Below are 40,523 nucleotides of genomic sequence, written 5' to 3'. Positions count from 1 at the left end.
CGCCGGTTTCGCGCCGAGCCAGCAATGCCTCAAAGGCGGTCTGCTGGCTCGCTTCCAGCTCCCGGTCAGACCAGGTGAACAGCCAGGTACGCGTCTGGCCGAGGACATGGCACAGCAGCAGCTCTGTATCCAGGGCGGCAGAAGGCGACGATGCCAGACGGCCACGAGCCTGACGCAGGGCCTCATCGATGCGCATGTTACTGCTCGCTCAGGGCAGCCAGCTGATCGGCCTGATGCTCGGCCAACAATGCCCCCAACACTTCGTCCAGATCGCCTTCCATCACTTCATTGAGGCGATACAACGTCAGGTTGATGCGGTGATCCGTGATGCGACCCTGGGGGTAATTGTAGGTACGAATGCGCTCGGAACGGTCCCCGGATCCCACCAGGGATTTGCGCTCCGCCGCCTGCTCGGCGTGGGCGGCATTCTGCTGGGCATCATAGAGTCTGGCGCTGAGCAGGCTCATGGCCCGGGCCTTGTTCTTGTGCTGGCTACGCTCGTCCTGGCACTCCACCACAACACCGGTGGGCAAGTGGGTAATCCGTACCGCGGAGTCGGTGGTGTTAACGTGCTGACCGCCCGCCCCGGAAGAACGGTAGGTATCAATACGCAGGTCTTCGTTGCGGATTTCGATATCGCCCAGGTCTTCGGCTTCAGCCATGATGGCCACGGTGCAGGCAGAGGTATGAATGCGCCCCTGGGATTCGGTGGCAGGCACGCGCTGCACCCGGTGAGCGCCAGACTCGAACTTCATCCGCGAATACACACCATCGCCAATGACTCGGGCAATCACTTCCTTGTAGCCACCATGCTCGCCTTCGCTGGCACTGACCAGCTCCACTTTCCAGCCCATCTGGTCGGCGTACTTCGAATACATGCGAAACAGGTCGCCGGCAAAAATCGCCGCCTCGTCACCGCCGGTACCCGCACGCACTTCCAGAAAGACATTGGCGCTATCGCGTGGGTCTTTCGGCAGCATCAGTTTCTGTAGCTCATCGGCCAGCGTCTCGATCTGCGACTGGGCTTCGCGGGCTTCTTCTGCCCCCATTTCACGCATTTCGGCATCGCTGTCATCCTGCATGGCCCGGGCAGCCTCCAGGTTTTCCTGCGCCTGCAGATATTCACGGTAGCATTTGATCACCGGATCGATTTCAGCGTACTCGCGGGACAGGTCCCGGAAACGGTTCTGGTTCGATATCACCTCTGGATCCGACAACAGGCCCGACAATTCCTCGAATCGGTCTGCCAGTTTATCCAGCTTGGCTTGTAACGACGCTTTCATAAAATCGATTCCACGCTTCACGCAACCACGCCGCCCGATGGGCGCACGCAACATTCAGGATATTTCGAAGACCAGGGTACCGCTGAAGAACGCCCCGGCTACGACGACGAGTCATCGTCGCCAAGCAACAATTCACGGGCGACCAGCAATGCCTCTGCCCGACCTTCTGCGGCCATCTTGCGCAGGGCCACACTGGGCGAGTGAAGCCACTTGTTGACCAGAGAATGCTGAAAACGGCGCAACACCTCTTCCGCGTCACCGCCATTGTTCAACTGTTGAAGGGCTTTATCCAACTCATCCGCTGCCATGCGAGTGCGATTTTCACGGTAATCACGCAACACCCCCACCGCATCCTGTTCACGGCGCTGGCGACGGTGGCGCACAATGGCATCACGGATCAGCTCAGAGGCTTCACGGGCTGCATCCTGTCGGGCCCGGACATTCTCCTGGATCGCCTCCTGAAGATGGTCCACCGTGTACAGGTACACATCATCCAGATTGCCGACCTCCGGCTCGATATCTCTTGGCACGGCAATATCCACCATGAACATGGGCCGGTGGCGGCGCTGCTTGAGTGCTCGCTCTACCATCCCCTTGCCGAGAATCGGCAACGGCGCGGCGGTACAGGAAATCAGAATGTCGGCATTCTCCAGCGCCACGGGCAGCTCTTCCAGACTGATACCCCGCCCTCCCACGCTGGCCGCCAGCTCACTGGCCCGCGCCTGAGTCCGGTTGGCAATGGTAATCTCACGGACCTGTTGTTCACTGAGATGCCGGGCCACCAGCTCAATCATCTCGCCAGCACCGATCAACAAGGCCCGGCTTTTTTTCAGATCGGCAAAGATGTGACGGGCAAAGGAGACCGCAGCATAAGCCACCGACACCGGATTGGCGCCAATGCCGGTTTCGGTGCGGATACGCTTGGCCACAGAGAACACTTCCTGGAACAGGCGCGACAATTCGCCATTGAGCAAACCCGCCTCATGGGCGCGGGCATAGGCCTCACGCATCTGCCCGAGAATCTGCGGCTCACCCAATACCAGGGAATCCAGGCCGCCAGCGACCCGCATCATGTGCTCCAGAGCCTCTTCGCCTTGATGCTGGTACAGAACCGGTTCGATCTTGTCGCGGGAAAGATGACGACGCTCGGCCATCCAGGCCACCAGGTCAGGGGCGCTGTCGTCGGTCAGACAGTAGAGTTCGGTGCGATTGCAGGTCGACAGCAACGCGGCCTCACAAACCCCGGGCACATCGCGAAGACTGGCCAGCGCTGCCTGCGCCTGCTGCGTGGAAAACGCCAGACGTTCGCGTAACTCCACATCTGCGGTGGTGTGATTAACGCCAACAGCAACCAGATTCATAGTGTCCCGTGCCCGTCCGTCGTGACAGGCAATATCCTGCCCTTGCCCGTCCGTACCCGTCAGCCCGCGTTACCCCGAAAAGCGGGGCTGCAAGGGAGAGGCATTTTGCGTGAAAGCGCCCCCCAAAACAATGACGCAGGCCATGGCTACCTTCTATGGCTGCAATAAGGTTTTCGGCTTGCAGAGGCCTGTGCCATCATAACGGAAACACATTGCAGGTCCTTTTGATGTCGCCTTGGTCACTATTGCCGCTCTGCGGCGCATTGCTCTTCACCGGTTGTGCCCATCAACCCGCCGAACCTTCTCCTGAACCCGCGGCCGGGAGCGAGCAGACTGACAGCACGCCGCTGCCACCCGGATATGACAGCGAGACCCTGTCTGACCTGCTGGTAGCCGAAGTGGCCGCCCAGCGGCAGGCGCTAGGTGTCACCCTTGGCTATTACGGCCAGGCCGCCAACACCACCGGCGACCCCACCGTCATCCGCCAGGCCGCCCAGCTGGCCAGCTATCTCGAAGACCACCAACAAGCCCTGGCCCTCAGCGAGCAGTGGCTGGAACAGGATCCCGGCAACGAGGAGGCTCTGCAACTGGCGATCCTGTCGGAAATTCGCCTCGGCAATACCGATGCCGCCACCCGATACCTGGATACCCTGATTGGCAGCCATGGACAGGAATCCCTTGGCCGCATGGTCAGCCAGGCCCGCGGCCTGGACGCCCAGGGCAACCTGCAGCTGGTCAAGGCCCTCGCCCAATTGACAGAGCAATACCCGGATCAGGCACCGCTGTGGTATGCCCGGGCCGTCTGGAAGGAACACGAAGGAGAGCTGCAAGCCGCCCTGGACGCCGATGAGCGCGCCATCAAACTGATGCCTCGGCACGAAGATGCCCTGCTACTCAAGGCTCAGTTACTGTTCGAAATGGGGGAGAGTCGCGACGCCCTTCGCCACATGAAAAAGGTGGTCAAGAAGTACCCCAAAGCACGCCGACCGCGCATCACCTATGTCCGCTTGCTGCTGGCCACTGGCAGTATCGCCGAGGCCGAAAAGCAGCTTGCCATTTTGTCTGAACAGAACCCGGGGGATCTGGATCTCAAGTTTTCACTGGCCTTGCTGGCACTGGAGGCAGGTGCCACCGACACCGCCACTGACCAGCTCGACGCCTTGCTCGCCGAGAACTACCGTCCAAACGAGATCCATCTGTATCTGGGCCAGGCCGCCGAACAGCAAGCAGATCTGGAACTTGCCATCGACCACTACCTGAAAGTGGATGGCCCACAAGGGATGCGCTCACGGGTACAGGCTGCTCGACTGATGGTCCGCCAGGGCAACCCCGCCCAGGCCCATGCCCTGATCAGCTCACTGCGACGCAGCCATCCGGAACTGTCTACCAGTCTCGCCATTACCGAAGCGGAAATCATCAGCAGCCATGGCAACCAGCAAGGCGCCCTTGCGCTTCTGGACAATGCACTGCAAGACGACCCAGACAATACCGAACTGCTTTATAGCCGCGCCACTCAAGCGGAAAAAGCCGGCGATCTGGAGAAAATGGAAAGCGACCTGCGGCGCATTCTGACACTGGAACCGGATGATGCCAGCGCCCTGAATGCACTCGGCTACACCCTGGCCAACCACAATCTGCGGCTGGACGAAGCCCTGGAATATGTCTCCCGTGCGCTGGCCCTGCGGCCCGAAGATCCGGCCATTCTCGACTCAATGGGGTGGGTTCTGTACCGACGCGGCGACCTGAAAGGGGCTCGCGACTATCTGCGTCGGGCCTATGAAAAATTCCCGGACCCCGAAGTGGCCGCCCATTACGGCGAAGTGTTGTGGGTGCTGGGCGCTCAGGGGCAGGCCCGGGAAGTCTGGCGCGACGCCCTGGACAGCAACCCCGATGCCCCGCATATCCGTGAAACCATGGACCGGCTGGGAGCCAAACTGTGAAACACCGCCTTAGCCGTGTGCTTATCGCGCTCTGCATCCCGCTGATCCTGAGCGCCTGTCAGACGCCCACCACGGAACTCACCACCTTCACCCACCCCAGCCAGATTCAGGGCTGGGAGATGGAAGGCAAACTCGGCTACCGCACCCCCAATGATGGCGGGAGCGCCACCTTTGAATGGCGCCAGCAACCCGCCCGAGGCGAAATCCGTTTTTCCGGCCCGCTGGGCTTCGGCAGCGCCGACCTTCGCTGGGACACCGGCCGTGCCGAGCTGATTACCGCCAAAGAGCAATATCAGGCCCGCAGCCCAGGCGAACTGGCCTGGCACCTGACCGGCTTCTGGTTACCGGTATCCGCCCTGCAATACTGGGCACGGGGCCTACCCTGGCCTGGCGCGCCGGGCGAAGCCAGCTATGATGACCTTGAACGCCTGCAGAGCCTGGAGCAATTGGGCTGGACCCTCACCTTTGACCGCTATGAAACGGTGGCCGGCGTTGAACTGCCATTCCGTATCAAGGCCACCCAGAACGGCAACCGCTTCACCCTGCTGATCAAGGACTGGCAACCCGGCCTCGGACAATGATGGCTGCCATTCTGACCCTGCCCGCCCCGGCCAAGCTCAACCTGTTCCTGCACATCACCGGGCAGCGGACAGACGGCTACCACTGCCTGCAGACCGTCTTCGCCCTGCTGGATCACGGAGACACGCTGCACTTCGAACCTGCTGAGAGCCTGAGTCTGGAATGCGATGACCCGGAAGTCCCCTGCGACAGCAGTAACCTGATCCTGCGCGCCGCCCAGGTCTTGCAGCACCACACCCAAACGCGCAACGGCGCGCGCATCCGTCTGCAAAAACGCCTCCCCATGGGGGGCGGCGTAGGCGGAGGCTCCTCCGATGCTGCCACCGCCCTGCTGGGCCTTAACCAGCTGTGGAACCTGGGGCTGTCGCTGGACACCCTCGCCGAACTTGGCCTCCATCTGGGCGCCGATGTGCCCGTCTTCGTCCGCGGCCGCAGCGCCTGGGCCGAGGGGGTGGGAGAGAAAATTACACCGGTTTCCCTGCCGGATGCCCATTTTTTAGTCATTCACCCCGGAATTCATGTATCAACTGCTCGAATTTTCGGCGACCGGGAATTGACAAGGGATACCCCCATCAGTAAATTACCGGCCTCGCTTGAGGCGGTGCTGACCCGCGACTTTCACAACGACTGTGAAGCGGTGGCACAGCGGCACTTTCCGGAGATCGGCAAGGCCCTCGACTGGCTCAGGCAACATACGGGTAATGCCCGTATGACCGGTACCGGCGCTTGCTGCTTTGCACGCCTCACCGGATCGCAACAGGGGCAGCAATTGCTGCAACAGTTGCCACAACACTGGACAGGTTTCGTCGCTCGAAGCGGTAATACTTCTCCTCTCCATCAAACGCTTGGAGAGACACTGGCGAAGTTTCGAGAGACAAAGAATTCAGGCGAATCTGCACAAACGCATAAGTAGTGCAGACCTGTAAAAGCGTGTTGGGGTATCGCCAAGTTGGTAAGGCAACGGGTTTTGATCCCGTCATTCGTAGGTTCGAGTCCTGCTACCCCAGCCATTTTCTTTCCCGGCCCTCCCTTCCCGGGGCCAGAAATTCACGATACGAAGCACGAAGAGAAGAGAGGCGCCAGTGTCCAAGCTCGTCGTTTTCACCGGTAACGCAAATCCCGAACTGGCCCGCGCCATGGTCAACCACCTGAATCTGCCCATCGGCAATGCCGACGTTGGCACGTTCAGCGATGGTGAAGTCGCCGTGGAAATTCAGGAAAACGTGCGCGGCAAGGACGTCTTCATCGTCCAGTCCACCTGCAACCCCACCAACAACAACATCATGGAACTGCTGGTCATGGCCGACGCACTGCGTCGCTCCTCCGCCGGCCGTATTACCGCTGTGATGCCGTACTTTGGTTACGCCCGTCAGGATCGCCGCGTGCGCTCCGCACGAGTGCCGATTACCGCCAAAGTGGTGGCCGACATGATCACCACCGTGGGCATCGACCGCGTGGTAACCGTCGACCTGCATGCAGATCAGATCCAGGGCTTCTTCGACATTCCGGTAGACAACGTCTACGCCACCCCGCTGATCGTGGCAGACATCGAGCGCCAGAAACACGACGACCTGATGGTCGTGTCCCCGGACGTGGGTGGCGTAGTCCGTGCCCGCGCTTTGGCCAAGCAACTCAACGATGCTGACCTGGCCATCATCGACAAACGCCGCCCCAAGGCCAATGTCTCTCAGGTCATGCATATCATCGGTGAAGTGGAAGGCCGCACCTGCATCCTGGTAGACGACATGGTCGATACCGCCGGCACCCTGTGCAAAGCCGCCCAGGCACTGAAGGATCATGGCGCATCCAAGGTCTACGCCTACATTACCCACCCGGTACTGTCTGGCCCGGCCATCGATAACATCGCCAGCAGCTCTCTGGACCAACTGGTGGTGACCGACACCATCCCGCTGTCAGAAGCTGGCCGCGCCTGTGACAAGATTCGCGTGCTCAGCCTGGCGCCGATGCTGGCAGAGACCGTTCGCCGGGTGAACAACGAAGAGTCGCTCAGCGCCATGTTCGACCGATTGGAGCTGGTGTAACCCCGGTTTCGAGATGAACGTTAAAAGTTGAAACGCGGGCAAGACCATCTTGTACCGCCGCCGCGGAGGCCGCGCACCAGTTTTGGGCGCGGCCTCCTGCTTTTTGGGGTCGCCCCCACGCCATAACCACGTTTTGACTTTAAACTTTGGACTTTCAACTCTTGCCCTGCTGGCCTCCCGGCCAGATTTCATGCATAATCGCGCCCCCGCGGAATCCTCCGTGGTTTTATCAACCTCTCTGGCCGACCTGGTCGCGGGAAGCCCGAGAGCAGACTGGAGACATAACATGTCCAATGAATTCCTGCTGAATGCAGAAATCCGCAGCGACGCGGGGAAAGGTGCGAGCCGCCGCCTGCGTCGTCTGCAAGATCGCGTACCTGGCATCCTCTATGGTGGCGAAGCCGAACCGCAGATGATCAGCGTTGAGCTGCGCGAGCTGAAAAAAGCCCTGGAAAACGAAGCGTTCTACAGCCACATCCTGACCCTGAAAGTCGACGGCAAGGATGTACAGGCGGTACTGCGTGACCTGCAGCGTCACCCGGCCAAAGGTGTTCCGACCCACGCGGATTTCCTGCGTGTGGACAAGACCCACAAGATCACCATGAACGTACCGCTGCACTTCATCAACGAAGCCGGCTCCATTGGCGTGAAGAAGCAGGGTGGCGAAATCCAGCACAACATTTCCGAAGTGGAAGTGAGCTGTCTGCCGCAGGATCTGCCTGAGTTCATCGAAGTGGATATGGCTGAAGTCGAAATGAACGCCATCGTTCACCTGTCCGACCTGAAACTGCCGAAAGGCGTGGAACTGACTCAGCTGGCGCTGGGCGACGACCACGACCAGCCGGTTGCTGCTATCCACGCGCCGAAAGTACGTGCTTCCGAGTCTGACGACGAAGAAGGCGGCGAAGAAGCAGCCAGCGAAGAATAAGACGCACCGTGGCGGAACCTGTTCGACTGATCGTAGGCCTGGGTAACCCGGGCCGCGAATACGAAGACACCCGCCACAATGCCGGCGTCTGGTACATTGACGCCCTGGCTCGCCGCCAGGGCGTTTTCCTTTCCGAAGACAAGAAGTACTTCGGCCTGACCGGCACCTTCACCTTTGAAGGCGAAACCATTCGCCTGCTGGTCCCGACCACTTTCATGAATCGCAGTGGTCAAGCCACGGCCGCACTGGCCAATTTCTTCAAGATCCCTGTCACGCAGATACTGGTCGCCCACGACGAACTCGACCTGCCTCCAGGCACTGCCCGCTTCAAGTTGGGCGGAGGCCACGGTGGGCATAATGGTCTGCGCGACATCATCAGCAAGCATGGCAACAGCCGCGACTTCTACCGCTTGCGGCTTGGTATTGGCCATCCCGGCTCTGCTGCCCAGGTCACGCCTCATGTGCTCAACAAGCCGTCGAAAGCCGACCGTGATCTGATTGACCGCGCCATCGACGAAGCGGTGTATCACACCCCGGATATGCTTCGCGGGGAACTGAACAGCGCGATGAATCAACTGAATGGGTTCAAGGCGTAGAGGACAGGTTCAGCCTTCCCTGACCCGTTCGCGTGTTGCCCGCATTATCGATCCTGCCCGTAACGCGCCAGCACCCATTGTCCAGCCGGCCGGGTATTGAGCTTATGCAGCTGTGCCTGCAGAGCCGGGGAAAGGGTGCTCTCGTCGAAAATATCCCAAGGGGTACCGACTGGGCTCAGCAGCGGCGCCAACAGGCTGGCTGCGGCAATGTCCGCCAACGTAAAGGTGTCCCCTACCAGATAGTGCCCATTGCCCTTTTGAAGGCAGGACTCCACCAGGGCAAGCCCTTCCTCCACACGCTGCTCGGAACGCATCACCGCCTTGGGTTGGATCCGGTACAGGCGACGCACCGCCTCACGGGTCACGGGTGTCATGACTTTCTGCACCATCGCCGGCAGCCCGTAGGGCGTGAGCATGGCATCCATCACTTCCGGCCGGTCAATGATCTGCCCATAGAGCCAACGGCGGACATGAACACCAATGCGGTCAAACTGCTGCTCCAGCTCAATCACCCGGGCTCGCAGCTCCCGGTCTTCCGGTAACAGGGGGCGTTCCGGGTATGTCTTTTCCAGGTAATAGGCAATCCGGGTGGAATCGCCCACCGTCCGCTTGCCGTCACGAAGAATTGGCAAGGTATCGATCCGGGCCATCAAGCGGGTGCGGATACGGTGCGGCCCGGGCAGCAGGTTATGGATACGGAAACCCAGCCCCTTGTGGTCAAGCTGCCAGCGGGTTTTCTCGCAATAATGCGAAATCGGAAACTGGTAAAGAATGCGGTCAGTCATGATGGTGCGCCAGTCAGGATCATGGCCGCAGTCTAGCCCCTCCCCAAAATGGCACATCGGCATCAGCGCCCTGCCATGCCGTCCCCCCAGCAACCCCGCTTTCCGCCTGCCGGTGGTCGCTTTTCCGGCCCGCTTTCAGTAGCATTGCGGCCTCGAAAACTGGAGGTCTGTCATGGGTTTCAAATGCGGTATCGTCGGTCTGCCCAACGTGGGCAAATCCACCCTGTTCAACGCGCTCACCAAGGCGGGGATTGATGCCGAGAACTTCCCGTTCTGCACCATTGAGCCCAACACTGGCGTGGTCCCGGTACCCGACCCGCGTCTGGACAAACTGTCCGCCATCGTGGATCCGGAGCGCGTAATGCCCGCCACCATGGAATTCGTGGACATTGCCGGCCTGGTTGCCGGCGCCTCCAAAGGCGAAGGCCTGGGCAACAAGTTCCTTGCCAACATCCGTGAAACCGACGCTATCGCCCATGTGGTACGTTGCTTCGACGACGAAAATGTTATCCACGTGGCCGGCAAGGTCTCACCGCTGGACGATATCGCCGTGATCAATACCGAGCTGGCACTGGCGGATCTGGATACCGTGGAAAAGGCCCACCTGCGTGCCACCAAAGCCGCCAAGGGCCAGGACAAGGATGCCAAAGGCCTCCTTCCTGTTCTCGACAAGGTATTACCCGCATTGAACGAGGGCGAGCCTGCCCGCTCCGTGGAGCTCAATGACGACGAGCGCAAGGTGCTCAAGAGCCTCAACCTGCTGACGCTCAAGCCGACCATGTACATTGCCAACGTGGACGAAGGCGGCTTCGAAGACAACGCCCTGCTGGATGCCGTACGCGAGCTGGCCGAGAAAGAGAACTCTTCCGTGGTGCCGATCTGCGCCAAGATTGAATCCGAAATCGCCGAGCTGGACGACGAAGAGAAGGCGGATTTCCTGTCTGATCTCGGCATGGACGAACCGGGTCTGAACCGGGTAATCCGTGCGGGTTTCAGCCTGCTCGGCCTGCAGACCTACTTCACCGCCGGCAAGAAGGAAGTCCGCGCCTGGACCGTCAAAGTGGGCGCCACCGCGCCACAAGCCGCCGGGGTCATCCACACCGATTTCGAGAAAGGCTTCATCCGTGCCGAAGTCACTGCCTACGATGACTACATCGAGCACAACGGTGAGTCCGGCGCCAAGGATGCCGGCAAATGGCGCCTGGAAGGCAAGGAATACATCGTCAAGGACGGCGATGTAGTGCACTTCCGCTTCAACGTGTAAACGCCACAGGCACGCAACACGCTAAAACGAAAAGGCCGCCCGAGGGGCGGCCTTTTCGTTTTTCGCTGTTAACTGATTTAATCAGTGCCACCCGCATTCACCGGCTCAAAGTCTTCATCCTTCAACTCCGGCAGCTTCTCATCACAGCCCTGAATGCCCTGCTTTTTCAGGTTGGTGCACACCCGATCCAGCTTGTTGTCCACCGCATGCATGTGATCCAGCAGCAAGTGAATGGCTTCGGCCACCGGGTCGGGCATGTCGTTGCTGACCCCATAGGCCTGAAATCCGATTTTCTCGGCCATTTCCTGACGGGTCTTTTCTTTCTCGGTGAGCGGCTTGTTGATCACACGACCCGGGATCCCCACCACCGTTGCCCCTTCCGGTACCTCTTTGGTCACTACCGAGTTGGAACCGATCTTGGCGCCCTTGCGCACGGTAAACGGGCCCAGCACCTTGGCGCCGGCCCCCACCACCACCCCATCTTCCAGGGTCGGGTGGCGCTTGCCTTTGTTCCAGCTGGTGCCGCCCAGGGTCACCCCGTGATACAAGGTGACGTCATCGCCGATCTCTGCGGTTTCACCGATCACCACCCCCATGCCGTGGTCGATAAAGAACCGACGACCAATCTTGGCACCCGGGTGGATTTCAATACCGGTCAGCCAGCGGGAAAACGTGGAAATAATGCGCGCCAACTGCTTGAAGTTGCGCCGCCACAGGCCATGGGCCAGACGGTGAAACAGCACCGCATGCAGGCCGGGATAGTTGAGCAACACTTCCAGCGTGTTGCGGGCCGCCGGGTCCCGATGAAATACCGACGCAATGTCCTCGCGTACTCGATCAAACATAGCTACCTCGTCCAGGACCTGAGTCCTTATGGATGCGCCAACCCGGTCTGCGTTACGGGTTGCCGCCCTCCTTCATTTTTTTCTCCAGCGCCACCAGCACACCCCGCAAAATGCTCATTTCCATTTTGTCGGGTCGGGCGCGCATAAACAAACGGCGCATGCGCGTCATGACCTGCCCCGGCTGCTCCGGATTCAGGAACCCACTCTGCTCCATGACCGTTTCCAGGTGATCCAGAAAACCGGCCACCGCCTCGTTGGTAGCAAGCGGCTCATCCCAGAACATCTCGGGCAAGGGCATCGCTTCGCGGCGCGAGCGGGCTTCCTTGAGATCGAAATCCTCTCCCAGCAACGCCAGGCGCAACTCGTAACAGATCAGCTGCACCGCCGAGGCTACATTCAACACCCCGTAATCCGGGTTGGCCGGGACGCTCACGTGCAGGTTGCAACGACGCAGCTCGTCGTTGGTCAGCCCGCGGTCTTCACGGCCGAACAGCACCGCAATGCGTGTTTCTTCCGGCTCGTGGGACAACTGCGCCGCCAGCTGACGGGGGGTCAGACAGGGCCAGGGAATCCGTCGCTGGCGAGCACTGGTACCAATCACCAGCGTGGCGCCTTCCAGGGCCTCATCCAGGCTGTCACATACCTGCGCGGCTTCCAGCACATCGCCGGCACCTGACGCCCGGGCAGTGGCTTCCACATTGGGGTAGCCCTGCGGTTTTACAAGGCGAAGATCCGACAACCCCATGGTTTTCATGGCTCGGGCAGCAGCCCCCACATTACCGGGATGGGTGGTTTCCACCATCACGATACGCACATTTTCCAGCATCAGCGTTCCTGTAACAGGTCTGGTCGTAAAAGACGGCAATGTTATCATGAGAGTGTATTAATGACTGCTTAGGCTCTGCTACAATCCGCGCCCCGGTCAGGCCTGCCCTGCTGCCGGAGCTCTTTTACAGTCAATTTTTGAGGACAGATGCATGCATGCGCCGCAAGTGAATATCGCCCTGCGAGCCGCCCGCTCCGCGGGTAACCTGATTAGACGCGCTGCCGAAAGCAGTGACCCGGTGTCTGTCACCAAGAAGGGCATGAACGACTTCGTTACCGAAGTGGATCGTGCGGCTGAAAAGCGCATTATCGAAACCCTCCTGAAAGCCTATCCGGACCACGGCATTCTCGCCGAGGAATCCGGCATCATCGAAGGCAAGGGCGAAGGGGCCGATTATCAGTGGATAATCGACCCGCTGGATGGCACCACCAACTTTATCCATGGCTTCCCCCAGTACTGCGTTTCCATTGCCCTCAAGCACAAAGGCAAAGTGGAACATGCGGTGATTTACGATCCCAACCGCGATGAGGAATTCACCGCCAGCCGTGGTCGGGGCGCGGCCCTCAATGGCCGCCGCATTCGCTGCACCAACCGTCCCGGCCTGGACGGCTGCCTGATCGGCACCGGTTTCCCGTTCCGCAAGGATCAAGCCCCCTTCATGGACGCTTACCTGGGCATGTTTGCCGACATCGCCGCCAGCACCGCAGGCTTGCGCCGCCCGGGCTCTGCCGCCCAGGACCTGGCCTGGCTGGCCGCAGGCCGCCTGGATGGTTTCTTTGAATTCGGTCTGGCCGAGTGGGACATGGCTGCTGGCGCCTTGCTGATCACCGAAGCCGGCGGGCTGGTTGGCGACCTGAGCGGTGGTCACAAGTACCTGGAAAGCGGCGGCGTGGTCGCTGGCAGCCCCAAGGTGTTCAAAGGCCTGCTGCAAAAAATCAAACCCCATCTTACCGACGGTCTGCGAAGATAAAGACAGCTTCGAGCTATCCGCTTCCAGCCATGACGCGGCCCAAGCCAGGTGCCAACCAGCACCTCTTGAGCCGCACCCCATTGCCTTCCATGTCAGCTTCCTTCCTGTTAAGCGCTTCGATTTCTGCTTTTCCGCTTTTTCTCGCAGCTCACCGCTAATCGCTCGCCGCTGATTTCCTTAGACCCCAAACCGATTTTTGCAATTCGGCATGGACATCTGTGTGTGCTTTGCTAGCGTGAAAGACAGACACGTTGGCAAGGAGACATGGAATGGGCTCAGTAACGCTATCGGATCCGTCACTTTTCCGTGAGCAGTGCTACATCGACGGTCAATGGTGTGATGCGGACGACGGTGGCACTTTCACGGTGGACAACCCGGCCACTGAAGAGACGCTGGGTACTGCGCCACGCATGGGCGAGGCCGAAACCCGCCGCGCCATTGATGCCGCCCATGCCGCCTTCCCTGCGTGGCGAGACAAAACTGCCGCAGAACGGGCCGGCCTGCTGGAAACCTGGCATGACCTGATGATGGAACATCAGGACGACCTCGGTCTGCTGATGACACTGGAGCAAGGCAAACCCCTGGCCGAAGCCAAAGGCGAAATTGCCTACGCCGCCTCGTTTCTGAAATGGTTTGCTGAAGAAGCCCGTCGCGCCTACGGCGACACCATCCCGGCACCAAAACCCGGCCAGCGTATCGTGGTCATCAAACAACCCATCGGTGTCACCGCCGCGATCACCCCCTGGAATTTCCCCTCCTCCATGATTACCCGCAAGGCGGGTGCGGCTCTGGCAGCCGGCTGTACCATGGTCGTCAAACCGGCCAGCGCCACCCCCTATTCGGCATTGGCACTGGCAGAGCTGGCCCAGCGGGCCGGCATTCCGGCCGGCGTTTTCAGCGTCATTACCGGTAGTGCAGGGGCAATTTCCACCGCCCTGACCGACTCCCCCATTGTTCGCAAGCTGAGTTTTACCGGTTCCACCGAAGTGGGCAGCAAACTGATGGCCCAATGCGCCAAACATATCCAGAAGGTCTCACTGGAACTCGGCGGCAATGCGCCCTTCATCGTGTTTGATGATGCCGATCTGGACAAGGCGGTGGAGGGCGCCATGGCCAGCAAATTCCGCAACACCGGCCAGACCTGCGTGTGTGTTAACCGCTTCCTGGTACAGGACAGCGTGCATGATGCCTTCGTGGACAAGCTCAAGGTCGCCATCGAAGCCATGAACGTAGGCAATGGCATGGACGATGGCGTGACCCAGGCCGCCCTGATCAATCGCGGTGCCGCCGACAAGGTCATGGAGCATATCGAGGATGCCCTGGGCAAGGGCGCCACTGTTATCACCGGCGGGCAGCGACATGAACGCGGCGGCAGTTTTGTACAGCCTACCCTGATCACCGGTGTCAGCCAGGACGCCCAGCTCTGCCAGGAAGAAACCTTCGGCCCACTGGCCGCCGTCATCCCGTTCAAGAGCGAAGAAGACGCCATCCGGATTGCCAACGACACCCCGTACGGCCTGGCGGCCTATTTCTACAGCAATAACATCCACCGCTGCTGGCGTGTGGCTGAAGCACTGGAAAGCGGCATGGTCGGCGTCAACGAAGGCCTGATTTCCAATGCTGCGGCCCCCTTCGGCGGCGTCAAGGAATCCGGCCTGGGCCGGGAAGGCTCCCATCAGGGAATGGATGAGTACCTGGAAGAAAAATATCTCTGCATGGGTAGCTGATACCCCTGAACGGTCGCCTGGCGCGGCCCACCCCTGAGTGAGGCCTGAAGACAGAACCGCGCCGGCCAGAAAGGAGACGGAATGGGACAAACGCTGAACATTGCCCTGTTGCCCGGTGACGGCATTGGCCCGGAAGTCATGGATGTGGCGGACGCGCTCCTGGAACAGTTGATTCAACGCTATCAGCTCCCCCTCGCTGCGACCCTGTTTCCCTGGCCATCCCATGCCTGGTACCAGCAGCACGGGCAGATGATGCCTGAGGATGGCGTGGCGCAATTGCGCCGCTTCGACGGCATCCTTCTCGGGGCACTGGGTGATCCCGGCCCACTGGATGATCCTGAGCGGTTTGTCCTCTCTGACAGTATTTCACTGGGGCCTTTGCTGGCCCTGCGCAAACAGCTGGATTTATGGGCCTGCGAGCGCCCTGCCCGCTGGCTGGCTGGTGCTTCCCAATACCTCGCGGACCCACGCGCCAAAGACGTCGACATGCTGGTGATTCGGGAAAACAGTGAAGGCGAATACAGCAATCAGGGCGGCCGCCTGCGGGCCGGCACGGCAGACGAAATCGCCACCCAGGTCGAAGTCTTCACCGCCACGGCCACAGAACGGCTGATTCGCCATGCCTTCGAACGTGCCGAAGAACGTGCCCGACTGCGCGACACCCCACGCCAGTTCAAGGACGGCAAAGCCGCCCAGGTGTGCCTGATCACCAAACGCAATGCGCAACCCTTCTGGGGAGATCTGTACACCGAAACCTTCGCCCGCATCGCGGCTCTCTATCCCGAGGTGGACACCCATCACGAGCTGGTGGACGCCGCCTGCATGAAGTTCGTGCAAAGTCCCTGGCAGTTCGATGTGATCGTGGCCAGCAACCTGCACGGCGACATTCTCACCGACCTGGCTGCAGTGCTGTGTGGCGGGCCGGGCCTGGCACCGTCTGCCAACCTGAATCCGGCTGACGCCGACACGCCAGCCCTGTTTGAGCCGGTACACGGCAGTGCCCCGGATATCGCCGGAAAGAATCTGGCGGACCCCCGTGCCACCCTGTTAAGCCTGGCCATGCTGCTGGACACCCTGGCGCCGAACCATCCGGCCATCGGCAATGCGGCACAACATCTGCATGACCTGATAGCAGAGGATTTACGACAGCCCTTTACAGGCACCCGGGAAACCGGCCAACGATTGAGTCAACGTATGGCCGCTGCCGTCTGAGGGCAGCGCCATTGATGAGGAAAACCGCGACAGCAAAGCAAACACATCGCAAGCATTGGTAAACGGAGGCGCCATGAGTCATTTGTCCCCCCTGCTGGTCCAGTCCAGCGGCATTTGTGCGGAGCGCGGCGAAGGAAGCTGGCTCTATGACAAGGACGGCAACCGCTGGCTGGATTTCACGTCCGGGATTGGCGTCACCGCCACAGGCCATTGCCACCCAAGGGTCGTTGCGGCTGCCCAGGAACAAGTGGCCAAGCTGGTGCATGCTCAATACGCCACGGTCACCCACCCCAACATGCTGGCACTGACGGACAGGCTCTATGAGCACTTGCCCAAAGGACTCGATGCGGTGGCCTTTTCCAATTCCGGCAGCGAATCCGTCGAAGCCGCCGTGCGGCTGGCCCGTCAGGCCACCGGACGCACCAATCTGATTGCCTTTCGCGGTGGCTTCCATGGCCGCACTTTGGCGGCGGCCTCCCTGACCACCTCCACCAGCAAGGTCCGCACCGGCTGGCAACCGCTCATGGCCGGGGTCAGCATCGCCCCCTTCCCCCATGCCTACCGCTATCAACAGAACATGGACGAATGCGTGGCGGCCTGCCTGCACGAGCTGGACCATATCTTCGCCACCGAGTGCAATCCGGCAGACACCGCCGCCATGATCATTGAGCCGGTGCAGGGTGAATACGGTTATTACCCCGCCACAACCGGGTTCATGGAAGGCTTGCGCGAGCGGTGCGACAAGCACGGCATCTTGCTCATTGCCGACGAAATCCAGGCGGGCTATGGCCGCACCGGGCGTTTCTGGAGCCACCAGCATTTCAATGTGAAGCCCGACCTGATTATTACTGCCAAGGGGCTGGCCAGCGGTTACCCGCTGTCTGCCATCGCCGCCAGCAAGGACTTGATGAGCCACGGTTATCCAGGCTCCCAGGGCGGCACTTACGGCGCCAACGCGGTGGCCTGCGCAGCGGCCCTTGCCACCCTGGATGTCATCGAGGATGAACAGCTGGTCGCCCGGGCCGACAGCCTAGGTGCCCGGTTGCGAAAGCATCTTGAAGGTTTGCAGAAAGAGGACGGCGGCATCGATGAAATCCGCGGCGCCGGTCTGATGTTGGGCGTGGAAATGGTCAGCGCGCCGCACGTTCCCGACGGCGACCGCGCTGGCCGCATTCTCAAACATTGCGAGCAGAACGGCATGTTGATGCTGCGCTGCGGCAGCCAGGGACAGGTGGTACGCTGGCTGCCCCCGTTGACGGTCAGCGAGACAGAAATCGATCAGGCCGTTGACCTGTTTGCCAAGGCGCTGAAGGCCACCGCCTGAGCGCCGTACTGAATCAAGGATCTTGTATGACCGAAACCGTTGTGACCGTGCTGCTTGCCGAAGACGAGCCCTCCCTGCCCGGCCTGGAAGCCCTTGCCGGCCAGGCCCGGGTGCAGGAAGCACGGACACCGGAGCAGCTGAAAGCCGCCCTGCCGGACACCGAGGTACTGGTGGTCACCGACTTTCGCACCGATGTGCTGGCGCAAGTGTGGCCGGACAACTGCCCGGTGCGCTGGGTCCATGCCACCAGCGCCGGCGTGGATGCACTGATGATCGACCCGATCAGGAACAGCGACATCGTCGTCACCAACGCCCGCGGCATATTCGACCGGGGTATCGCCGAGTATGTGCTGGGTGCGGTGCTGATGTTTGCCAAAGACACGCTCACCAACCTGTCACTGAAGCGCGAGCATCGCTGGCAACACCGTGAAACCCGCCTGCTGCGTGACAGCCTCGCCGTCATCGTGGGGGCGGGTTCGATCGGCCGGGAAGTGGCCCGTCTGCTGGGCGCGCTGGGCGTGAACGTGGTGGGCACCGCCCGCCATGCCCGTGACGATGCAGCCTTTGACAAGGTGTATGCGCAAGACGATTTGCCCGGGCTCCTTGGCGAGGCGGACTACGTAATCATCACCGCGCCACTGACCCCGGACACCGAAGGATTATTCGATGAGCCGCAGTTCCAGCGCATGAAAGCCGGGTCGGTCCTGGTGAACGTCGGCCGCGGCCCCATCGTTCGCACCGACGCCCTGCTGGCCGCCTTGCAGAGTGGTCATCTGGCCGGGGCCGCACTGGACGTATTTGAACAGGAGCCCCTGCCCGCCGATCACCCATTGTGGGATCAACCCAACGCCATGCTGTCCGCCCATATGGCAGGGGATTTCATCGGCTGGCGCGCTGCGCTGGGGCAGCAATTTGTCGACAACTTTGAACGCTGGCAACAGGGCGAGGCGCTCGCCAACCCCGTCAGCAAGGAACATGGCTATGTCAGCAATGCCTGAGTTCGGATCCATTCAGACCAGGCATACGTCACACCAGGAGGTAAGCCGATGAGCAAGGAACTACTGACCATGAGCGCCCAGGCGCTCAAAGCCGCCTACCAGACCGGCGCGCTGTCCCCCGTGGAAGTGTGCTCCAGCCTGCTGGACCATATCGAAAAGCACGACCAGGCGCTGAATGCCTGGTGCCTGATCGACCGCGACACCACCCTGCAATGGGCCCGTGACTCGGAGCAACGTTATCAGGATGGCAAGGCAGACGGCCTGCTCGATGGAATCCCGGTGGCGGTCAAGGATGTGTTCCTGACGCCCATGTGGCCAACCGTGAAAGGGTCAAAAACCATCGACCCCGACGCGACCCTCAACAAACGCTCCCCCGCCGTGGCCGCCCTGGAACGGCATGGCTATGTCCCGCTTGGCAAAACCACCACCCCGGAGTTCGGCTGGAAGGGCATCACCGACAGCCCCCTGTGCGGGCCGACCAACAACCCCTGGAACCCGGCACGCACTGCCGGCGGCAGCAGCGGCGGCAGCTCAGCGGCGGTCTCGGCCGGCATGGCGCCCCTGGCGCTGGGCACGGATGCCGGCGGCTCAATTCGCATCCCGGCCGGTTTTTGCGGCATCGTGGGCCATAAACCCACCTTTAGCGAAGTCCCACACTGGCCGGCCAGCCCGTTCGGCACCCTGGCGCACGCAGGCCCCATGACACGAACCGTAGCCGATGCCGCACTGATGATGAACGTGCTGTGCGAAGCCGATGCCCGCGACAGTCTGGCCGCACCGCGCCGCCATATTGATTATGTGGCAGCCCTGAACCAGCCCATGAAAGGCCTCAACATCGCCATGAGCACGACTCTCGGCTATGTAGACGTGGACCCGGAAATCGAAAAGGCGTTCAAGGACGCTGCCAAGGTGTTCGAGGACCTGGGCGCCACCGTGACCGAAGCGGACCCCGGTTTCAGCAACCCGCTGGCCGCCTTCAGCCATCTGTTCTACAGCGGCGCCGCCAACGCCATGCGCGACCTGGGCGACCGCCAGCGCAGCCTGATGGACCCGGCGCTGGTCGAAGTGGCCAGCAAGGCCGAAAAGCTCACCATGCTGGACTATCTGGGTGCCATGAACGAGCGCATGGCCGTGAGCGAACGCATGGCGGTATTCCATACCAAGTACGATCTGCTCATCACCCCGACCCTGCCCATCGAAGCCTTTGATTCCGACCGCGAAGTGCCGGTGGACTGGCCCAGCACCCGCTGGCCGACCTGGACGCCCTTTACCTACCCGTTCAACCTCACCGGGCAGCCGGCGTTGTCGGTGCCCATGGGCCTGAACAGCAATGGGCTGCCCATGGCCCTGCAAATCATCGGCGCCCGTTTCGATGACGCCCGGGTACTGGCGGCAGGTCACGCCTTCGAGCAGGCAAAGCCATTCACAGACTTGCCGCCCTTGCTACAGGAATAACCTCTTTCTGCAGGAGCATCGCAGTCGGCTCGAAAACCACAGCAAGAAGCGGGCAACGGGTTTGGTGGCGCACACCGCACCCTCGCGAAAAGTTTTTCAGGAAGGAGAACATGATGGGCAATATCAATCTGGACACGGATTTCTACGAAAACGAAGACCCGATCTGGAATCCGGCGTTGCTCACCATTCCGGTGCCGGGAATTCGCCGCATGGTGAATCTTGCCGCAGACATGGACGACGTTATCCATCTCTCCATCGGCCAACCGGACTTCAAACCACCTGACCATGTCATTCAGGCGGGTGTGGATGCGCTCAAGGCTGGCCAAACCGGCTACACCATGGATGCCGGGCTGCCGGAATTACTGGAGGCATTGGCGGAGTATTACAGCAAGCGCTATGGCCGCCCGCTGTCACCGGAAAATTTGATGATCACCACGGGGGCCACGGAAGCCATCTACCTGGCTCTGACTGCCACCTCGGCACCTGGACGCGAGTTCATCATTCCCGACCCTTCCTTCATGCTTTACGGCCCACTGATTCGAATGAATGGCGGCACAGTCAAAAGCATTGCAACCCGCCCCGAAAACAATCACCAGCTCGACCCACAAGAAGTGATCGATGCAATGGGGCCGAACACCTTTGCCGTGGTGCTCAACTCTCCCAGCAACCCCACCGGCACCATTTATCCCCGGGAAACGATTGAAGCCATTGTCGAAGAAGCCGCCTACCGGGGCATTCATGTCATCAGCGATGAAGTGTATGACCATCTGATTTATGATGGCAGGGAATATCCCAGCGTACTGTCCTGTTGCTCTGACCTTGACCATGTCATGGTGGTCAGCAGTTTCTCAAAAACCTTCTCCATGGCCGGTATGCGAGTTGGCTGGATGATTGGCAGCCAAGGCGCGATCAAGAAACTGCGCCGCTACCACATGTTCACCACCACCGTGGCCAACACGCCCTGTCAGTGGGCCGGTGTGGCCGCCCTGCGCGGGAGCAACCAATTCATTGACAGCATGGTAGAGGAATACCAGCAACGCCGTGACCGCCTGGTGGAACTGGTGGAACAGACACCCCACCTCACCGGCTACCGCCCGGAAGGCGCCTTCTATTTATTCCCCTCGCTCCCCGAAGGCGTGGATAGCGCCAACGTGGCCCTGAAGATGCTACGGGAAACCGGCGTCTGCACCATCTCCGGCGACACCTTCGGCGAAGCCGGCAAAAGCGCATTACGCATCAGCTATTCGACCTCCCTGGATCAGATCGAGGAAGCCTTCGAACGAATTATTCCGTGGATGAAAAAGCAGAACTTTAGTTAAACGCCAGATGCCTGACACAAAAAAATCGCCTGCAGGCAGGTTCCCACAGCAACACCAAAATAAAAAAAGCCGCGAAAGAATCGCGGCTTTTTTGTTTTAGCTGTTAACTGTTAACTGCTCTTATGGCATTTCATCAATTTCTTCCGGCTCCGGAATGATGAAATCCTCCTTGCTCACATTCATCATGAAGAGGATGTTGCTCACCACGTAAATGGAAGAGTAAGTACCGACAGCGATACCCACCAACAGCGCTTCCGAGAAAGAACGCATCACCTCACCACCGAAGAAGAACAGTGCCACCAATACCAGTAACGTTGTCAGAGAGGTATTGATGGTTCGGCTGAAGGTCGCATTCACAGCATCATTGATGATCTGTTCAGGGTCACTCTTGCGCGAGTTGCGAAAATCTTCCCGAATCCGGTCCGCCACCACAATGGAGTCATTCAGGGAGTAACCAATGAGCGCAAGAACTGCCGCCAGCACCGTCAGGTCAAACGGCCACTGCACCAGAGAGAAAATCCCCAGCACGATGATCACGTCATGGAACAGCGCCACCACAGTGGCAACACCAAACTTGTTGGAGAAGCGGAACCAGACGTAGAGCATCATCAAACCCAGCGCCAGCAACATGGCGGTGCCGGATTCATCGCGCAGCTCGTCACCCACCTGTGGGCCCACGAATTCCACTTTGAGCAACTCCAGCTCACCATTGTGCGCCTTGAGCGCCGCGTAGACGTTATGGCCCACCTCATCCGCGTCCGCGCCTTCTTTTGGCGCCACGCGAATGTTCACTTCCTTTGGCGAACCGTAGTGCTGTGCCACCGCATCGCCGTAGCCCGCCGCAGTCAGATCCGCACGAACCTGCGACAACTCCACGTCTACCGGGCTTTTCACTACCACTGTGGTCCCGCCAGTGAAGTCCAGCCCCAGGTTCAGCCCCCGGGTGACCAGCAATACCACCGAGGCAATCACCAGCAGGACAGACAGGATGCCCAGCGGTTTGCGGACACCCATAAAGTTAATGTTCATGGTTGCTTTACTCATCGCATCACCGCCTTAGATACTCAGTTTCGCCGGTGCACGGGCGCCGCGCCCGTAAACCATTTCCGCCATGGCACGGGTCCCAATGATCGCCGTGAACATGGACGTAAGAATGCCGATAAACAGGGTAACCGCGAAGCCCTGCACCGAACCGGTACCGGCCGCGAACAGGATCACCGCGACAATCAGGGTAGTGATATTGGCATCCAGGATGGTGGTAAAGGCACGGCCATAACCCTCTTCGATGGCCTGCCGGGGTTTAAGTCCGCGACGCAGATCCTCACGAATACGTTCGAAGATCAATACGTTGGCATCCACCGCCATACCCACGGTCAACACGATGCCGGCAATGCCCGGCAGCGTCATGGTGGCACCGGGAATCAGCGACATGATGCCCACGATGATGACCAGGTTACCCAGCAGGGCCACATTGGCAATCAGGCCAAACAGCTTGTACCAGATCACCATGAAGATCAGCACCAGCGACAAACCCAGCGCCATGGACTTGAGGCCCGCCTCGATGTTCTCGGCACCCAGGCTCGGGCCGACGGTGCGCTCTTCCACAATGCTTACCGGCGCCGCCAGAGAACCCGCCCGCAGCAGCAGGGCCAGCTCGGACGCCTCTGCGGGATTATCCAGCCCGGTGATCCGGAATCGACTGCCCAGGGTGTCCTGAATGGTGGCAACGTTGATCACGTATTTGTCGGTGGTACTGACCATCTTGTCGACCAGATTGCCGTCTTCGCCCTCGACCTTCTTCACGTCAGTCTTGGTTTCAATAAACAGCACGCCCATGGGGTTACCGACGTTCTTGCCCGTAATGCGCTGCATACGACGGGCGCCATCGGAATCCAGGGTGACGTTCACTTCCGGTGAACCGGAGTCCTGACTGAAGCCCATGCGCGCATCAATCACCTGATCACCAGTGGCAATTTTGGACTTGCTCATGGCCACGATTCGGCCTTCCTGCCCCTTGAAGGGATAGAATTCCACGCCCGGAGGCGCCATGCCGCTGCGCAGCCGCGCCGACGACACATTGTTATCTACCAAGCGGAATTCCAGCGTCGCGGTACGCCCCAGAATCCGGCGTGCCTGGGAAGCATCCTGAATGCCCGGCAGCTGCACCACGATACGGTCAGCTCCCTGACGCTGTACCACCGCTTCCGCCACACCCAGTTCGTTGACACGCTTGTTCAGGGCAGTACGGTTCTGGTCGACGGCGTAGTCCTGCATTTCCTTCAGGGCACTGTCGTTCAACACCAGAACGGCTTCCGGGGTATCTCCGGCCGGCTTCATGGTGAACTTGTCCAGCGCCTGGCGCAGGGGAGCTCGTGCCGCATCGGCGGCGACCTGGTCGGCAAAGGTTACCGTGAGGGTCGTGCCATCCACCGCAACATCACGATAACGGACTCCCGCATCACGCAGGGTCAGCTTGGCATTACCTGCCCAGGCTTCCATGCGGCTGTCGACCACCGCATTCATGTCTACCTGCAACAGGAAATGCACCCCGCCGCGCAGATCCAGACCCAAATTCATGGGGCTGGCACCGATGGATCGCAGCCAGTCCGGCGTCGTTTCGGCCAGGTTAAGGGCAACCACATAGTTATCCCCCAGTTCAGAGGCCGCCAGATCGCGGGCACGCAGCTGGGCTTCGGTATCGTTCAGGCGCACCAACAGGGAGGAGCCGACGGATTCGCCGGGGCCGTGACTGAGTCCGGCCTCATCCAGAGCGCCAAGCACTCTCTGACGGGCCACGTCAGAGACTTCACCGCCAGCATCAGCATGGCTGATCTGAATGGCAGGAGCGTCCGGGTACAAGTTGGGCAGGGCATACAGGCCGCAAACAACGAGGGCGGCCAGAAGCAGGAAAAATTTCCAGCGTGGATAGCGGGTCATAGCTCTTTCCGGTGTTTATTCCGGTGGTGTCCGGTGTAATAAAAAGCCCCGTCAGAAACGGGGCTGAGAGTCTTAAATGGACTTGATGGTGCCTTTGGGCAAGGTGGCCTGGATGCTCTGCTTTTGCAGTTTGATTTCCAGGTTGTTGCTGATTTCTACCACCACGAACTCGTCGGTGACCTTGGCGATCTTGCCCAGAATGCCACCGCTGGTGACCACTTCATCACCCTTGTTCAGGTTTTCCACCAGATTCTTGTGCTCTTTGGCGCGCTTTTGCTGCGGACGAATCAGGAAGAAGTAGAACACCACCATCATCACCACCAGCATGATCAGCTCGACACCACCGGGGCCGGCCGGGGCCGCCTGGGCATACGCCGGAGAGACCAGGGCAGTGGCCAGAAGGGCCAGCAGGGAACGCATTGCGATTTTCATTAATTACTCCAGTTTTCAATAAGCTACAGCGCGGGAGTCTGCTCACCCCGAGCGGCATAGAAGTCGTCCACAAAGGCGGACAATGTACCCCCTTCAATGGCCCCCCGCAATCCAGCCATCAGGCGCTGATAGTAGCGCAGGTTATGGATGGTATTGAGCTGGGAGCCAAGCATTTCATTGCAGCGATCCAGATGGTGCAGATAGCTGCGGGAAAAATGCTGGCAGGTATAGCAGTCACACTCGGCTTCCAGTGGCGCCAGGTCGTGACGGTGTTTGGCGTTACGGATCTTGATCACCCCTTGAGAGGTAAACAGGTGGCCGTTGCGGGCATTACGGGTGGGCATGACACAGTCGAACATGTCGACTCCGCGCCGAACCGCCTCGACGATATCTTCCGGCTTGCCGACCCCCATCAGGTAACGGGGACGGTCTGCAGGCATATGCGGCGTCAGGTTACCCAGAGTACGCAGCATTTCTTCCTGGGGCTCACCCACACTCAAACCACCCACGGCATAACCATCAAAGCCGATATCCACCAGACCGGCCAGCGACTCCCGGCGCAGGTTGTCGTACATGCCGCCCTGCACAATGCCGAAGCAGGCCGCATCGTTGCCCTGGTGCGCATCCTTGGAGCGTTGTGCCCAGCGCAGGGACAGTTCCATGGAATCTCGGGCCTGCTGCTCGGTGGCAGGAAACGGGGTGCATTCATCGAAGATCATGCAGATATCACTGCCCAGCGAGCGCTGTACCTGCATGGCTCGCTCGGGCGTCAGCTCGACCTTGTCGCCATTGATGGGGTTCTTGAACACCACGCCGTGTTCGGAAATCTTGCGCATTTCTCCCAGGCTGAAGACCTGAAAGCCACCGGAATCGGTAAGGATGGGTTTGTCCCATTGCATGAAACCATGCAGGGACCCATGGGCTTCGATCACCTCGGTGCCCGGGCGCAGCATCAAATGGAAGGTATTGCCCAGACAGATCTCGGCACCGGTATCGGCCAGGTCTTTCGGCAGCATGCCCTTCACCGTGCCATAGGTCCCCACAGGCATGAAGGCCGGGGTCTGGATCGTGCCGCGGGGGAAGGTAATCTCGCCACGACGGGCATCACCGTCCGTGGTCTTCAGGGAAAATTGCATTCGAGACATCAGTCCCCCTTTGCGGTGGACACATCCACCCTTTCAATGAACATGGCATCGCCGTAGCTGAAGAAACGGTATTCTGCCTCGATCGCCGCCTGATACGCGCTCATGACGCGTTCTTGCCCGGCAAAAGCACTGATCAGCATCAGCAGCGTGGACTTGGGCAGGTGGAAATTGGTCAGCAGACACTCCACCAACCGGAATTGATAACCGGGATAGATGAAAATATCGGTCTCCCCCTGACCGGCCTTCAAGCTACCGGACTGGCTGGCGGCTTCCAGCGCCCGCAACGCGGTGGTGCCCACAGCCACAATACGTCCGCCACGGGCATGGGCCTGCGCCACCTGCTCCACCAGCGTTTCGGGAATCTGGTAGCGTTCGCTGTGCATGTGATGGTCTTCCACCTTGTCCACACGCACGGGCTGAAACGTCCCTGCTCCTACATGGAGGGTGACATAGCCGATATCAACCCCGTGCTGCTGCAGGGCCGCCAGCATCGCCTCATCAAAATGCAGCCCCGCGGTGGGAGCCGCCACGGCACCGGGCTCGCGGGCATACACGGTCTGATAGCGCTCCATGTCCCCCTGTTCATCCGGGCGATCGATATAGGGCGGCAACGGCACATGGCCAATCGTTTCCAGCGCGCCAAGCAGGGTCTCGCAGCCGTGGAACTGGAGAATAAACAGGGCATCGCGGCGACCGGTGACCTGGGCCCGTACGCCCTCATCAAACTGCAGCCAGCTGCCCGGCTTGGGGGATTTGGAAGCACGCACATGGGCCAACGCTTCATGATCATCCACGACCCGCTCAATCAGCACTTCCACCTTGCCGCCACTGTCTTTGTGGCCGAACAGGCGAGCCGGGATCACCCGGGTGTCATTGAAGATCAGCAGGTCACCGGGCCGCACATGGCCCAGCAAGTCAGGAAATTGCTGGTGTTGGAGGGCGTCACGAGTCAGCGCCAACAAACGGGCATCACGGCGCTGCGCGGGGGGATGGCGGGCGATCAGCCCGTCCGGGAGTTCAAAGTCAAAATCGTCGACGTTCACGTACTGTACCGGCACGGAAGTTCAAGGGAGGGCAAGGATACCCGGCACCGAAAGCAGGATCAAAAGCTGTTTCCCCTCGGAGAGCACCTGGACACGAAGACAGTCCGGTTTTCACCGCTGTTTGCGTTTGTGCTCCGAGGCTATTTCTTGCCCTTGGGTTTCTTCGGCAACTCCACCGTTGCGGTGGCAGACAAACGATCATGCAAAGTCTGGTGCGGGGCGATCAGGACAACCAGATACCCCGCCCCGAACAGCCCCCAGGACAGGCACGCCCCAAGAAAGCGGGCGGCGGTCTGCCACAGTTTGACCGGCCCACCTCGGTAATGGCGAACCTGCAGGCGCCAGGCACGCATGCCCAGCGTCTGACCACCGCGCATCCAGAACCAGGCGTAAAAGAGCCAGGTTTCTACCAGCAACAACGGCAGCAGGATCCCCTTGAGATAGCCCGGAGCTGCGCGGGTTACCCCATTGATGTCCTCCATGGGCAAACCGGTCCTGGGGTAGACCAGCACAAAGATCCCGGTGGTCACAAACCACAAGGCCAGTACCAGAAAACCGTCATAGACCAGCGCCATCAAGCGCTTCAGCAAACCGGCAGGCGGGGCATAATCGGTCATCATTCACTCCGAAGCCAACGCTTCTCCGCTGCAGACGTCCGGTTCAGCGCCAGACGCCCGACATAAAAAAGCCCGCTCGAAGCGGGCTTTTTCATCGTTTGGTACCAGAGGCCGGACTTGAACCGGCACGCCCGTGAAGGCAACGGATTTTGAATCCGTCGTGTCTACCAATTCCACCACTCTGGCAGTGGGGCGCGAGTATACCAGCCCGTCGCTGCTTTGCCAGCCCATTATTCAGGATTACCCTGCACAAGCACCGCCGTCACGTTGTCACGGCTGCCCTTATCCAGGGCGGCCTTGAGAATACCGGACTCGGACACCCGGTGACGCATCAACGACAACAGGTCATCTTTGGTCAGCACAGAATGAATCCCATCGGTAGTCAGCAAAAAACGCTGCGCCTGAGCGACAGGAAATCGGGCCTGCTCCAACTGCAGTTTATCCCCGGTGCCGACAGCCTGATAAATCACGTGGGCGCGGGGATGCTGCATGGCTTCAACCTCTGTCAGCTCACCCGCGTCCAACAGGGCCTGCACGGGGGTGTGATCGCGGGTGAGCATGTCGAGCCGCTCGCCCTCCTGACGGTAAAGACGGGCATCACCAGCCCACAGCACGGCCGCCTCTTCGCCCTGAATCAGCACGACCACGACAGTCGCCCCCATGGGCTTGCTGCGCATGTGCATGGCGGCATGGTGCCGTATCGCATGGTTGACGGTTTGCAGTGCGGTTTCCACCGCCAGAAGTCGATGGGCCATGCCGCCCCCCAGAGACAACCCCTCCAGGCATTGCCGAATCATGCTGGCGGCCAGATCACCCGCGTCATGGCCACCCATACCATCAATCACGGCCCAAAGGCCTTCTCCGTCTCGACACACCAGGGCATCTTCATTGGTTGCTCGTCTGCCCTTGTGGGTGCGTCCTTGCCCCCGCCAGATTGTCATCCGCTATCGCACCCTCTGCAGCAGCCAGATCCCCAACACCAGACACAATGCGGGGGGCACAGCCGCCGCCATCAAGGGCTCGGTATGGAAAACCAGCGACAATTGACCGAAAAACTGCTGGCCGTAATGAAAGATCAGCCCGGCCACGATCCCTGCCGTTAGACGCAGTCCCATGGTGACTTCCCGGAGTGGGCCGAAGACAAAGGAAATCGCGATCAGCACCATGCCGATGGTCGCCAGCGGCATAAACAGTTTCTGCCAGAAACTGAGCATGTAATCGGCCGTCTCAAGACCCTGCCGCTTGAGGTACGCGGTGTATTCCAGCAGCTTGGCCATGGCAAGGTGATCGGGCTTGAGCACAACAATACTGAGCAACTGCGGGGTCAGGCGTGTTTGCCATTCGCCGTTATCTTTTTCATAGGTCTCGGTGTGATCTTCGAACAGACGGGTACCTGTGATGCCTTCCAGTGACCAGAAATCCCCTTGGTAAATTGCCCGCGCCACAAACTGGGTTTCTGTCAGTTTCTGCTGCTCGTCAAAACGATAGCGGGTCAGTCCATGCAACACGCCATTGGGCTGCACCGCATTGATATGAATGAACTCCTCGCCTTCCCGATGCCAGTAACCGTATTTTGAGCGCAAGGCCTCGCCGCCACCTTCCGCCATCGAGCGGTTACTCTGGGCCACCTGCTCGGTGTACGGGGTGAGGTACTCTCCCAACGGGATCGACAGGATGATCAACAGGAACACCGGTCGCAACACCAGCCAGCTGACGCGTAATGTAGACACCCCCGCCGCCCGGATCACCGACAGCTCGCCACTGTTGGCGAGTAGCCCCAGACCAATCAACGTTCCCAGCAGTATCGCCATGGGCAGATATTCATGCACTCGCCGGGGCGTAGTGGTCAGAATAAACTGTAAGGCCTGAAGGGTTTGGTAATTACCCCTCAGGAACTCCAGTTCGTAGATAAAGCCGAACAGGCAATCCAGGCCGACAATGATCGCCAGGATAGCTAACGTTGGCACCATCACTGCCCGCCAGAAGTACCGCTTGAGCAATCTCATGCTGCGGCCCTCCGCCGGAAAATCCGGCTGCCGAAATAGAGCAGGAAAACAATGGTGGCGGCCATCAAGTGAATCCAGGCCATATTCAGATACCAGGGCAACACACCGGAATAATCCTCGATGGCGCTACGGGTCACCAACAACATACCCACATACATCATATAACCCAGCACCGCAGGAATCAGACGGTAAAAGCGCCCCTGGCGCGGGTTCACTCTGGCTAACGGGATCGCCGCGAGGGCCATAATAGGCACCGTAAGAATCAGCGACAGTCGCCACTGCAGCTCCGCCAGCGCTTCGTGGTTATTCTCTCGCTCGGCGATCAACTCCCGGGTCGACCGGCCACGCACTTTGGGCGGGCGACTGTCGGATTTTTCACCACCGATGCGCACTCGCGCTTCCTTGAATCCAATTTCCTTGTAATCGCGCTGGCCCGGTTTACCCTGATACTGGAACCCATCTGTCAGCAGCAGATAACTGATACCCTCTTCCTGAACCAGCTTGCCGCTCCTTGCCCACACCGTCAGCAACCGGTTGGCTTCCCCCTGCCCCTCAAAACGGGCATCCGCCACGAAGACATTTTCCAGCACCCCTTTCTCACGATTGAGGTGCTCTGCATAGGTGGCACGCTGACTGTTACTGGATCCCTTTACGTGGAAACGGCCAGGAGTCAGCAGTTCGAGCACCGAACGGTCTTTCTGCTCCTCGAAAATACGGTTGACCTCCGCGTCGCCGCGGGGAGTCACGTAAAGCGAAAACAACCCCACCAACGTGGTCGCCATCAACACGGGTACTACCAGCGAACGAACAATCCGTCCATGCCCCTGCCCTCCCGCACGCAGGACAACCATCTCGTTATCCATGTGCATTCGTCCCAGCACTAGCAGCAGGGCAATATAAAGGCTCAATGGCACAATCATTTGCAGGAATTCCGGCATCCGGAACGCCATCACCAGAAACAATGCATCAGCGGCAATTTCGCCGGCAGCCGCCTCTGCCAGATATTTGATAAACCGGCCACTGACCAGCACCATCACCAGAATAAAGGTGACCATGACGGTACTGAGGAACACTTGCCGGTTAATGTAGCGATGAAGAATCAAGGGCTGGCCCATTCGTCCTTGTCGTTTAAACGTCGCTGATGCGTGCCAGCTTTGCAGTCGATACCCGTAAAGGCAGGCCGTTAGCCTGCGGCACCACACCCACACACATAGCAGAATGCTGCCTAGTGTAACTGACCGATCATGAAAGGCGGTAATTCCTGCACCAGAAGACAGCAAACAGTCGCAATGTTTCCCAGCTCATTCGTGTTTGTCACATTGCGTTTCCCCTGCCAAGGCCCCACTATTTCAGGTTGTTGGCAGCCCTGATCAACTTGGAGACAACATGGATTTCGCCGTAAGCAACCGTCCACTGGACAAAATCAAAGCTGATGCCCTCGTTATCGGCCTGGGCAAGAAGAGCGACCTGCCTGAGGCGCTCCCCGACGCCACTCGCAAGCAAATTTCTGCCTTTATCAAGGCTGGCGACTTTAATGGCAGCAAGGGCCAACACACCTGGCTGCATGGCCCGGAAGATATGGCTGCCGCTCGCATCCTGCTGGTCGGCATGGGCGACAACACCCCCAGCGATACGCAGTGGCAAGCGCAACTGCGCGGCACCGTGAAAACACTGCAAAACGCGCCGGTCAAGCACGCCGTTTGGCTGCTCGACAGCACCCTTGCACAGACACTGGAGTGGCAGGTGCGCGAGGGCTCACGCATCGCCGAAGAAGGCTTGTATCGATTTGACCAGTACCGCAGCCATCCGGCAGCGGCAAGCAAACTCACCAAGTGGACGTACTGGCATGCAGAGAAAGATGCCAGCCTGGGCAAAGCCCACAAGACCGGTAAAGGCGTCGCGGCAGGCGTCAATCTTGCCCGCGATCTGGGCAACCTCCCCCCCAATGACTGCTATCCGGAATATCTCTCCGGGGTTGCCCGCGAACTGGCCGGGCAGTATGAAAAGCTGACCGTCAAAGTGGTCAGTCAGGCCCAGGCCGAAAAGATGGGCATGGGAGCTTTCGTCGCTGTTGCCAAAGGCTCTGAGCGCCAGGGGCAAATCATCGTCATGGAATACAAAGGCAGCAAACCCACCAAGCAGGGCCCCGTGGCACTGGTGGGCAAAGGCATCACCTTTGATACCGGCGGCATCTCCCTGAAACCCGGCGCCAACATGGACGAGATGAAATACGACATGGGCGGCGCCGCCAGCGTATTCGGCAGCGTCAAAACGGTCTGTGAGCTGGATCTGCCGATTCACCTGGTTGCGGTCGTCGCAGCGGCAGAGAACATGCCCGATGGCCGGGCATCTCGCCCGGGCGACATCGTCAAGACCCTGTCCGGCCAGACCGTGGAGATCCTCAACACCGACGCTGAAGGCCGTCTGGTGTTGTGTGATGCGCTGACCTATGTGCAACAGAAGCACAAACCTCACACCGTCATCGACATCGCCACCCTGACCGGCGCCTGTGTGGTCGCCCTTGGCAGCCATGCCCAGGCGGTTTATGCCAACGACGACGATCTGAGCCAGGCACTACTGGCCGCCGGTCAGGCGACAGGGGACCGGGGCTGGCCCATGCCGCTGTGGGATGAGTATCAAAGCCAGCTCGATAGCCCCTTTGCCGATATGCAAAACATCGGTGGACCCAAGGGCGGCTCCATTACGGCTGCCTGCTTCCTGTCCCGCTTCGCAAAAGACGTCAAGTGGGCGCATCTGGATATCGCTGGCACCGCCTGGATCAGTGGCGGCATGAGCAAGGGCGCCACAGGCCGCCCGGTCCCCATGCTTACCCGCTTCCTGATGGATCTGGCCTGATCCGCCTCGCACCACGCGGCATGCTTTGAGCGTGATGCGTGGTGCGAGACGCATGCGAGCATTTTCATGACCGAAGTTACCTTTTATCTCAGCAGCAAGGCCGGGGATGGCGTTCGCCAGGCGCTGGCCTGGCGAATTGCCGACAAAGCCATGAAACAGGGCCGCCTGGTCTATATTCATTGCAGGAATGAGGAGCATGCACGGCAATTGGACCGCCAGTTCTGGCAAGCTCCAAAGACGGGCTTCCTGCCCCATGCCATTCATCACGAAGGGCAGGCGCCGGTGATTCTGGGCCACAACGGCGACCCGGGCGAATACCACGACGTACTCATCAACCTGACGGATCACGTGCCGGATTTCGCCTCCCGCTTCCAGCGAGTCGCGGAAATGATCAGTGGCGCCGAACCCGAAAGACAAGCAGGCCGGGACCGTTTCCGCTTCTACCGTGAACGGGGTTTCCCGGTCACCACCCATGAACTGGGCTGACAGCAGCGCGGGGGCAGACATGAACAACGAGCGCGACACACGCAAACAGGACTTGCTGCGGGAGCTGGGCGATGTCCAGTCCCTGCTGGATGACATGGATAAGCCCCCGCTGCTCGAACCTGCCGAAGCTCCCCAGGCTGCACCCGTCAATAACCGACTAAACAGCGATCAGATTCGCAAGCTGGCCAGCGAGCGCAGCAATCCGTTCCTTCCCACCGCAAGCCCGCCCACCACGCACCCGGCGCCAGCGACGGCCTCCCCGGCACCCCCCACCCTCTCAGCGCCCCGACCGACCCTGAGCAATACCGATATCGACAGGGTTATTGACGAGCTGGTGGCCGAAGCCCTACCCAAGCTGGAAAAAGCCCTGCGTCTGCGTTTGCGCGACGCCCTGCGTCGCAAGAACTAGGGAGCCTCCGAATAACACCAGTGAACCCACGACGGCACCGCCCGGCTTCGCTATAATGCGCCCTCTTTTTTTGATGCAGCATCCAAAGGCAACAGGCGCAGATCATGGACAAGACTTACCAACCCGATCGCATTGAGCAATCCTGGTACGAAACCTGGGAAAAAGCCGGTCATTTCAAGCCCTCCGGCCAGGGTGATTCCTACTGCATCATGATCCCGCCCCCCAATGTGACCGGCAGCCTGCACATGGGCCACGCGTTCCAGGACACCATCATGGATACGCTGATTCGTTACCGCCGGATGCAGGGCCGCAACACCCTCTGGCAAGTGGGCACCGACCACGCCGGCATCGCCACCCAGATGGTGGTAGAGCGCAAGCTGGCGGGTGAGGGCACCAACCGCCATGAACTGGGCCGCGAAAAATTCCTGGAGAAAGTCTGGGAATGGAAAGGCGATTCCGGCGGCACCATTACCCGCCAACTGCGCCGCATGGGCGCCAGCGTGGACTGGACCCGTGAGCGTTTCACCATGGACGAAGGCCTGTCCAATGCCGTGCGTGAAGTGTTTGTCCGCCTCCACAAGGAAGGCCTGATTTACCGCGGCAAGCGCCTGGTGAACTGGGACCCCAAGCTGCACACCGCCATTTCTGATCTGGAAGTGGAAAACGTGGAAGAGCAGGGCCATATGTGGCACTTCCGCTACCCGCTTTCTGATGGCTCGGGGCATCTGGTGGTCGCCACCACCCGCCCGGAAACCATGCTCGGGGATACCGCCGTTGCCGTGCACCCGGAAGACCCCCGCTACAAGGACATGATCGGCAAGACCATTCGCCTGCCCCTGGCCGATCGCGACATCCCCATCATTGCCGATGATTATGTCGACCCGGACTTCGGCTCCGGCTGCGTGAAGATTACCCCCGCCCACGACTTCAACGATTATGAAGTAGGCAAACGCCACGACCTGCCGATGATCAATATCCTGACCATCGATGCGGCCCTCAATGACGAGGTCCCGGAAGCCTACCGCGGGCTGGACCGCGTGGACGCCCGCAAGAAAGTGGTCGACGACCTGGATGCCCTCGGCCTGCTGGAAAAGGTAGCCGATCACACCCTGCAGGTGCCCCGTGGCGACCGCTCCGGGGTGATCATCGAACCCTACCTGACCGACCAGTGGTTTGTGGCGGTAGAAGAACTGGCCAAGCCGGCCATCGCCGCGGTAGAGAACGGTGATATCCAGTTCGTGCCGAAGAACTACGAAAACATGTACTACTCCTGGATGCGAGACCTGCAGGACTGGTGTATCTCCCGGCAACTCTGGTGGGGCCACCGCATCCCGGCCTGGTATGACGCAGACGGCAATGTCTATGTGGGTCGCAGCGAAGAGGAAGTGCGCGCCGACAACAACCTGGGCGACACCCCCCTCAGCCAGGATGATGACGTCCTCGACACCTGGTTCAGCTCTGCCCTGTGGACCTTCTCGACTCTCGGCTGGCCGGACGATGAAGAAACCCTGCGCACCTTCCACCCCACGGATGTGCTGGTCACCGGCTTTGACATCATCTTCTTCTGGGTTGCGCGGATGATCATGATGACCCTGAAGTTCACCGGTGAGGTGCCCTTCAAGAAGGTTTACGTACACGGCCTGGTCCGCGACAACGACGGCCAGAAAATGTCCAAGTCCAAGGGCAACGTCCTTGACCCTCTGGACATGATCGACGGCATCCAGCTCGAAGAACTGGTCGACAAACGCACCAAGGGCTTGATGCAGCCGCAGAAAGAAAAGCAGATTGCCAAGCGCACCCGCAAGGATTTCCCGGACGGTATCAACGCCTACGGCACCGATGCGCTGCGCTTTACCTTCCTGTCGCTGGCCTCCACCGGACGCGACATCAAATGGGACATGGGCCGCATCGAAGGCTACCGGAACTTCTGCAACAAGATCTGGAATGCCGCCCGCTACGTGATGATGAACACCGAAGGCCAGGATTGCGGTCTTGAAGGTGAAGTCGAGCTGTCACTGGCCGACCGCTGGATCATCTCTGCCCTGCAGCGTGCCGAGCAGGAAGTTTGTGACGCCCTGGACAGCTTCCGCTTTGATGTGGCCAGCCACGCCGCCTACGAGTTTATCTGGAACGAGTACTGCGACTGGTACCTGGAGCTGTCCAAACCGGTCCTGTATGGCGACGACTATTCCGACGCCCAGAAGCGCGGCACCCGTCGCACCCTTGTGCAGGTACTGGAAGCCATTCTGCGGCTGGCCCATCCGTTTATGCCATTCATCAGCGAAGAGATCTGGCAAAAGGTGGCTCCGCTGGCAGGCAAAGATGCCAGTGAAGGCAGTACTATCATGCTGCAGGCCTACCCCGCCGCCGATACCAACCGTATCGACGCCGACGCCGAAACCGGTATCGCCTGGATCAAGGGGGTTATCACCGCGGTGCGCAATATCCGTGGCGAGATGGGCATTCCACTGGGCAAGGCACTGCCGCTTTATCTGCACAACGGCAAGGACAGCGACAAGGCGCTGCTCGATGCCAACCGCAACTTCCTCAGTAAACTGGCCAAACTCGAATCCATCACCTGGCTGACCCCGGACGACTCCGCCCCGGCATCGGCTACCGCGCTGGTCGGTGACATGGAGATCCTGGTGCCCATGGCCGGCCTGATCGACAAAGATGCGGAAATTGAGCGCCTGGGCAAGGAAATCGACAAGCTTCGCAAGGAAGTAGGACGCGGAGAAGGCAAGCTGAAAAACCCGAACTTTGTCGACAAGGCCCCCCAGGCCGTCGTCGACAAGGAAAAGGCCAAGCTTGACGATTACCGTTCACAGCTTGCCAAACTCGAAGAGCAGCTCGAAAAGATCAAATATCTCTGACCCTAAATACAGGAATCCGAGTCATGGATGACCCGCGTCGTGCCCGCATCCTGACAGCCGCCCAGGACGTCTTCGCCCGCGAAGGTTTCCGTACCGCAGAAGTGAAAACCATTGCGGAACAGGCGGCTGTGGGCAAGGCCACGATCTACAAGTTCTTTTCTTCCAAGGAAGCCCTGCTGCTGACCATCGTGGAAGAGAACCTCAACGATATCCGCGACATCATTCTTTCCGCATTGATGAGCGTAGAACCGCCCCTTGAGCGACTGGAAAACCTGTGTCGCAATGTGGCCCGTTATCTGGAACAGAACCAAGCCTTTTCACGGGTGCTGATTCAGGAAGCCGGGGATTTCATGGGCGACATCCAGCGCAACTATCTCGCGCTGATCGAACAAAACCTTCCCGTGGCCGACGCCTTTTTCAACGAACTTCGCAAAGATGGCTACTTCGTTGCCCTTCCCACTCGCGATACCATCCTGTTAATGGTAAATCTGGTTATCGGCACCACCTACACATGGGCCCTCACCGGCGAGGGCAGCCTGGAAGCCCAAGCCGCAGATTACATGAAGGTGCTGATCCGCGGCCTCAGATAGGACGAGACAATACAATGCGTATTATTGCGGTTTTGATTACACTGCTGGCCACACCTCTTGCCCATACAGCCTCACTTCTTGAACTGGCGGATGGGGCACACCGCAGCACAGAAGAAAAAGCCAGAAACGCATACCGCCACCCAGTGGAAACACTGACTTTCTTTGATGTTCAAGCAGACATGACGGTAGTGGAAATCTGGCCTGGCGCGGGCTGGTATACCTCGATCCTTGCGCCCTGGCTACACGACAATGGCACCTACTATGCTGCCCATTTCCCGGAAGATAGCGCCGTGCCTTTTTATCGTCGCTCTCTGACCCTTTTCAAGACACGACTGGCGCAAACGCCAAGCCTTTATGATCACGTTCGCATTACAGCTCTCAATCCACCTGCGCACAGCATAATTGCCCCAGCTGGCACCGTGGACCGCGTACTTACCTTTCGCAATGTGCACAATTGGGCCAAAGCCGGTAAAACCGAAGCGGTGTTTGCCAGTTTCTACTCTGCACTCAAGCCCGGAGGCATTCTGGGAGTTGTCGAGCACCGGGCACCGGAAGTTCGTCCGCTGGGCCGGCAGATCGAGACGGGCTACATGAGTGAAGGCTATGTTATCGAACAGGCGGAAAAAGCCGGTTTCAGGTTGGTCGAACGCTCTGAAATCAACGCTAATCCAAAAGACGAAACCAATCACCCCGCCGGGGTCTGGACGCTCCCACCCAGCTTGCGCCTCGGCGATACGGATCGGGACAAGTATCTGGGTATTGGCGAAAGCGACCGGATGACACTGAAGTTTATCAAGCCGGAGTAATCTCCGGCATGGTCGGGGCTGGACAAGGATCAGGCGACAGGTCGTTCCAGCATCCCCGACGTCGCCTCACCCAGCACCAGCGACTCGGCAATACCAATCGCCACTCGCTGGCACTGCTCAAGCCGCTCTTGGGAAAAGCCCCCATCTTCAAAGATGTACAGGGAATAGTTTTCCATCATCCATAACATGGTACGGAACACTAGCGGGTCATAATCACGGCCTGTAAAGCGACTGATCTGGGCAGTCAGTACTTCAGACGAAATTGCCTGGGCACGCTCCCGATGCGGCGCAAGGGCTGAAGCCGATGAACGCGCCTCTTCCATCATCAACTTGATGATCGGGCCCATGCTTACATGATAGGCGAAGTACACTTTGGTCGTGTTGCGAATGATATCCTTGGCTGAGCCCGCCTGTTTCACTTCCTTGTGGAAGTGCAGCAGCATATTGTCCACAAAAATGCGGTAGATGCTTTCCAGTACATCCATCTTGTTGCGGAAATACTTGTAAAAGGTGCGACGCGACACATCGGAGGCATCCAGCAAGTGCTGTACAGTCGTACGCTGCAGTCCTCGCTGGGCAAAGACCTGCATGGAATGGATCAGGATCTCTGCACGGGCCTGAGATCGCTGCCCCCCTTCTTCCCGGGCGTGAACCTCAAGTACCTGGTTCACCACCTGACGGATTGCATCAATGTCACTGCTTCTGTTCTGCACCTGACAAATACCCCTGAGAATGTATACTTTTCGCTAGCTTAACCAACGGTTCAAGCAGAGTAAACACTGAGTTTATCCTTCGCCATGACCGTTTTGCTCAGAGATTGGCCGTTCTTCCAGCGTTTCCAGATCTTCTCGTGGAAATGATACGCCACGGTATTCACGCAGGGTTCAACCAAGGCTGTCGCCCCTCCAATCCGCCAGTCTCCGGTCATTGCCCAGACGACAAGAAAGGCCACCGAAATATGCATTACCCCAAAGCTGACTGTCTTGATCATGATAACCACCTCGCTAAGTGATACTGATTATCATAATCGCCCAAAAAATAGTTAAGCGCTATTAATTTATAATTTTGATAGCCACAAACTATAGCCAAGGTTAATCCTTGTAAAGCGGCGCTCTCGGGTCTCCTCTTTGCCTCTCGACCGGGCTACTCTGTCCTTCTGATCACTTTGGCAGGATACGGGATGACCACCAACAGCCTTCTTATTCTCCATGGCAAACAAGCTGCCAACGAGGCAGTTCGCAACGCCGTCATGAAATGGCGGGAGCAAGGCCATCAAATTGCTGTGCGCGTGACCTGGGAAGGAGGAGATGCGGAACGCTATGTCGAAGAAGCCCTGGACGCGGGCTACCGTACGCTGATCGCAGGTGGGGGCGACGGCTCTATCCGTGATATTGCTCATGCCATGCTTGCCAGTGGTCGTGAGGATCTGTCTCTTGCAATTATGCCACTTGGTACAGCAAACGATTTCGCTACTGCGGCCCGAATCCCCCAGGACATGGAAGAGGCACTATCTCTTGTTAGCCGGCGGGCTTCTCCCTGCGATGCCGTCAAGATTAACGATCATTATTTCCTGAACATGGCTACCGGCGGGTTTGGAACCGAAGTCACCACCCAAACCTCCGAAGAACTGAAAAAACTGCTCGGCGGGGCAGCTTACTTTCTAACCGGTCTGAGCAAATTCACGGAAATCACGGCCGCCAAAGGTCGCTTTAGTAACGGTGACTTCGAATGGGAAGGCGAATTCCTGGCTGCCGGGCTCGGTAATGGTCGCCAGGCCGGCGGCGGCCAACAACTCTGTCCGGATGCCGTAATCAATGATGGACTGATGGATGTGGCGATCTTGCCTGCCGATATGGATCTACTGGCTGGCGTTCGTGAACTGTTTGATAGCGAAGCACGACAGGACCCTGATCACGATGGGCTCTTCATTCGGGCAAGAGTCGACTCACTGACCGTCGAGACTCCCTCAGCCATGCACTTCAATCTGGATGGTGAGCCCCTCAAGGACACCCGCTTTGATGTAGCTGTGGTGCGCAACCGTATCGCGCTGCACCTCCCTGAAGATTGCCCGTTACTGGGGTGAGGCTATCGAGGCAGAGGTTTCCGTTGACCTCGCACAGCGCAGGATAAACTCACGCACTCGCTGGCGACGGTTATCCAGTTTATGACCAAAAAGGGGGAAATGCTTCCAAACCCCCTGATCCCGCACCCCATAACGGCGCGTTGCAACCGCCACCACCATCATGCCGGTACGGATAACGCCCATTTCGCAATGCACCAGGCAACGGCTGCCCTCGCGATCAAGCTCATCCATCATCTGGCCAATCTGGGCTTCGCTAGGCGGTGTATCCTGGGCCATCGGAATGTTGACCAGGCGAATGTCATTGCGCTCACAATAACGCTTCTGGCGGTGGTACCAGCCGCCTTTCACATATTCATTTTCGAGTCGTAGATTGACGATCGTATTCACCCGGAAAATCCGGTGCATCACCCACAAGCCGACAGGACCAAGCGTACCACTGCGGTAGAGCTTTCCCGCTTTTACAGATCGAAAGTGGTACATCAGTTTATGGTAGCGATAGGCAAGGAACGCCAGGGCTGCCACCAAAATGCATATATAAAAGATCATCGGGCATCTTCCGTCATCTCTGGTCTGACCACCCATCATGGGGACGGCATAGGTATGCTTGATGACCACGGTTTTTCGGTTTGGTGACAGAGCCACATATATGCTTGTGGAGCCATGTTTGTATGACGATTGAGGTGTTGGGGGCAGGCTCCGACGTGACGGTTTTTTCTGTTGGCGCGGGGGTGCGTTTGGGGTTTAGCGTCAGGCATGTTGCGTGTTGCGGCTGGCGTGATTATGGCC

General features: G+C 59.3%; 38 protein-coding genes, 2 tRNA genes and 1 pseudogene. 22 read left to right on the top strand and 19 right to left on the bottom strand.

Going from position 1 to position 40,523, the window contains the following annotated elements:
• The 3 genes and pseudogenes from Q672_RS0117145 to hemA form a co-directional block, all read right to left on the bottom strand.
• Nucleotides 1-196: pseudogene (locus Q672_RS0117145) on the bottom strand (peptide chain release factor N(5)-glutamine methyltransferase); the annotation flags it as partial.
• Nucleotide 197: 1 nt separating this feature from the next.
• A complete protein-coding gene (gene prfA / locus Q672_RS24875) occupies nt 198-1,283 on the bottom strand; it encodes a peptide chain release factor 1 (protein WP_022985177.1) in 1,086 nt (361 codons plus the stop codon).
• Between the two features lie 98 nt (nt 1,284-1,381).
• Nucleotides 1,382-2,644, bottom strand: a complete 1,263-nt coding sequence (gene hemA / locus Q672_RS24870; RefSeq protein WP_022985176.1) for a glutamyl-tRNA reductase — start codon at nt 2,642-2,644, stop codon at nt 1,382-1,384.
• A gap of 227 nt (nt 2,645-2,871) precedes the next feature.
• On the opposite strand from hemA, the gene Q672_RS24865 reads away from it, so the two are divergent.
• The 7 genes from Q672_RS24865 to pth all read left to right on the top strand — a co-directional run bounded on the left by Q672_RS24865 (nt 2,872) and on the right by pth (nt 8,729).
• Nucleotides 2,872-4,584, top strand: a complete 1,713-nt coding sequence (locus Q672_RS24865; protein ID WP_022985175.1) for a tetratricopeptide repeat protein — start codon at nt 2,872-2,874, stop codon at nt 4,582-4,584.
• A complete protein-coding gene (lolB, locus tag Q672_RS24860) occupies nt 4,581-5,165 on the top strand; it encodes a lipoprotein insertase outer membrane protein LolB (protein ID WP_022985174.1) in 585 nt (194 codons plus the stop codon). Before Q672_RS24865 ends, lolB begins: the two co-directional genes overlap by 4 nt.
• Nucleotides 5,162-6,076 carry a 4-(cytidine 5'-diphospho)-2-C-methyl-D-erythritol kinase gene (ispE, locus tag Q672_RS24855; RefSeq protein ID WP_022985173.1) on the top strand — a complete coding sequence of 305 codons (915 nt, stop codon included), beginning with the start codon at nt 5,162-5,164 and terminating at the stop codon, nt 6,074-6,076. Before lolB ends, ispE begins: the two co-directional genes overlap by 4 nt.
• Before the next feature lie 21 nt (nt 6,077-6,097).
• Nucleotides 6,098-6,173: transfer RNA gene (locus Q672_RS24850), tRNA-Gln, on the top strand.
• A gap of 72 nt (nt 6,174-6,245) precedes the next feature.
• Complete coding sequence (locus tag Q672_RS24845) at nt 6,246-7,205, top strand: ribose-phosphate pyrophosphokinase (protein WP_022985172.1); 960 nt, start codon at nt 6,246-6,248, stop codon at nt 7,203-7,205.
• Nucleotides 7,206-7,491: 286 nt separating this feature from the next.
• The gene (locus Q672_RS24840; RefSeq protein ID WP_022985171.1) at nt 7,492-8,133 is read left to right on the top strand and encodes a 50S ribosomal protein L25/general stress protein Ctc; all 642 of its coding nucleotides are present in this window, start codon (nt 7,492-7,494) and stop codon (nt 8,131-8,133) included.
• 8 nt (nt 8,134-8,141) lie between these two features.
• Nucleotides 8,142-8,729, top strand: coding sequence for an aminoacyl-tRNA hydrolase (gene pth / locus Q672_RS24835; protein WP_022985170.1), 588 nt, complete (start codon nt 8,142-8,144; stop codon nt 8,727-8,729).
• A gap of 44 nt (nt 8,730-8,773) precedes the next feature.
• On the opposite strand, the gene Q672_RS24830 is transcribed toward pth, so the two are convergent.
• A complete protein-coding gene (locus tag Q672_RS24830; protein WP_031226357.1) occupies nt 8,774-9,514 on the bottom strand; it encodes a glutathione S-transferase family protein in 741 nt (246 codons plus the stop codon).
• Nucleotides 9,515-9,686: 172 nt separating this feature from the next.
• On the opposite strand from Q672_RS24830, the gene ychF reads away from it, so the two are divergent.
• Nucleotides 9,687-10,778, top strand: a complete 1,092-nt coding sequence (ychF, locus tag Q672_RS24825) for a redox-regulated ATPase YchF (protein ID WP_022985168.1) — start codon at nt 9,687-9,689, stop codon at nt 10,776-10,778.
• A gap of 77 nt (nt 10,779-10,855) precedes the next feature.
• Here the strand turns inward: ychF and cysE are convergent, their stop codons facing one another.
• Nucleotides 10,856-11,623, bottom strand: a complete 768-nt coding sequence (gene cysE, locus Q672_RS24820; RefSeq protein WP_022985167.1) for a serine O-acetyltransferase — start codon at nt 11,621-11,623, stop codon at nt 10,856-10,858.
• 52 nt (nt 11,624-11,675) lie between these two features.
• Nucleotides 11,676-12,449, bottom strand: coding sequence for a tRNA (cytosine(32)/uridine(32)-2'-O)-methyltransferase TrmJ (trmJ, locus tag Q672_RS24815; RefSeq protein WP_022985166.1), 774 nt, complete (start codon nt 12,447-12,449; stop codon nt 11,676-11,678).
• Between the two features lie 151 nt (nt 12,450-12,600).
• On the opposite strand from trmJ, the gene Q672_RS24810 reads away from it, so the two are divergent.
• From Q672_RS24810 to Q672_RS24780, 7 genes are all read left to right on the top strand, one after another.
• Nucleotides 12,601-13,419, top strand: coding sequence for an inositol monophosphatase family protein (locus tag Q672_RS24810; protein WP_022985165.1), 819 nt, complete (start codon nt 12,601-12,603; stop codon nt 13,417-13,419).
• A 269-nt stretch (nt 13,420-13,688) separates the two neighbouring features.
• Nucleotides 13,689-15,146: an NAD-dependent succinate-semialdehyde dehydrogenase gene (locus Q672_RS24805; RefSeq protein WP_022985164.1), complete on the top strand. Its 1,458-nt coding sequence runs from the start codon at nt 13,689-13,691 to the stop codon at nt 15,144-15,146.
• 81 nt (nt 15,147-15,227) lie between these two features.
• Nucleotides 15,228-16,358: an isocitrate/isopropylmalate dehydrogenase family protein gene (locus tag Q672_RS24800; RefSeq protein WP_022985163.1), complete on the top strand. Its 1,131-nt coding sequence runs from the start codon at nt 15,228-15,230 to the stop codon at nt 16,356-16,358.
• Nucleotides 16,359-16,431: 73 nt separating this feature from the next.
• Nucleotides 16,432-17,682, top strand: a complete 1,251-nt coding sequence (locus Q672_RS24795; protein ID WP_022985162.1) for an aspartate aminotransferase family protein — start codon at nt 16,432-16,434, stop codon at nt 17,680-17,682.
• 26 nt (nt 17,683-17,708) lie between these two features.
• On the top strand, nt 17,709-18,680 hold the full coding sequence (locus Q672_RS24790) for a D-2-hydroxyacid dehydrogenase (RefSeq protein WP_022985161.1): 972 nt from the start codon (nt 17,709-17,711) through the stop codon (nt 18,678-18,680).
• A gap of 48 nt (nt 18,681-18,728) precedes the next feature.
• A complete protein-coding gene (locus tag Q672_RS24785) occupies nt 18,729-20,135 on the top strand; it encodes an amidase (protein WP_022985160.1) in 1,407 nt (468 codons plus the stop codon).
• A gap of 110 nt (nt 20,136-20,245) precedes the next feature.
• The gene (locus tag Q672_RS24780) at nt 20,246-21,454 is read left to right on the top strand and encodes a pyridoxal phosphate-dependent aminotransferase (RefSeq protein WP_031226356.1); all 1,209 of its coding nucleotides are present in this window, start codon (nt 20,246-20,248) and stop codon (nt 21,452-21,454) included.
• A gap of 120 nt (nt 21,455-21,574) precedes the next feature.
• Here the strand turns inward: Q672_RS24780 and secF are convergent, their stop codons facing one another.
• The 10 genes from secF to lptF all read right to left on the bottom strand — a co-directional run bounded on the left by secF (nt 21,575) and on the right by lptF (nt 30,749).
• Nucleotides 21,575-22,498: a protein translocase subunit SecF gene (gene secF, locus Q672_RS24775; RefSeq protein ID WP_022985158.1), complete on the bottom strand. Its 924-nt coding sequence runs from the start codon at nt 22,496-22,498 to the stop codon at nt 21,575-21,577.
• Between the two features lie 12 nt (nt 22,499-22,510).
• Nucleotides 22,511-24,391: a protein translocase subunit SecD gene (secD, locus tag Q672_RS24770; protein WP_022985157.1), complete on the bottom strand. Its 1,881-nt coding sequence runs from the start codon at nt 24,389-24,391 to the stop codon at nt 22,511-22,513.
• Nucleotides 24,392-24,463: 72 nt separating this feature from the next.
• The gene (yajC, locus tag Q672_RS24765; RefSeq protein WP_022985156.1) at nt 24,464-24,823 is read right to left on the bottom strand and encodes a preprotein translocase subunit YajC; all 360 of its coding nucleotides are present in this window, start codon (nt 24,821-24,823) and stop codon (nt 24,464-24,466) included.
• 23 nt (nt 24,824-24,846) lie between these two features.
• Nucleotides 24,847-25,959 carry a tRNA guanosine(34) transglycosylase Tgt gene (gene tgt / locus Q672_RS24760; protein ID WP_031226354.1) on the bottom strand — a complete coding sequence of 371 codons (1,113 nt, stop codon included), beginning with the start codon at nt 25,957-25,959 and terminating at the stop codon, nt 24,847-24,849.
• 8 nt (nt 25,960-25,967) lie between these two features.
• Entirely contained in the window at nt 25,968-27,011 is a 1,044-nt protein-coding gene (gene queA / locus Q672_RS24755) for a tRNA preQ1(34) S-adenosylmethionine ribosyltransferase-isomerase QueA (protein WP_031226351.1), read from the bottom strand.
• Nucleotides 27,012-27,151: 140 nt separating this feature from the next.
• On the bottom strand, nt 27,152-27,628 hold the full coding sequence (locus Q672_RS24750) for an RDD family protein (RefSeq protein WP_022985153.1): 477 nt from the start codon (nt 27,626-27,628) through the stop codon (nt 27,152-27,154).
• A 99-nt stretch (nt 27,629-27,727) separates the two neighbouring features.
• A tRNA-Leu gene (locus Q672_RS24745) sits at nt 27,728-27,814 on the bottom strand.
• Between the two features lie 44 nt (nt 27,815-27,858).
• Nucleotides 27,859-28,569: a PP2C family protein-serine/threonine phosphatase gene (locus tag Q672_RS24740; RefSeq protein WP_022985152.1), complete on the bottom strand. Its 711-nt coding sequence runs from the start codon at nt 28,567-28,569 to the stop codon at nt 27,859-27,861.
• Nucleotides 28,570-28,572: 3 nt separating this feature from the next.
• Nucleotides 28,573-29,634, bottom strand: coding sequence for an LPS export ABC transporter permease LptG (gene lptG, locus Q672_RS24735; protein WP_022985151.1), 1,062 nt, complete (start codon nt 29,632-29,634; stop codon nt 28,573-28,575).
• Nucleotides 29,631-30,749 (bottom strand): LPS export ABC transporter permease LptF, encoded by a 1,119-nt coding sequence (gene lptF / locus Q672_RS24730; protein WP_022985150.1) that lies wholly within the window; start codon nt 30,747-30,749, stop codon nt 29,631-29,633. Before lptF ends, lptG begins: the two co-directional genes overlap by 4 nt.
• Before the next feature lie 271 nt (nt 30,750-31,020).
• Here lptF and Q672_RS24725 point away from each other — a divergent pair, with 271 nt between their 5' ends.
• The 6 genes from Q672_RS24725 (at nt 31,021) to Q672_RS24700 (ending at nt 37,654) form a co-directional block, all read left to right on the top strand.
• On the top strand, nt 31,021-32,490 hold the full coding sequence (locus tag Q672_RS24725) for a leucyl aminopeptidase (RefSeq protein ID WP_022985149.1): 1,470 nt from the start codon (nt 31,021-31,023) through the stop codon (nt 32,488-32,490).
• 66 nt (nt 32,491-32,556) lie between these two features.
• Complete coding sequence (locus tag Q672_RS24720) at nt 32,557-32,976, top strand: DNA polymerase III subunit chi (protein ID WP_022985148.1); 420 nt, start codon at nt 32,557-32,559, stop codon at nt 32,974-32,976.
• On the top strand, nt 32,963-33,385 hold the full coding sequence (locus tag Q672_RS24715; RefSeq protein WP_022985147.1) for a hypothetical protein: 423 nt from the start codon (nt 32,963-32,965) through the stop codon (nt 33,383-33,385). Before Q672_RS24720 ends, Q672_RS24715 begins: the two co-directional genes overlap by 14 nt.
• A 104-nt stretch (nt 33,386-33,489) precedes the next feature.
• On the top strand, nt 33,490-36,258 hold the full coding sequence (locus tag Q672_RS24710) for a valine--tRNA ligase (RefSeq protein ID WP_022985146.1): 2,769 nt from the start codon (nt 33,490-33,492) through the stop codon (nt 36,256-36,258).
• A gap of 23 nt (nt 36,259-36,281) precedes the next feature.
• Nucleotides 36,282-36,848 carry a TetR/AcrR family transcriptional regulator gene (locus Q672_RS24705; RefSeq protein ID WP_022985145.1) on the top strand — a complete coding sequence of 189 codons (567 nt, stop codon included), beginning with the start codon at nt 36,282-36,284 and terminating at the stop codon, nt 36,846-36,848.
• A gap of 14 nt (nt 36,849-36,862) precedes the next feature.
• A complete protein-coding gene (locus Q672_RS24700) occupies nt 36,863-37,654 on the top strand; it encodes a class I SAM-dependent methyltransferase (protein ID WP_022985144.1) in 792 nt (263 codons plus the stop codon).
• Nucleotides 37,655-37,683: 29 nt separating this feature from the next.
• Here Q672_RS24700 and Q672_RS24695 read toward each other — a convergent pair whose 3' ends face one another.
• Entirely contained in the window at nt 37,684-38,367 is a 684-nt protein-coding gene (locus tag Q672_RS24695; RefSeq protein ID WP_022985143.1) for a TetR/AcrR family transcriptional regulator, read from the bottom strand.
• Between the two features lie 50 nt (nt 38,368-38,417).
• The gene (locus Q672_RS24690; protein WP_022985142.1) at nt 38,418-38,645 is read right to left on the bottom strand and encodes a DUF2061 domain-containing protein; all 228 of its coding nucleotides are present in this window, start codon (nt 38,643-38,645) and stop codon (nt 38,418-38,420) included.
• A gap of 189 nt (nt 38,646-38,834) precedes the next feature.
• Here Q672_RS24690 and yegS point away from each other — a divergent pair, with 189 nt between their 5' ends.
• Nucleotides 38,835-39,737, top strand: coding sequence for a lipid kinase YegS (gene yegS / locus Q672_RS24685; RefSeq protein ID WP_022985141.1), 903 nt, complete (start codon nt 38,835-38,837; stop codon nt 39,735-39,737).
• Here yegS and Q672_RS24680 read toward each other — a convergent pair.
• Nucleotides 39,726-40,283: a fused DSP-PTPase phosphatase/NAD kinase-like protein gene (locus tag Q672_RS24680; RefSeq protein ID WP_022985140.1), complete on the bottom strand. Its 558-nt coding sequence runs from the start codon at nt 40,281-40,283 to the stop codon at nt 39,726-39,728. The genes yegS and Q672_RS24680 overlap by 12 nt on opposite strands.
• Nucleotides 40,284-40,523: the final 240 nt, after the last annotated feature.

This window comes from Alcanivorax sp. P2S70 (genome assembly GCF_000475295.1).
Taxonomy (GTDB): domain Bacteria; phylum Pseudomonadota; class Gammaproteobacteria; order Pseudomonadales; family Alcanivoracaceae; genus Alcanivorax; species Alcanivorax profundi.
Note: the sequence above shows the minus strand (reverse complement) of the source record. Positions and strands in the feature narration are given on the sequence as shown.

Bases quoted from the DNA above. Each gene is read 5' to 3' on its own strand.
- prfA (WP_022985177.1), bottom strand. From the start codon at position 1,283: ATGAAAGCGTCGTTACAAGCCAAGCTGGATAAACTGGCAGACCGATTC.
- hemA (WP_022985176.1), bottom strand. From the start codon at position 2,644: ATGAATCTGGTTGCTGTTGGCGTTAATCACACCACCGCAGATGTGGAG.
- Q672_RS24865 (WP_022985175.1), top strand. From the start codon at position 2,872: ATGTCGCCTTGGTCACTATTGCCGCTCTGCGGCGCATTGCTCTTCACC.
- ispE (WP_022985173.1), top strand. From the start codon at position 5,162: ATGATGGCTGCCATTCTGACCCTGCCCGCCCCGGCCAAGCTCAACCTG.
- Q672_RS24840 (WP_022985171.1), top strand. From the start codon at position 7,492: ATGTCCAATGAATTCCTGCTGAATGCAGAAATCCGCAGCGACGCGGGG.
- Q672_RS24830 (WP_031226357.1), bottom strand. From the start codon at position 9,514: ATGACTGACCGCATTCTTTACCAGTTTCCGATTTCGCATTATTGCGAG.
- ychF (WP_022985168.1), top strand. From the start codon at position 9,687: ATGGGTTTCAAATGCGGTATCGTCGGTCTGCCCAACGTGGGCAAATCC.
- cysE (WP_022985167.1), bottom strand. From the start codon at position 11,623: ATGTTTGATCGAGTACGCGAGGACATTGCGTCGGTATTTCATCGGGAC.
- trmJ (WP_022985166.1), bottom strand. From the start codon at position 12,449: ATGCTGGAAAATGTGCGTATCGTGATGGTGGAAACCACCCATCCCGGT.
- Q672_RS24810 (WP_022985165.1), top strand. From the start codon at position 12,601: ATGCATGCGCCGCAAGTGAATATCGCCCTGCGAGCCGCCCGCTCCGCG.
- Q672_RS24805 (WP_022985164.1), top strand. From the start codon at position 13,689: ATGGGCTCAGTAACGCTATCGGATCCGTCACTTTTCCGTGAGCAGTGC.
- Q672_RS24800 (WP_022985163.1), top strand. From the start codon at position 15,228: ATGGGACAAACGCTGAACATTGCCCTGTTGCCCGGTGACGGCATTGGC.
- Q672_RS24795 (WP_022985162.1), top strand. From the start codon at position 16,432: ATGAGTCATTTGTCCCCCCTGCTGGTCCAGTCCAGCGGCATTTGTGCG.
- Q672_RS24790 (WP_022985161.1), top strand. From the start codon at position 17,709: ATGACCGAAACCGTTGTGACCGTGCTGCTTGCCGAAGACGAGCCCTCC.
- Q672_RS24785 (WP_022985160.1), top strand. From the start codon at position 18,729: ATGAGCAAGGAACTACTGACCATGAGCGCCCAGGCGCTCAAAGCCGCC.
- Q672_RS24780 (WP_031226356.1), top strand. From the start codon at position 20,246: ATGATGGGCAATATCAATCTGGACACGGATTTCTACGAAAACGAAGAC.
- secF (WP_022985158.1), bottom strand. From the start codon at position 22,498: ATGAGTAAAGCAACCATGAACATTAACTTTATGGGTGTCCGCAAACCG.
- secD (WP_022985157.1), bottom strand. From the start codon at position 24,391: ATGACCCGCTATCCACGCTGGAAATTTTTCCTGCTTCTGGCCGCCCTC.
- yajC (WP_022985156.1), bottom strand. From the start codon at position 24,823: ATGAAAATCGCAATGCGTTCCCTGCTGGCCCTTCTGGCCACTGCCCTG.
- tgt (WP_031226354.1), bottom strand. From the start codon at position 25,959: ATGCAATTTTCCCTGAAGACCACGGACGGTGATGCCCGTCGTGGCGAG.
- Q672_RS24750 (WP_022985153.1), bottom strand. From the start codon at position 27,628: ATGACCGATTATGCCCCGCCTGCCGGTTTGCTGAAGCGCTTGATGGCG.
- Q672_RS24740 (WP_022985152.1), bottom strand. From the start codon at position 28,569: ATGACAATCTGGCGGGGGCAAGGACGCACCCACAAGGGCAGACGAGCA.
- lptG (WP_022985151.1), bottom strand. From the start codon at position 29,634: ATGAGATTGCTCAAGCGGTACTTCTGGCGGGCAGTGATGGTGCCAACG.
- lptF (WP_022985150.1), bottom strand. From the start codon at position 30,749: ATGGGCCAGCCCTTGATTCTTCATCGCTACATTAACCGGCAAGTGTTC.
- Q672_RS24725 (WP_022985149.1), top strand. From the start codon at position 31,021: ATGGATTTCGCCGTAAGCAACCGTCCACTGGACAAAATCAAAGCTGAT.
- Q672_RS24720 (WP_022985148.1), top strand. From the start codon at position 32,557: ATGACCGAAGTTACCTTTTATCTCAGCAGCAAGGCCGGGGATGGCGTT.
- Q672_RS24715 (WP_022985147.1), top strand. From the start codon at position 32,963: ATGAACTGGGCTGACAGCAGCGCGGGGGCAGACATGAACAACGAGCGC.
- Q672_RS24710 (WP_022985146.1), top strand. From the start codon at position 33,490: ATGGACAAGACTTACCAACCCGATCGCATTGAGCAATCCTGGTACGAA.
- Q672_RS24705 (WP_022985145.1), top strand. From the start codon at position 36,282: ATGGATGACCCGCGTCGTGCCCGCATCCTGACAGCCGCCCAGGACGTC.
- Q672_RS24700 (WP_022985144.1), top strand. From the start codon at position 36,863: ATGCGTATTATTGCGGTTTTGATTACACTGCTGGCCACACCTCTTGCC.
- Q672_RS24690 (WP_022985142.1), bottom strand. From the start codon at position 38,645: ATGATCAAGACAGTCAGCTTTGGGGTAATGCATATTTCGGTGGCCTTT.
- yegS (WP_022985141.1), top strand. From the start codon at position 38,835: ATGACCACCAACAGCCTTCTTATTCTCCATGGCAAACAAGCTGCCAAC.
- Q672_RS24680 (WP_022985140.1), bottom strand. From the start codon at position 40,283: ATGATCTTTTATATATGCATTTTGGTGGCAGCCCTGGCGTTCCTTGCC.